Annotated in this window: 59 protein-coding genes, 3 tRNA genes and 1 pseudogene (2 of these 63 cut by a window edge); 40 read left to right on the plus strand and 23 right to left on the minus strand. The window is 56.9% G+C overall.

From position 1 onward, the window contains the following. Positions 1 to 135, plus strand: partial view of a very short patch repair endonuclease gene (locus ACLH1U_RS00535; protein ID WP_372588445.1) — the end only. It extends 420 nt beyond the left edge of the window; the window shows 135 of its 555 coding nt (coding positions 421-555); its start codon lies beyond the left edge, outside the window; the stop codon is at positions 133 to 135. On the opposite strand, the gene yedA is transcribed toward ACLH1U_RS00535, so the two are convergent. Further along, complete coding sequence (yedA, locus tag ACLH1U_RS00540) at positions 50 to 961, minus strand: drug/metabolite exporter YedA (RefSeq protein WP_023290289.1); 912 nt, start codon at positions 959 to 961, stop codon at positions 50 to 52. The two genes, ACLH1U_RS00535 and yedA, sit on opposite strands and share 86 nt — an antisense overlap. 183 nt (positions 962 to 1144) lie before the next feature. Between yedA and ACLH1U_RS00545 the strand changes: the two genes are divergently transcribed. Further along, positions 1145 to 2056, plus strand: a complete 912-nt coding sequence (locus tag ACLH1U_RS00545) for a DUF808 domain-containing protein (protein WP_101861968.1) — start codon at positions 1145 to 1147, stop codon at positions 2054 to 2056. A 116-nt stretch (positions 2057 to 2172) separates the two neighbouring features. Then, entirely contained in the window at positions 2173 to 3852 is a 1680-nt protein-coding gene (dgcQ, locus tag ACLH1U_RS00550; protein WP_080901793.1) for a cellulose biosynthesis regulator diguanylate cyclase DgcQ, read from the plus strand. Between the two features lie 299 nt (positions 3853 to 4151). Here dgcQ and yodD read toward each other — a convergent pair whose 3' ends face one another. Then, positions 4152 to 4373, minus strand: a complete 222-nt coding sequence (yodD, locus tag ACLH1U_RS00555; protein WP_004203478.1) for a YodD family peroxide/acid resistance protein — start codon at positions 4371 to 4373, stop codon at positions 4152 to 4154. 135 nt (positions 4374 to 4508) lie between these two features. On the opposite strand from yodD, the gene dsrB reads away from it, so the two are divergent. Continuing rightward, positions 4509 to 4700, plus strand: coding sequence for a protein DsrB (gene dsrB / locus ACLH1U_RS00560; RefSeq protein ID WP_004203477.1), 192 nt, complete (start codon positions 4509 to 4511; stop codon positions 4698 to 4700). A gap of 32 nt (positions 4701 to 4732) precedes the next feature. Here dsrB and rcsA read toward each other — a convergent pair whose 3' ends face one another. Continuing rightward, positions 4733 to 5356: a transcriptional regulator RcsA gene (gene rcsA / locus ACLH1U_RS00565; RefSeq protein WP_411298988.1), complete on the minus strand. Its 624-nt coding sequence runs from the start codon at positions 5354 to 5356 to the stop codon at positions 4733 to 4735. Between the two features lie 374 nt (positions 5357 to 5730). Here rcsA and yedD point away from each other — a divergent pair, with 374 nt between their 5' ends. Further along, positions 5731 to 6165 (plus strand): lipoprotein YedD, encoded by a 435-nt coding sequence (yedD, locus tag ACLH1U_RS00570; protein WP_072413406.1) that lies wholly within the window; start codon positions 5731 to 5733, stop codon positions 6163 to 6165. Between the two features lie 41 nt (positions 6166 to 6206). Here the strand turns inward: yedD and amyA are convergent, their stop codons facing one another. After that, positions 6207 to 7694, minus strand: a complete 1488-nt coding sequence (gene amyA, locus ACLH1U_RS00575; RefSeq protein WP_065806268.1) for an alpha-amylase — start codon at positions 7692 to 7694, stop codon at positions 6207 to 6209. Positions 7695 to 7894: 200 nt separating this feature from the next. Between amyA and tcyJ the strand changes: the two genes are divergently transcribed. From tcyJ to sdiA, 5 genes are all read left to right on the plus strand, one after another. Then, on the plus strand, positions 7895 to 8695 hold the full coding sequence (tcyJ, locus tag ACLH1U_RS00580) for a cystine ABC transporter substrate-binding protein (RefSeq protein ID WP_004203468.1): 801 nt from the start codon (positions 7895 to 7897) through the stop codon (positions 8693 to 8695). A 95-nt stretch (positions 8696 to 8790) separates the two neighbouring features. Further along, a complete protein-coding gene (gene dcyD, locus ACLH1U_RS00585; protein ID WP_044524005.1) occupies positions 8791 to 9777 on the plus strand; it encodes a D-cysteine desulfhydrase in 987 nt (328 codons plus the stop codon). 15 nt (positions 9778 to 9792) lie between these two features. Continuing rightward, positions 9793 to 10461: a cystine ABC transporter permease gene (gene tcyL, locus ACLH1U_RS00590; protein ID WP_008804215.1), complete on the plus strand. Its 669-nt coding sequence runs from the start codon at positions 9793 to 9795 to the stop codon at positions 10459 to 10461. Then, positions 10458 to 11210 carry an L-cystine ABC transporter ATP-binding protein TcyN gene (gene tcyN / locus ACLH1U_RS00595; protein ID WP_004203465.1) on the plus strand — a complete coding sequence of 251 codons (753 nt, stop codon included), beginning with the start codon at positions 10458 to 10460 and terminating at the stop codon, positions 11208 to 11210. The genes tcyL and tcyN overlap by 4 nt, the downstream gene beginning before the upstream one ends. A gap of 313 nt (positions 11211 to 11523) precedes the next feature. Further along, positions 11524 to 12246, plus strand: a complete 723-nt coding sequence (gene sdiA, locus ACLH1U_RS00600; RefSeq protein ID WP_044524003.1) for a transcriptional regulator SdiA — start codon at positions 11524 to 11526, stop codon at positions 12244 to 12246. A gap of 67 nt (positions 12247 to 12313) precedes the next feature. Here sdiA and ACLH1U_RS00605 read toward each other — a convergent pair whose 3' ends face one another. Continuing rightward, a complete protein-coding gene (locus ACLH1U_RS00605) occupies positions 12314 to 12538 on the minus strand; it encodes a DUF2594 family protein (protein WP_032453405.1) in 225 nt (74 codons plus the stop codon). Positions 12539 to 12999: 461 nt separating this feature from the next. Here ACLH1U_RS00605 and uvrY point away from each other — a divergent pair, with 461 nt between their 5' ends. From uvrY to ACLH1U_RS00635, 6 genes are all read left to right on the plus strand, one after another. Further along, the gene (gene uvrY, locus ACLH1U_RS00610) at positions 13000 to 13656 is read left to right on the plus strand and encodes a UvrY/SirA/GacA family response regulator transcription factor (protein ID WP_002911539.1); all 657 of its coding nucleotides are present in this window, start codon (positions 13000 to 13002) and stop codon (positions 13654 to 13656) included. After that, the gene (uvrC, locus tag ACLH1U_RS00615) at positions 13653 to 15485 is read left to right on the plus strand and encodes an excinuclease ABC subunit UvrC (RefSeq protein ID WP_023290278.1); all 1833 of its coding nucleotides are present in this window, start codon (positions 13653 to 13655) and stop codon (positions 15483 to 15485) included. The genes uvrY and uvrC overlap by 4 nt, the downstream gene beginning before the upstream one ends. Before the next feature lie 57 nt (positions 15486 to 15542). Then, complete coding sequence (pgsA, locus tag ACLH1U_RS00620; protein WP_004141115.1) at positions 15543 to 16091, plus strand: CDP-diacylglycerol--glycerol-3-phosphate 3-phosphatidyltransferase; 549 nt, start codon at positions 15543 to 15545, stop codon at positions 16089 to 16091. 150 nt (positions 16092 to 16241) lie between these two features. Beyond that, a tRNA-Gly gene (locus tag ACLH1U_RS00625) sits at positions 16242 to 16317 on the plus strand. Between the two features lie 40 nt (positions 16318 to 16357). Further along, a tRNA-Cys gene (locus ACLH1U_RS00630) sits at positions 16358 to 16431 on the plus strand. A gap of 13 nt (positions 16432 to 16444) precedes the next feature. Further along, positions 16445 to 16531: transfer RNA gene (locus ACLH1U_RS00635), tRNA-Leu, on the plus strand. A gap of 386 nt (positions 16532 to 16917) precedes the next feature. Here the strand turns inward: ACLH1U_RS00635 and ACLH1U_RS00640 are convergent. Then, positions 16918 to 17424 carry a DUF1796 family putative cysteine peptidase gene (locus ACLH1U_RS00640; RefSeq protein WP_244442399.1) on the minus strand — a complete coding sequence of 169 codons (507 nt, stop codon included), beginning with the start codon at positions 17422 to 17424 and terminating at the stop codon, positions 16918 to 16920. A gap of 22 nt (positions 17425 to 17446) precedes the next feature. Continuing rightward, positions 17447 to 17809, minus strand: coding sequence for a papain-like cysteine peptidase (locus ACLH1U_RS00645; protein WP_255890048.1), 363 nt, complete (start codon positions 17807 to 17809; stop codon positions 17447 to 17449). A gap of 325 nt (positions 17810 to 18134) precedes the next feature. Between ACLH1U_RS00645 and ACLH1U_RS00650 the strand changes: the two genes are divergently transcribed. Both ACLH1U_RS00650 and ACLH1U_RS00655 read left to right on the plus strand, forming a co-directional pair. After that, entirely contained in the window at positions 18135 to 19016 is an 882-nt protein-coding gene (locus ACLH1U_RS00650) for a dihydrodipicolinate synthase family protein (protein ID WP_411298989.1), read from the plus strand. A 98-nt stretch (positions 19017 to 19114) separates the two neighbouring features. After that, positions 19115 to 19783, plus strand: a complete 669-nt coding sequence (locus ACLH1U_RS00655) for a YecA family protein (RefSeq protein WP_004203454.1) — start codon at positions 19115 to 19117, stop codon at positions 19781 to 19783. 25 nt (positions 19784 to 19808) lie between these two features. Here the strand turns inward: ACLH1U_RS00655 and tyrP are convergent, their stop codons facing one another. Next, on the minus strand, positions 19809 to 21020 hold the full coding sequence (gene tyrP, locus ACLH1U_RS00660; RefSeq protein ID WP_072420744.1) for a tyrosine transporter TyrP: 1212 nt from the start codon (positions 21018 to 21020) through the stop codon (positions 19809 to 19811). 191 nt (positions 21021 to 21211) lie between these two features. Between tyrP and ACLH1U_RS00665 the strand changes: the two genes are divergently transcribed. Further along, complete coding sequence (locus ACLH1U_RS00665; RefSeq protein WP_411298990.1) at positions 21212 to 21451, plus strand: YecH family metal-binding protein; 240 nt, start codon at positions 21212 to 21214, stop codon at positions 21449 to 21451. 36 nt (positions 21452 to 21487) lie between these two features. On the opposite strand, the gene ftnA is transcribed toward ACLH1U_RS00665, so the two are convergent. Together ftnA and ACLH1U_RS00675 are read right to left on the minus strand one after the other, a co-directional pair. Next, complete coding sequence (gene ftnA, locus ACLH1U_RS00670; RefSeq protein WP_004203451.1) at positions 21488 to 21985, minus strand: non-heme ferritin; 498 nt, start codon at positions 21983 to 21985, stop codon at positions 21488 to 21490. A 57-nt stretch (positions 21986 to 22042) separates the two neighbouring features. Beyond that, positions 22043 to 22153, minus strand: a pseudogene (locus ACLH1U_RS00675) (hypothetical protein); the annotation flags it as partial. Positions 22154 to 22395: 242 nt separating this feature from the next. Between ACLH1U_RS00675 and ACLH1U_RS00680 the strand changes: the two are divergent. Next, positions 22396 to 23034, plus strand: a complete 639-nt coding sequence (locus ACLH1U_RS00680) for an RpiB/LacA/LacB family sugar-phosphate isomerase (RefSeq protein WP_023290273.1) — start codon at positions 22396 to 22398, stop codon at positions 23032 to 23034. A gap of 37 nt (positions 23035 to 23071) precedes the next feature. Here ACLH1U_RS00680 and ACLH1U_RS00685 read toward each other — a convergent pair whose 3' ends face one another. Then, positions 23072 to 24493 carry an MFS transporter gene (locus ACLH1U_RS00685; RefSeq protein WP_411298991.1) on the minus strand — a complete coding sequence of 474 codons (1422 nt, stop codon included), beginning with the start codon at positions 24491 to 24493 and terminating at the stop codon, positions 23072 to 23074. A gap of 147 nt (positions 24494 to 24640) precedes the next feature. Here ACLH1U_RS00685 and ACLH1U_RS00690 point away from each other — a divergent pair, with 147 nt between their 5' ends. Continuing rightward, entirely contained in the window at positions 24641 to 24892 is a 252-nt protein-coding gene (locus ACLH1U_RS00690) for a DUF2766 family protein (protein WP_004203448.1), read from the plus strand. Positions 24893 to 24929: 37 nt separating this feature from the next. On the opposite strand, the gene ACLH1U_RS00695 is transcribed toward ACLH1U_RS00690, so the two are convergent. Continuing rightward, positions 24930 to 26441: an MFS transporter gene (locus tag ACLH1U_RS00695; RefSeq protein ID WP_032453400.1), complete on the minus strand. Its 1512-nt coding sequence runs from the start codon at positions 26439 to 26441 to the stop codon at positions 24930 to 24932. A 65-nt stretch (positions 26442 to 26506) separates the two neighbouring features. On the opposite strand from ACLH1U_RS00695, the gene ACLH1U_RS00700 reads away from it, so the two are divergent. Continuing rightward, a complete protein-coding gene (locus ACLH1U_RS00700) occupies positions 26507 to 26641 on the plus strand; it encodes a hypothetical protein (RefSeq protein ID WP_049013748.1) in 135 nt (44 codons plus the stop codon). Positions 26642 to 26745: 104 nt separating this feature from the next. Here the strand turns inward: ACLH1U_RS00700 and ACLH1U_RS00705 are convergent, their stop codons facing one another. After that, complete coding sequence (locus ACLH1U_RS00705; protein WP_032453399.1) at positions 26746 to 27255, minus strand: non-heme ferritin-like protein; 510 nt, start codon at positions 27253 to 27255, stop codon at positions 26746 to 26748. A gap of 892 nt (positions 27256 to 28147) precedes the next feature. On the opposite strand from ACLH1U_RS00705, the gene ACLH1U_RS00710 reads away from it, so the two are divergent. From ACLH1U_RS00710 to otsA, 5 genes are all read left to right on the plus strand, one after another. Next, on the plus strand, positions 28148 to 29128 hold the full coding sequence (locus tag ACLH1U_RS00710; protein ID WP_004203441.1) for an arabinose ABC transporter substrate-binding protein: 981 nt from the start codon (positions 28148 to 28150) through the stop codon (positions 29126 to 29128). Between the two features lie 60 nt (positions 29129 to 29188). Beyond that, positions 29189 to 30703, plus strand: coding sequence for an L-arabinose ABC transporter ATP-binding protein AraG (gene araG / locus ACLH1U_RS00715; protein WP_032453398.1), 1515 nt, complete (start codon positions 29189 to 29191; stop codon positions 30701 to 30703). A 14-nt stretch (positions 30704 to 30717) separates the two neighbouring features. Beyond that, positions 30718 to 31698: an L-arabinose ABC transporter permease AraH gene (gene araH, locus ACLH1U_RS00720; protein WP_023290266.1), complete on the plus strand. Its 981-nt coding sequence runs from the start codon at positions 30718 to 30720 to the stop codon at positions 31696 to 31698. Between the two features lie 161 nt (positions 31699 to 31859). Beyond that, positions 31860 to 32648 (plus strand): trehalose-phosphatase, encoded by a 789-nt coding sequence (gene otsB / locus ACLH1U_RS00725; RefSeq protein ID WP_023290265.1) that lies wholly within the window; start codon positions 31860 to 31862, stop codon positions 32646 to 32648. Continuing rightward, a complete protein-coding gene (otsA, locus tag ACLH1U_RS00730; RefSeq protein WP_032453397.1) occupies positions 32623 to 34047 on the plus strand; it encodes an alpha,alpha-trehalose-phosphate synthase in 1425 nt (474 codons plus the stop codon). Before otsB ends, otsA begins: the two co-directional genes overlap by 26 nt. Before the next feature lie 23 nt (positions 34048 to 34070). Here otsA and uspC read toward each other — a convergent pair whose 3' ends face one another. After that, entirely contained in the window at positions 34071 to 34499 is a 429-nt protein-coding gene (gene uspC / locus ACLH1U_RS00735; RefSeq protein WP_004203433.1) for a universal stress protein UspC, read from the minus strand. Between the two features lie 356 nt (positions 34500 to 34855). Between uspC and ACLH1U_RS00740 the strand changes: the two genes are divergently transcribed. Both ACLH1U_RS00740 and ACLH1U_RS00745 read left to right on the plus strand, forming a co-directional pair. Next, a complete protein-coding gene (locus ACLH1U_RS00740) occupies positions 34856 to 36439 on the plus strand; it encodes an MFS transporter (protein WP_048297823.1) in 1584 nt (527 codons plus the stop codon). Positions 36440 to 36443: 4 nt separating this feature from the next. Next, positions 36444 to 37583, plus strand: a complete 1140-nt coding sequence (locus tag ACLH1U_RS00745) for a glycoside hydrolase family 105 protein (RefSeq protein ID WP_048336026.1) — start codon at positions 36444 to 36446, stop codon at positions 37581 to 37583. 60 nt (positions 37584 to 37643) lie between these two features. Here the strand turns inward: ACLH1U_RS00745 and argS are convergent, their stop codons facing one another. After that, the gene (argS, locus tag ACLH1U_RS00750; protein ID WP_004203428.1) at positions 37644 to 39377 is read right to left on the minus strand and encodes an arginine--tRNA ligase; all 1734 of its coding nucleotides are present in this window, start codon (positions 39375 to 39377) and stop codon (positions 37644 to 37646) included. Between the two features lie 236 nt (positions 39378 to 39613). On the opposite strand from argS, the gene ACLH1U_RS00755 reads away from it, so the two are divergent. Next, complete coding sequence (locus ACLH1U_RS00755) at positions 39614 to 40183, plus strand: VOC family protein (RefSeq protein ID WP_023290260.1); 570 nt, start codon at positions 39614 to 39616, stop codon at positions 40181 to 40183. Positions 40184 to 40259: 76 nt separating this feature from the next. Further along, positions 40260 to 41003: a copper homeostasis protein CutC gene (gene cutC, locus ACLH1U_RS00760; RefSeq protein WP_411298992.1), complete on the plus strand. Its 744-nt coding sequence runs from the start codon at positions 40260 to 40262 to the stop codon at positions 41001 to 41003. A gap of 80 nt (positions 41004 to 41083) precedes the next feature. Here the strand turns inward: cutC and cmoB are convergent, their stop codons facing one another. Genes cmoB through ACLH1U_RS00785 form a run of 5 tightly spaced genes read right to left on the minus strand, consistent with a single transcriptional unit; the run spans position 41084 to position 44697 of the window. After that, positions 41084 to 42088, minus strand: a complete 1005-nt coding sequence (cmoB, locus tag ACLH1U_RS00765) for a tRNA 5-methoxyuridine(34)/uridine 5-oxyacetic acid(34) synthase CmoB (RefSeq protein WP_023290258.1) — start codon at positions 42086 to 42088, stop codon at positions 41084 to 41086. Further along, positions 42085 to 42828 (minus strand): carboxy-S-adenosyl-L-methionine synthase CmoA, encoded by a 744-nt coding sequence (gene cmoA / locus ACLH1U_RS00770; protein WP_004203422.1) that lies wholly within the window; start codon positions 42826 to 42828, stop codon positions 42085 to 42087. Before cmoA ends, cmoB begins: the two co-directional genes overlap by 4 nt. A 39-nt stretch (positions 42829 to 42867) precedes the next feature. Then, on the minus strand, positions 42868 to 43263 hold the full coding sequence (locus ACLH1U_RS00775) for an MAPEG family protein (RefSeq protein WP_008804243.1): 396 nt from the start codon (positions 43261 to 43263) through the stop codon (positions 42868 to 42870). 52 nt (positions 43264 to 43315) lie between these two features. Beyond that, positions 43316 to 44134, minus strand: coding sequence for a DUF72 domain-containing protein (locus ACLH1U_RS00780; protein WP_032453394.1), 819 nt, complete (start codon positions 44132 to 44134; stop codon positions 43316 to 43318). Continuing rightward, a complete protein-coding gene (locus tag ACLH1U_RS00785) occupies positions 44131 to 44697 on the minus strand; it encodes a hydrolase (protein WP_032453393.1) in 567 nt (188 codons plus the stop codon). The genes ACLH1U_RS00780 and ACLH1U_RS00785 overlap by 4 nt, the downstream gene beginning before the upstream one ends. A 267-nt stretch (positions 44698 to 44964) precedes the next feature. Between ACLH1U_RS00785 and aspS the strand changes: the two genes are divergently transcribed. The 6 genes from aspS to ruvB all read left to right on the plus strand — a co-directional run bounded on the left by aspS (position 44965) and on the right by ruvB (position 50231). Then, entirely contained in the window at positions 44965 to 46752 is a 1788-nt protein-coding gene (gene aspS, locus ACLH1U_RS00790; protein WP_023290254.1) for an aspartate--tRNA ligase, read from the plus strand. 1 nt (position 46753) lies between these two features. Then, complete coding sequence (nudB, locus tag ACLH1U_RS00795) at positions 46754 to 47197, plus strand: dihydroneopterin triphosphate diphosphatase (protein ID WP_002911477.1); 444 nt, start codon at positions 46754 to 46756, stop codon at positions 47195 to 47197. Between the two features lie 27 nt (positions 47198 to 47224). Further along, positions 47225 to 47965, plus strand: coding sequence for a YebC/PmpR family DNA-binding transcriptional regulator (locus ACLH1U_RS00800; protein ID WP_002911459.1), 741 nt, complete (start codon positions 47225 to 47227; stop codon positions 47963 to 47965). 34 nt (positions 47966 to 47999) lie between these two features. Then, the gene (ruvC, locus tag ACLH1U_RS00805; RefSeq protein ID WP_004203412.1) at positions 48000 to 48521 is read left to right on the plus strand and encodes a crossover junction endodeoxyribonuclease RuvC; all 522 of its coding nucleotides are present in this window, start codon (positions 48000 to 48002) and stop codon (positions 48519 to 48521) included. A gap of 79 nt (positions 48522 to 48600) precedes the next feature. Further along, positions 48601 to 49212 (plus strand): Holliday junction branch migration protein RuvA, encoded by a 612-nt coding sequence (gene ruvA, locus ACLH1U_RS00810; RefSeq protein WP_002911454.1) that lies wholly within the window; start codon positions 48601 to 48603, stop codon positions 49210 to 49212. 8 nt (positions 49213 to 49220) lie between these two features. Then, positions 49221 to 50231, plus strand: a complete 1011-nt coding sequence (gene ruvB / locus ACLH1U_RS00815) for a Holliday junction branch migration DNA helicase RuvB (protein WP_004148860.1) — start codon at positions 49221 to 49223, stop codon at positions 50229 to 50231. A gap of 62 nt (positions 50232 to 50293) precedes the next feature. Here the strand turns inward: ruvB and znuB are convergent, their stop codons facing one another. Both znuB and znuC read right to left on the minus strand, forming a co-directional pair. Continuing rightward, entirely contained in the window at positions 50294 to 51079 is a 786-nt protein-coding gene (gene znuB / locus ACLH1U_RS00820; RefSeq protein ID WP_023290252.1) for a zinc ABC transporter permease subunit ZnuB, read from the minus strand. Beyond that, complete coding sequence (gene znuC / locus ACLH1U_RS00825) at positions 51079 to 51798, minus strand: zinc ABC transporter ATP-binding protein ZnuC (RefSeq protein WP_411299121.1); 720 nt, start codon at positions 51796 to 51798, stop codon at positions 51079 to 51081. The genes znuB and znuC overlap by 1 nt, the downstream gene beginning before the upstream one ends. Positions 51799 to 51909: 111 nt before the next feature. Between znuC and znuA the strand changes: the two genes are divergently transcribed. The 3 genes from znuA (at position 51910) to lpxM (ending at position 55278) form a co-directional block, all read left to right on the plus strand. Beyond that, entirely contained in the window at positions 51910 to 52854 is a 945-nt protein-coding gene (znuA, locus tag ACLH1U_RS00830) for a zinc ABC transporter substrate-binding protein ZnuA (RefSeq protein ID WP_048336020.1), read from the plus strand. 15 nt (positions 52855 to 52869) lie between these two features. Then, a complete protein-coding gene (gene mepM / locus ACLH1U_RS00835) occupies positions 52870 to 54189 on the plus strand; it encodes a murein DD-endopeptidase MepM (RefSeq protein WP_023290249.1) in 1320 nt (439 codons plus the stop codon). 117 nt (positions 54190 to 54306) lie between these two features. Further along, positions 54307 to 55278 (plus strand): lauroyl-Kdo(2)-lipid IV(A) myristoyltransferase, encoded by a 972-nt coding sequence (gene lpxM, locus ACLH1U_RS00840; RefSeq protein ID WP_017900217.1) that lies wholly within the window; start codon positions 54307 to 54309, stop codon positions 55276 to 55278. A gap of 30 nt (positions 55279 to 55308) precedes the next feature. Here the strand turns inward: lpxM and dcuR are convergent, their stop codons facing one another. Continuing rightward, on the minus strand, positions 55309 to 55346 hold the 3' end of the coding sequence (gene dcuR, locus ACLH1U_RS00845; protein ID WP_023290248.1) for a two-component system response regulator DcuR. Its footprint extends 679 nt past the window's final position; 38 of the gene's 717 nt are visible here — the last part of the coding sequence; its start codon lies beyond the right edge, outside the window — the gene reads right to left on this strand; it ends in the stop codon at positions 55309 to 55311.

The following is a 55346-nucleotide window of genomic DNA, read 5'->3' on the forward strand; positions in this document are numbered from 1 at the left end:
GCCGGACACGACGCGCAGATCGACACCCAGGGGATCCGCGAACTGGCGCTTATTTCGACGCCTTACAAGGGGTCGCTTCGCTGCGAACCGGGAAAAGGTATTTCCCCAGCGTCACCAGCACGACGGCAAAAATAATCACCGCCAGCGCCAGCCACTCGATCAGGGACAGGCTTTCGCCACCGAATCCGGTACCAAGCAGAACCGCCACCACCGGGTTGACATAGGCGTAGCTGGTGGCTACCGCCGGGGTGACATTGCGGATCAAAAACATATAGGCGTTGATGGCAATCAGCGAGCCAAAGATAGCCAGGTAGGCCACAGCGGCGATCCCGGACCACGACGGAACACGGGTTAAGGTTTCGCCGCTCAGCCATGACGCGGCCAGCAGGACGATCCCGGCGGCGAGCATCTCGATTGCCCCCGCCATCATGCCGGTCGGCAGCTCGATCCGCGAGCCGTAAACCGAGCCAAAGGCCCAGCTCAGGGAGCCAATCAGGATCAGCAGCGCGCCCCAGGGGTTGCCGTTCAGGTTGCCTCCGCTGTTAAGCATCACAATACCCGCGAGGCCAATGGCAATCCCCAGCCATTCCAGTTTACGAGTGGCGATGCCGAAAAAGCGGCTGAAGCACAGGGTGAACAGCGGAACGGTGGCGACCATGACCGCGGCGATCCCGGAGGGAACGTGCTGATGTTCGGCCAGGGTGACAAAGCCGTTGCCGACGGCCAGCAGCAAAACCCCGATCAGCGCGGCGTTAAGCAACGGTCCGCGGGCCGGCAGTTTATGGCCGGTGGCCAACAGCCATCCCAGCAGCAGCACGCCGGCAGAGAGAAAGCGAATTCCGGCCATCATCAGCGGCGGCCAGCTGGCGACGCCGACGGCGATGGCGAAATAGGTAGAGCCCCAAATGATATACAGCGCAAACAGCGCCCCGATAAGCGGTAACAGCTGACGGGTAGACATACTTCCTCACGACGGTGCAGAGATAGAAAGGGGACATATAGTAAACGTGAAAACTATCCTGCTGGCGAGCGCTTAATTTGCGTCAGGTTGTTAAATTTATATTGACTAATTGTACCTTGGGCAGCGGCCGTTTTTTAACGCATACTCGAGGGAGACATTGATGAAAAGAGAAGGAAAATCATTTTGGCAGGAAGTAGTCTTTTAACATTACTCGATGATATCGCCACGCTGCTGGACGATATTTCCATGATGGGCAAGCTGGCGGCGAAAAAAACGGCCGGGGTGCTGGGCGACGATCTCTCCCTCAACGCCCAACAGGTGACCGGCGTGCGGGCAAATCGTGAGCTGCCTGTGGTCTGGGGCGTGGCGAAAGGGTCGTTCGTCAATAAAATCATCCTCGTGCCGCTGGCCCTGCTAATCAGCGCCTTCATTCCCTGGGCGATTACGCCGCTGCTGATGTTGGGCGGCGCGTTTCTCTGTTTTGAAGGGGTGGAAAAGGTGCTCCACAGCCTGGAAGCGCGTAAGCACAAAGAGGACCCAGCGCAACGGCAGCAGCGTCTTCAGGCGCTGGCGGATCGTGATCCGCTGGCCTTTGAGCGTGACAAAGTCAGAGGGGCGATCCGCACCGACTTTATTTTGTCCGCGGAAATTGTCGCCATCACCCTCGGCATTGTCGCGGAAGCGCCGCTGCTGAATCAGATCCTCATTCTGTCGGGGATCGCGATTCTGGTCACCGTCGGGGTCTATGGCCTGGTGGGGGTGATCGTCAAACTGGATGACATGGGCTACTGGCTGGCAGAGAAACGCAGTAACCTGGCGCAGTGGCTGGGCAAAGGGTTATTGACCGTGGCCCCCTGGCTGATGAAAGTGCTCTCTATCGTCGGGACGCTGGCCATGTTCCTCGTGGGCGGCGGGATTGTGGTTCACGGCATTGCGCCGCTACACCATGCCATTGAGCACTGGAGCGCGGGGCTGGGCGGCATGTTGGCCGCCTTGCTGCCGATGGTGGCTAATCTGGTGCTGGGTTTTATCATCGGCGCGGTGGTGCTGGCGGGCGTCAAGGCGGTCAGTCGCCTGCGTGGCGCGGTGAAGTAGTCAGGTGCGGCGCCGCATGACGGCGCCGCGTGGTCTACGCTAAAAGCGCCTCCGGTATCGACAGAGACCGGGCGTGCTGACGACGTCAGATTTGCGCAACGTACTGCGAGAGAAAGATGGAAAAGCCACTACGGTTGAAGTTGAAAAAACTCTACCACCTGACTCGCCCGGCGCATGTGGTTAACATTTGTTTTATCGTGGTGCTGTTTTTCTCCACGCTGCTGATCTGGCGCGAAATCAATGTCCTGGAAGAGGCCTACGTGGCGAACCAGCGCAATAATCTGGCTAACGTCGCGCATGAAATGGATGGCCTGCTGCAGTTCAACATCGACAGGATGATGTTTTTTCGCCACGGTATGCAGTCCGCGCTTGAACGCCCGCTCGACGTCGATGTGTTGCACGAAGCCAGCCAGCGTTATCTGAGCCAACGCCACCAAGAGACCTGGCGGGTGGCGCTCCCCAACCGCCGGACGCTGCCGGTGTTTGGCGTCTCGGAGGGCGTCGTCAGGGATCACCCGCTGCTCTTGCCGGACGATCCGCTGGTGGTCAATGAACTGATGGCGACGCTGGAGCTGGGTTATCTGTTAAACCTGACGCAGCATGATCGCGATTTTGCCGAGCGGATGCAATATATCTCCCGCAGCGGTTTTTTCACCTCGACCCTGCCGCTGCGCGATGAATCGCAGGTGAAGACCTACTATTCGCGCGCCATCAGCGCCCTCTGGTTTACCCGGCAGACCCAGCGGAACAATCCGCACCGCGGCGTTATCTGGCAAACCTTTCCTGACGATGACCCGCAGCTGGAAGAGCAGGTGATCACCGCCTCGATACCGCTGGATTTTGCCGGTTACTGGCGCGGCGTGCTGGCGATGGATTTCTCAGTCAGCGAAATAAAAGCATTTTTAATCAGCGCGATGCAGGGCGGGCAGGAGGGGGAATACCAGCTTTACGACAGCCATCTTAGCCTGCTGGCCTCTTCTGCGCCGGGGAATGTCCTGACGCTGCTGTCGCCGCGCGAACAGGAACTGCTCAGCCGCGCGTTTGCCCATGATAATCAGGGCGGCCTGCGTCTGCTGACGCGCTATATCAGCTGGGCCAAACTGCGCAATTTTGACGGCGTGCTGCTGCGGATCCATACCCTGCGGGAAGGCGTACGCGGCAACTTTGGCACCATCACCATCGCCCTGACCCTGATGTGGATCCTCTTCACCTTAATGCTGCTGCTCTCCTGGCTGGTGATCCGCCGTATGGTCCGCAATATGAGCGTCCTCCAGACCTCCCTGGAGTGGCAGGCCTGGCACGATGCCTTAACCCGCCTGCTCAATCGCGGGGCGCTGTTTGAGAAGGCGATGGCGGTAGCCAGCGACTGCCAGCGCAGCGGACGACCGCTGGCGGTCATCCAGCTCGATTTGGATCACTTTAAGGGCATTAACGATCGCTATGGCCATCAGGCGGGTGACAGAGTGCTGTCGATGGTGGCCAGTACGCTTGCCGGCACCGTCCGGGACGGTGATTTGCTGGGCCGCGTGGGCGGAGAGGAGTTTTGTGTCGTGCTGCCGAATACCACGCTGCAGGAAGCGGCGGCGGTAGCGGAGCGGCTACGCCTGCGTATTCATGGCCGGGAGGTCTTTTTGCATAACAACGTGACGCTGCGGGTCAGCGCGTCGTTAGGGGTGAGCGGCAGCGAAGAGCGAGGGGAGTATCACTTTGAAGCTCTGCAGTCGGTCGCCGATGGTCGACTGTATCTGGCCAAGCAAAATGGCCGCAACCAGGTCTGGTATCGCAGCGAAGCGTGAGCAAAACGTTTCGCCCTAATCAGGCAAAATGAGATTTTTCTTAAAGTGTTCGACGGGGATCGCGCTATCGAATGAAACCGGTTTGCGGCTAAGCCTTATCGCATCAGCCCTGCAGCCCTTTCTGCTGCGAAGCGCCAACTTTCTCAATATTTTGCGCCATGAATATCGCTTGTCATGCAAAATAATTGAGGATAATGTTTCAACGCATCGGATTTCCCGGTGTAACGAATTTTCAAGTGCTTCTTGCATTAGCAAGTTTGATCCCGACTCCTGCGAGTCGGGATTTTTTTCGCCCATCGCTAGCGGTTGGCTTCGCTGGCGCTGAAATCATGAATATCGAGTTCAAATGCCTCCGCCAGTTCACGCCAGGTATGCGCCCCGCGGCCATCGATACTGGCGCGCTGTGGGTCATCGAGGATGCGATGGACTTCGCTTTCGCTGATCTCATTAATCGCCGCCAGCAGAGCATCAACGTTGACATCAACGTCGTTCCCGGTCTGGTCTGTCAATCGGTTCTTCATCATTACCCCCCTCGCTGAGCGTCGCTCAAGCCTCTTTAAGTATAGTCGGTCTAAAAAAACGCCAGTCACTGCCCGCGACGCTGCGAGCGGCGTGGTTTTGTTCTACACTGGCTGGAAATAGAGAGGAGATGGATTATGCAGGTGAACGATCGTGTCACGGTGAAGACCGACGGTGGCCCACGTCGATCGGGCGTAGTGCTGGCAATTGAGTCGTTTAGTGAAGGGACGATGTATCTGGTTTCGCTGGAAGACTATCCCCTGGGGATCTGGTTTTTCAATGAAATAGGGCACCCGGATGGGATCTTCGTGGAAAAAGAAATCTCGTAAAACCGAACTGGCGGGACCACCGCCAGTTTGTTTCAGCGTAGATTCACCTGAATACCGCTGGTAATGTTTTCGGTCAGCCGAACGATGTGGTAAATCACCTGCTTATTATGCGTCTGTATTTTCTTTTTAATATTGCCTTTATGCGATGATACCGTTTTCGCTTTGATGTTCATTTGCGTTGAAATTTGCGAAGTACCATGCCCGGCCATCCACATTTGCAGCATATTTGATTCTGTTTTGCTCAGCGACAACGTCGGTAAATTTAACTGCCCCAGACTCGTGTTCTTGTATTTAAGATAATTAACCAGAATGACATCAAGGTCTTTTGGAGTGATCGATTTTGAGCTGATTAGCAGGTTCTTACGCACCCGTAGATAGCGGTCAAAATGGATGTTCGACAGCGACATAAAAATCACAAACAACGTCGCCGGGTTTTGCGTGATGATCTGGCGAATAATGCCATTACTTTCATCATCATGCACAAAGCAATCTTCATTCAGAAACACCACCGCCGGGCAACATGACGCACAGTGCCTGTGCAGATCCTCAGCGCAGTTGACCTCAACGATTTCCTGTTTTTTAATTCCCCGACTGGTCAGATATCCCGTTAGCCCCAACCGGGTATAACTGCACAAATCCATAATCATCGTTGACATGACCCATCCTCAATCAACACGTAACGATATACACTTCACACTGGCTATGCGAAGCAGTCCTTGCGGGCGGTGATAATAGTAGGTTTAAGAAAGAACCCATTAGTTCCATTAAACTATTCCGCATCTCTGTATATAATTTGCCAGGAAAACTCTTAAAGTAAAGTCAAGAACCGGTAGTGTGAGCGAATTAAAAACAAAAAGTGCCCACGGATGCTATGGTTAGGCCCCAAACATTCTTTTACTTTCAGAATTTCCTTATTTCAAATGAAGGCTGCGATGCCTGGCCGTGTTTTGCCCGGCTTCTCCGCCTGCGGCGGGGGTGGAAGGCTTAACGCTTTAATGCCACAATACTTTTTTATCAGCTTGTGGGATGAATGATGAAACAGTTAGTTTTTGCTGGCATGGTGCTGGCGCTGGCCGGATGCGTGCAGGTTGATCGTTACGAAGAGGTTGTTAAAGCGCCAGCGCCGGCAGGCCTGGAAGGCTACTGGCAGACGAAAGGGCCGCAGAGCGAGATGATGAGTCCGGACGCCATCGCCAGCCTGATCGTCACCAAAGAAGGGGACACCTTCGACTGCCGCCAGTGGCAGCGTGTGATCGCCCAGCCGGGGAAACTGATGAACCGCGATAGCGATATCTACAACGTGACCGCTTCCCTGGATATCTACCCGATCGAGCGCGAGGGCAATACCCTTTCCTACGATCGTATGACGTTGACCCGCGTTGAACGTCTCACCCCGGAGTGCGAGAAGGCGTGGGCTAAAGCGCGTGCGGCCGCTCCAGTCAGCGCGCCGACCACCGCGCGCTAAGGTTCCGGCGGGCCACTGCTGGCCCGTCCGGCGTCAGATGACTACAGCACCGCCTCCAGCACCCACACGCTGACGCTTCCCCCGTTACAGGTAAAGGTTGCGCAGCCTTCGTCGTCAGTTTCGACAATCTCTTCCCGGTTGCCCAGGAAATCCCGCCAGCGTTTGTTGCCATAGTTCTCGCCCAGCGTCAGGGTCTTTTCTCCCTCATCACCATTGGACATCACCACCACGCAGCCGGGATCCTCGTCGGTGCCGCTGCGGCTGAAGGCAATGCAGTTGGGGTGATCGAACCAGAGAGTCTGCACGCCGTGGGCAAAGCGCTGACGGGCGTCGATAAGTTCGTGTAGCTGCTCGATGACGGGCATTTCTATGGCGTAGGTTTGTCCGTCGCCGCCGGTATCTTCATAGGAAGCGCCGAAGAGATCGGCATAGAAGACCGAGGGCACGCCATTTTCACGCAACAGGATCAGCGCATAGGCCAGCGGTTTAAACCATGGTTCAACCGGCGCTTCGAGCGCCTGCAGCGGCTGGGTATCATGGTTGGTGACCAGGGTGACGGCATGGAAGGGGTCGGCTTCCACCAGCGTCCCGCTGAAAATCTGGCTCATGTCGTAATCGCGCCCCTGGCGGGACGCTTCATGAAATTTCATCTGCAGCGGGGCATCGAACAGCATCGTCTTGCCCTCGACGAGGTCGATATACTGCTGGAGCTTTTCCACTTCATGGGACCAGTATTCCGCGACAATAAACAGCGGCTGCGGGGCCACCTCCTGAACATGTTCGATCCACGCTTTGTAAAACCAGGCGGGGATATGCTTCACGGCGTCAAGACGAAAACCGTCGCAGCCGGTCTGCTCCATCACCCAGCGCGCCCAGAATTTGATCTCTTCGGTGACGGCGTGATTACGAAAATCGATATTGGCGCCCATCAGGTAGTCGAAGTTGCCAAGCTCATCATCGACCTGCTCATTCCAGCCTTCGCCGGTGTAGTCGTTGACGATTTTAAATACACCGTCTTCCGTCGGATTCTCGATGTGGTCAATGCCGCTAAAACACTTGTAGTCCCAGACAAACTGCGAATACTGCCCGGCGCGCACCGGGAAGGTATAGCGAGTCCATGCCTCGCACTCTATGATCGTCTCGTCAATTTGCGTGCGATCCTGCTCATCGACGCGCTGCACGCGCAAGGCCTCTTTTTCATCGGCGCCCATTTTATGGTTCACCACCACGTCCAGCAGCACGGCGATGTCGTGCTCCTTCAGGGCGTTAACCGCCGCCAGCAACTGGGTTTTATCGCCATATTTGGTGGCGACAGAACCTTTTTGATCAAACTCGCCGAGGTCGAAGAGATCGTAGGTGTCATAGCCGACGGAATAACCGCCCGAGGCGCCTTTGTAGGCGGGTGGCAACCAGACCATATTGATGCCGATTTCGTTAAGACTGGGGGCCAGCGCTTCGACTTCACGCCACAGTTCGCCGCCGGCGGGGTAGTACCAGTGAAAACATTGCAACAAGGTGGGGTTTTTCATCTTCCATGCTCCAGACGTCAACAGGCTGACCTTTGCAGTATGGGAGATATCCCGCAAAACGGGTGAGGAAAGCCCTGAATTTCGCTATACCCTAAAGCGGATCATATATAATAAATTTGCATAAGATGTAGCGTAACGATGTTGGTGTCGGGCCGTTAAGCGCCTTACACTACAGGAAAATCCTAATCTTCGGGGTATCTATGAAATTAGCACTTCTGGGTCGTCAGGCGCTGATGGGCGCAATGGCCGTTGTTTTGATGGCTGGCGTTAGCGTGAAAACTTTTGCGGCGGAAAACCTGCTCAATCAGATTAAAGAGCGCGGCACGCTGCGCGTGGGCCTCGAAGGCACCTATCCTCCCTTTAGCTTCCAGGGCGATGACGGCAAGCTGACCGGCTTTGAAGTGGAGTTCGCCAACGAGCTGGCGAAACATCTTGGCGTGAAGGCCGACCTCAAACCGACCAAGTGGGACGGTATGCTGGCCTCGCTGGACTCCAAACGCATTGACGTGGTGATTAATCAGGTCACTATCTCCGATGAGCGTAAGAAAAAATACGATTTCTCTACCCCGTACACGATCTCCGGTGTGCAGGCGCTGGTGAAGAAAGGCAACGAAGGCGCGATTAAAACCGCGGCGGATCTGAAAGGCAAGAAAGTGGGCGTCGGGCTGGGCACTAACTATGAAGAGTGGCTGCGTCAGAACGTCCAGGGCGTGGATGTCCGCACCTATGACGACGACCCGACCAAATACCAGGATCTGCGCGTAGGCCGTATTGACGCCATTCTGGTTGACCGTCTGGCGGCGCTGGATCTGGTGAAGAAAACCAACAATACGCTGGCGGTCACCGGCGAAGCGTTCTCCCGTCAGGAAGCTGGCGTTGCGCTGCGTAAAGGCAACGATGACCTGCTGAAAGCGGTAGATGGCGCGATTGCGGATATGCAAAAAGATGGCAGCCTGAAGGCGCTGTCCGAGAAATGGTTTGGCGCTGACGTGACAAAATAACGGCCAGCGGTGAAAAAAGGCGCTCCTGGAAGCGCCTTTTTTTATTTAGCGCGTAACTGTGTGCATAATGAAGCATAACTGAGTCAGGAGGGGCCATGTCACTGCAAAATTTAACCCGCTTTCCGCGTCTGGAACTGATCGGCGCGCCGACGCCGCTGGAGTATCTGCCGCGTCTGTCCGATCACCTCGGGCGCGAAATTTTTATCAAACGTGATGACACGACGCCGCTGGCGATGGGGGGCAACAAACTGCGTAAGCTGGAGTTTCTCGCCGCCGATGCGCTGCGCGAAGGGGCGGATACGTTAATCACCGCCGGCGCGATCCAGTCTAACCATGTACGCCAGACGGCGGCGGTCGCCGCCAAACTGGGCCTGCACTGTGTAGCGCTGCTGGAAAATCCCATCGGCACCCGGGCGGAGAACTATCTGAGCAATGGCAACCGCCTGCTGCTGGATCTGTTTAATACCCAGATTGAGATGTGCGATGCCCTGACCGATCCCGCAGCCCAGCTCGACGAGCTGGCGACCCGTATCGAAGCGCAGGGGTACCGCCCGTATGTCATTCCGGTCGGCGGCTCTAACGCCCTTGGGGCGCTAGGCTATGTAGAAAGCGCGCTGGAAATCGCCCAGCAGTGCGAAGACGCAGTGGAGATTTCGTCGGTGGTGGTCGCCTCCGGGAGCGCCGGCACCCATGCCGGACTGGCGGTCGGCCTTGAACAGCTGATGCCGCAGGCGGAACTGATCGGGGTGACGGTGTCGCGCGCTGTTGCCGACCAGTTGCCGAAAGTGGTGGCGCTGCAGCAGGCCGTGGCCAACAGCCTTGAGCTGCAGGCGAAAGCCGACATCATCCTGTGGGATGATTACTTTGCACCGGGCTACGGGACGCCAAACGAGGAAGGGATGGCCGCCGTGAAGCTGCTGGCGCAACTGGAAGGTATTTTGCTTGACCCGGTCTATACCGGCAAAGCGATGGCCGGACTTATCGATGGCATTACGCAGAAGCGCTTTAAGGATGAAGGGCCGATTTTGTTCGTCCATACCGGCGGAGCGCCGGCGCTGTTTGCCTATCATCCTCACGTCTAATATAGAAACCACAGCATGCAAGAAAGTATCCAACTGGTCATCGATTCCGCGCCTTTTCTGCTGAAAGGCGCCGTCTTTACGCTGCAGCTGAGCATTGGCGGGATGTTTTTCGGCCTGGTGCTGGGCTTTATCCTGGCGCTGATGCGCATGTCGCCCCTCTGGCCGGTAAAATGGCTGGCGCGCATGTATATCTCCATTTTTCGCGGGACACCGCTTATCGCCCAGCTGTTCATGATCTACTACGGTTTGCCGCAGTTTGGCATTGAACTTGACCCGATCCCGGCGGCGATGATCGGCCTGTCGCTGAACACGGCGGCCTACGCGGCGGAAACCCTGCGCGCGGCCATCGCCTCGATTGACAAAGGGCAATGGGAAGCGGCGGCCAGTATCGGTATGACCCCGTGGCAGACAATGCGTCGGGCTATTTTACCCCAGGCGGCGCGGGTCGCTTTGCCGCCGCTCTCTAACAGTTTTATCAGCCTGGTAAAAGATACCTCGCTGGCGGCGACGATCCAGGTGCCGGAGCTGTTCCGTCAGGCGCAGCTTATCACCTCGCGTACGCTGGAGGTCTTCACCATGTATCTGGCAGCCTCTCTGATCTACTGGGTGATGGCGACGGTACTCTCCTCGCTGCAGAACTATTTTGAAAACCAGCTGAACCGCCAGGAGCGTGATCCGAAATGAGTGCGATTGAAGTAAAAAGCCTGGTGAAAAAATTCCATGGCCAGACGGTGCTCCACGGTATCGACCTGGAGGTGCAGGAAGGCGAAGTGGTGGCGATCATCGGTCCCAGCGGCTCGGGGAAGACTACCCTGCTGCGCAGCATTAATCTGCTGGAGCAACCGGAGAGTGGCACTATCCGCGTCGGCGATGTGACGATCGACGCCGGTCGCAGCCTCGGGCCGCAAAAAGGGCTTATTCGGCGGCTGCGCCAGCACGTGGGTTTTGTCTTCCAGAACTTTAACCTGTTTCCCCACCGGACGGTACTGGAGAACATTATTGAAGGGCCGGTCATCGTAAAAGGCGAAGACAAGCAGGAGTCGATGGCGCGGGCGCGCGATCTGCTGGCGAAGGTAGGCCTCAGCGGCAAAGAGAACAGCTATCCGCGCCGCCTCTCCGGCGGTCAGCAGCAGCGGGTCGCCATTGCTCGCGCGCTGGCCATGCGTCCGGACGTGATCCTGTTTGATGAACCGACCTCGGCCCTTGATCCTGAGCTGGTAGGGGAGGTGCTCAATACCATCCGCCAGCTGGCGCAGGAGAAACGCACCATGGTTATCGTGACCCATGAAATGAGCTTCGCTCGCGACGTTGCCGATCGGGCGATTTTTATGGATCAGGGACGTATCGTTGAACAAGGCGAGGCCAAAGCGCTGTTCGCCTCGCCTCAGCAGCCGCGTACCCGCCAGTTCCTCGAAAAATTCCTGATGCAGTAGAGCAGGCGCTGGCGCGGCGGCGCTCCTTCGCGAGGGCAGCCGCGTTCAGCCCGCTTCCACGCCGGGGGAACGCCCCATCATCACATTTTCGTGCTATTGACTCCCCTGGCCGTATACACCGCTTCCCATCCCCCCGTGTAGGGTGTAGAAAATGAAGGGAGGGCCTTAGTTTCAGCGCAGCGAGCGGAAAAAAGGCAAGCCTTCAGGCTAATAAATGCGACAGCTACGATATTTTATACATATAAATAAGATTTATGTGTTAGTTTTCTGTATTTATAATAATGATTATCAATCAGGAGTTATTTGCACAGCTATGAGGGACAATGATTTTTTCAGCTGGCGGCGGGATATGCTGCATCAATTTCAGTCCATGGCCGCCGGTGAGGAGGTTTATAATCTCCTGCAACGAGAAACAGAAACGCTGGAATATGATTACTACACGCTTTGTGTGCGTCACCCGGTGCCTTTCACTCGCCCCCGCGTCACGTTTCAGTCGACCTATCCCCGCGCATGGATGTCTCATTACCAGGCAGAGAATTATTTCACGATAGATCCCGTGTTACGCCCGGAGAATTTTATGCGTGGCCATCTGCCATGGGAAGATGGGCTGTTTCGCGATGCCCAGGCATTATGGGACGGGGCGCGCGACCATGGTTTGCAAAAAGGGGTGACACAGTGTCTGACGTTGCCGAATCATGCTCAGGGTTTTCTCTCCGTCTCCGCGAACAACCGTTTGCCGAACGCTTATCCTGATGATGAACTGGAGCTGCGCCTGCGAACGCTGACGGAGTTGAGCCTGTTGACGCTCTTGCGTCTGGAAGATGAGATGGTGATGCCGCCAGAGATGAAGTTCAGCCGGCGCGAACTGGAGATCCTCAAATGGACCGCGGAAGGAAAGACCTCGGCGGAGGTGGCGATGATTCTCTCGATTTCGGAAAATACGGTTAATTTCCATCAGAAGAATATGCAACGGAAATTTAACGCGCCGAATAAAACGCAAATTGCCTGTTACGCCGTGGCGACAGGGCTAATCTGAATGCGCCTGCCGTTCTGCGTGCCAGACGTGATACCGGCTGTCAGTCATACTTTCAGCCGGTACAAGATTACTGCCGGTATGCTTGTTTAATTTGCTTAACGGTGCTGGAGAATACGGCGGCCTGAGCCTCATCTTCCATCTGCGCGATCTGCTTTTCCATTTTAATAATCACGCGACCCGCGTCTGCCTGACCCATCGCCTGCAGCATTAGCGTCATCAGCGCTTTCAGGCAGGTGACTTCCTGCGCCAGTTCTTGATTATTTTCTGCAGTGGAAAAATCTGGTGTGCTCATCGATATCCTCGTTTGCTCGCTGCGCTATTGCGCCTGTCTGAATGTGAAGGCCGCGCAGTATACCACAAGCGACAGAAAAAAAAGGAGTGCTTAATTTCTGTTCTCTCATCTGAGTTGTGAATGATTTTATGCATCAGATAAGACGTAATAGCTGTCAGCAGCGCAATAATTTCCCCCAATTATTTAGCACGTTAATAATTGTTACATATTTTGCCTCGTATTTATGCGCTACGTAATCTGTTGTGTTTTTTGTGCCTTCTGTATGAGGATTGTTAAAAAATAAGCCCCGGGCAACTGATTGTTCGCAATGACTTTCCACTCAGTGTGCACAGACATTGCCATAAATGAGAGCCAAATCGAGGGGAGGGCATTTTTTTGCCTTTTAAATTAGCAATAAAACCCGGTAATATGTGGGAGATAAAGTATCAGTAGCGTTATCCCTCATTCTGGAGATTATTCCTTTGATCAACGTTCTTCTTGTTGATGACCACGAACTGGTGCGCGCAGGGATACGACGCATTCTGGAAGATATAAAAGGGATTAAAGTCGCTGGCGAAGCCTGCTGCGGTGAAGACGCCGTCAAGTGGTGCCGGGCTAATTCCGCTGATGTCGTCCTGATGGACATGAACATGCCCGGGATCGGTGGTCTGGAAGCGACGCGCAAAATCGCGCGCTCGGTAGCGGGCACGAAAGTGATCATGTTGACCGTGCATACCGAGAATCCTTTACCTGCCAAGGTCATGCAGGCAGGGGCGGCAGGGTATCTCAGTAAGGGCGCTGCGCCACAGGAAGTGGTGAATGCGATTCGCTGCGTCGCGTCCGGGCAACGTTACATTGCCTCCGATATTGCTCAGCAAATGGCGTTAAGTCAGATTGAACCGGAAAAAACAGAATCGCCGTTTGCCAGTTTGTCTGAACGCGAATTGCAGATTATGCTGATGATCACCAAAGGTCAGAAGGTGAATGAGATCTCAGAGCAGCTGAATCTGAGTCCTAAAACGGTTAACAGCTATCGCTATCGGATGTTCAGCAAATTGAACATTCATGGCGATGTCGAGCTGACCCACCTGGCAATTCGCCATGGCCTGTGTAATGCGGAGTCGTTAGCAAGCCAGTGAGTGATGTTTTTGACGCAAAAGCTTTCCTGAAAACGGTAACCAGCCAGCCCGGTGTGTATCGGATGTATGATGCTGGCGGAACCGTCATCTATGTTGGCAAAGCCAAAGATTTGAAAAAGCGGCTCAGCAGCTACTTCCGCAGCAACCTCGCGTCGCGTAAAACGGAAGCGCTGGTGGCGCTGATCGCGCAAATCGACGTGACCGTCACCCATACCGAGACGGAAGCGCTGCTGCTTGAACACAACTATATCAAGCTGTACCAGCCGCGGTACAACGTGCTGTTGCGCGACGATAAGTCGTATCCTTTTATCTTCCTCAGCGGCGATACCCATCCGCGTCTGGCGATGCATCGTGGCGCCAAACATGCGAAGGGCGAGTATTTTGGTCCTTTTCCCAACGGCTATGCCGTGCGCGAGACCCTGGCGCTGCTGCAGAAAATCTTTCCCATCCGTCAGTGTGAAAACAGCGTCTACCGCAATCGCTCCCGTCCCTGTCTACAGTATCAGATTGGCCGCTGCCTGGGGCCGTGCGTGGCGGGGCTGGTCAGTGAAGACGAGTATGCTCAGCAGGTGGAGTATGTGCGGCTGTTTCTCGCCGGCAAAGATGATCAGGTGCTGACTCAGCTCATCGCGAGGATGGAGAAGGCGAGTCAGAACCTCGAGTTCGAAGAGGCGGCGCGCATTCGCGACCAGATTCAGGCCGTCCGCCGCGTGACGGAGAAACAGTTTGTCTCTAACACCGGCGACGATCTTGACGTGATCGGGGTTGCCTTCGATGCCGGAATGGCCTGCGTCCATGTGCTGTTTATCCGCCAGGGGAAAGTGCTGGGCAGCCGCAGCTACTTCCCGAAAGTGCCGGGCGGCACCGAGCTGGGCGAGGTCGTGGAGACCTTTGTCGGCCAGTTCTACCTGCAGGGCAGCCAGATGCGCACGCTGCCGGGAGAGATTTTGCTCGACTTCAACCTCGGGGATAAGACGCTGCTGGCCGAGTCGTTGTCGGAGCTGGCGGGGCGCCGAATTCATGTGCAGACTAAACCGCGCGGCGACCGGGCGCGTTACCTTAAGCTGGCGCGCACCAATGCCGCCACGGCGTTAACCACGAAATTGTCTCAGCAATCGACCATTCATCAGCGTCTGCAGGCGCTTGCCACCGTGCTGGAGCTGCCGGCCGTGAAGCGGATGGAGTGCTTTGATATCAGCCACACCATGGGCGAACAGACCGTCGCCTCCTGCGTGGTATTTGACAGTAATGGCCCCCTGCGCGCGGAGTACCGGCGCTACAATATCGCCGGCATCACCCCGGGCGATGACTATGCGGCGATGAATCAGGTCCTGCGCCGTCGCTATGGTAAAGCGATTGATGACAACAAGATTCCGGATGTGATCCTGATAGACGGCGGCAAGGGGCAGCTGGCGCAGGCGAAAGCGGTGTTTGCCGAGCTGGACGTCCCCTGGGATAAACATCATCCGCTGCTGCTGGGCGTGGCGAAAGGTAGCGATCGTAAAGCCGGCCTGGAAACGTTATTCTTTGAACCAGAGGGCGAGGGGTTTAGCCTGCCGCCGGATTCGCCGGCCCTGCACGTGATCCAGCATATCCGCGATGAATCGCACGATCATGCGATCTCCGGACATCGCAAAAAACGGGCGAAAGTGAAGAGCACCAGCTCGCTTGAGACTATCGAGGGGGTGGGGCCGAAGCGTCGCCAGATGCTGCTGAAGTACATGGGGGGGCTGCAGGGGCTGCAGCAGGCCAGCGTCGAAGAAATTGCCAAAGTACCGGGCATCTCTCACGCTCTGGCAGAAAAGATCTTCTACTCGTTGAAACATTAGGGGCTCTGTAGCAACATAGGGCTAATTTTTACTTACAACAGATAGTTACCCGTCACTATGCAATTTAATATCCCTACGTTGCTTACTCTGTTCCGCGTCATCCTGATCCCGTTCTTTGTGCTGGCGTTTTATCTGCCCTTTAGCTGGGCGCCGTTTGCCTGCGCGCTGATTTTCTTTGTTGCCGCCGTGACTGACTGGTTTGATGGATTCCTCGCCCGTCGCTGGAACCAGAGTACCCGGTTCGGCGCCTTCCTCGATCCGGTGGCCGATAAAGTCATGGTGGCTATCGCCATGGTGCTGGTCGCTGAGCACTATCACACCTGGTGGGTCACGCTGCCGGCGGCGACGATGATTGCCCGTGAAATTATTATCTCCGCGCTGCGCGAGTGGATGGCGGAGCTGGGAAAACGCAGCAGCGTGGCGGTCTCGTGGATTGGCAAAGTGAAAACCACCGCACAGATGACTGCCCTGGTGTGGATGCTGTGGCGTCCTTATCCGTGGGTGGAATGGGCCGGGATCGCGCTTTTCCTCGTGGCGGCGGTGCTGACGCTGTGGTCGATGCTGCAATATTTGAACGCGGCGCGCGGCGATTTGCTTGATCAGTGATCGTTTCGCCGTTATTTTCAGCAAACGATGCAAAGTTGCGAAAAATACCGTTGACTCACCGCGAGAGATAAGTAGAATGCAACGCATCGAACGGCGGCACAGTCTTCCAGACGATAACAAAATCAAGTGATTAGCAAATAACTTGATGATGCGGGAATAGCTCAGTTGGTAGAGCACGACCTTGCCAAGGTCGGGGTCGCGAGTTCGAGTCTCGTTTCCCGCTCCAGATTAACAGCATCGGCAGTAGCGGGTGCTTCAGAATTAAAGGCGCGTTAGCAAAGCGGTTATGTAGCGGATTGCAAATCCGTCTAGTCCGGTTCGACTCCGGAACGCGCCTCCACTTTATATCCCGAGCCCGGATGGTGGAATCGGTAGACACAAGGGATTTAAAATCCCTCGGCGTTCGCGCTGTGTGGGTTCAAGTCCCACTCCGGGTACCATTGGGAAATATAGAATAATCAAAGCAATAAGCAGTGTCGTGAAACCACCTACGGGTGGTTTTTTTGTTTTTAAACCCCGCCTTATCACGACATGTCATCCTGTTTTTCTTCTCCACCTTGTCCTGCACCCGAAACATTGTTACTGGCTAAGCCTGCGCCTGATGATACGGGATGCCGTTCTGACTCCGGGCAAGGAGAGGCCTGAAGTCATGGTCTGTGATCGGCACAGACCTCTGGCGTAGAGGCTTACCGTAGTGAAGCCGGTCCGGGTCGCGGCGGATAATAGGCTTAGCGGGTGGGGGATTATATGATCGGAACGATCTCGCTCCCCCAGGCCAGCAGGGGGAGGCAAGCGGGTACACAGCGAACCGGCGTTGAAACCGTCTCTACAGTTCGAGGTTGAAAGAAAGTACTTTCGATATAAATACCATCTCATCCGTAAGCGAGGGGAATTTGCCGGTAAATCTTTCTTCAGACTCAGGGGTAAAACGATATAGCGAATAATTCTCCCCGGACGCGATGCGCTCCAGCTGAAGGTGAGAGGGTTTCCGCAGTGAAAAAGCTAACAGATAAAAGTTCGTCGTGTGCTGAGCAAGTTCAGCGACTAATGCCGGGAGCGCCTTGGCAAGGTCGATCTCTTCTCTGCAGCAAATGACAAAAAGCTTGCCATCCGCGCTTTTTAATATGTTCCTGAATCTCTTTACTGCGCGGAGGTAATACGCATAATCGGCTGAGGTGGTGGGATCGCGATGGGTGAAGATATCATTCAGGTTATATTTTTGTTTATATTTTTTGTGGTGGGCGCCGGGTTCTTTGGACTGGCGATTTAATGAGCTATATTCGTTTTTGTCTAAAAAAGTCTGAAAATCGTCCCTCAGGCAATCGATGACCATCGCCGGGCAGGAAAAAATCCAGTCAAAAGGCAGAGAGATTTTTTTTCAGATTAAATTTTTTCAGTGTCCACGACGTTAAACAATGGCTTCCTAATGACACAATGTGCTTCACAGCCCATTGTCCTTGAGTTTCAGTCCCTGATACAGGATGTGGCGGGATACATACATTCTCGAATGCCATTCTGGATGGTGTTAATCCCTTGAACTCGTCACTGTTCATCAGCGATGCGTTAAGAAGTTGTGCTGATTCTGCAAGCGACTTGTCAGAAATTGCATGGTAATAATTTTTAAGACCGTCAGGATCTGCGGGGCGACCCAGTAATGTTTTATACGTAGACTTTATTAACAATATTTTTAGATATTTCTTCTGGATGTCATCTGCCATTTTTTATCCGCTTGAAGCCATAGTGTTGCTTTATTTAATTGCTGCTTAAATATATAGGCATATATATTGTGTGGAATTAGGACAAGTTGATTTAAGATTGGCAATCCAGCAAAAAATAGCGACTGCAGGGCACGGTGTCGTTGAATATCCTCGGCAGAATCTGGTGGCTATCGATGCCTGGGCTGACGGCGGCAATCTCGCGAATGGGATCACCACGTAGTGGGGAACAACCCATTGTCACCGGCAATCGCTCATTTGTCCCAGGACAACACGATCTCTCCCTGCTACTATTTTCCGGACACTTACCCAGTCTGCCGGAGGCATTATGTTCACAGGGCTTTGCGCATTTCCGCTGACGCCGCTGCATCAGCAAACTATCGATGAAAAAGCGTTTATTCGTCTTCTTGCTCGTCTTACCGGTGCCGGAGTCGACTCCCTGGGCATCTTAGGCTCAACCGGCAGCTACGCCTATCTCAGTCGTGAACAGCGCAAGCGGGTGGTGCAGGTGGCGAAGGCGCATGCCGGGTCGACCCCGATAATGGTCGGCGTCGGCGCCATCGCCACCAGCGAGGTGCTCCGGCTGGTGGAGGATGCCCAGCAGGCCGGGGCGGATGCATTGCTCCTGCCGATGATGTCCTATCAGCCGCTCTTTGCGGAGGAGATCTACGCTTTTTACGAGGAGGTCTGCCGGCATGCCTCGGTGCCGGTTTGCCTGTATGACAACCCCCGTACCACCCACGTGACGTTATCGGATGAGCTGCAGGGGCAGATTGCTGCCTTACCGTCCATCGCCTCGATAAAAATTCCCGGTCTGCCCGCGCCGCAGGCGAGCGAACGGGTGGCGGCGCTGCGTCGTCATCTGCCTGGCGGCGTGACGCTTGGCGTTAGCGGTGACGTTCGTGCGACAGCGGGCTTGCAGGCCGGCTGCGAGGTCTGGTACTCGGTCTGCGGCGGCCTCTTTCCACGTATCTCTCTGGCGCTGGTGAAAGCCATCCGTCACGGCGATGCGGCACAGGTGGCGGCGCTGAATAAGCAACTTGCGCCCCTCTGGCGGTGCTTTGACCGCTACGGCGGCAGCCTGCGGGTGGTCGCCGCCGCTGCGGCCATTCTGGGATTGTGTGATCCTGACTCGCTTCCCCGTCCCTTGCTGCCGTTAGGGGAGGAGGCCTGTCGCGACGTGGCGGCGGCGCTGCACGGGCTGGCCTGATTGTGTCGGGTCGACGCAGGCGCAATGGGCACTGCCGGGTGGCTTTCTGCCGGCATTTCGGCTACTGTAGGCCCGATTTTTACCATGCGAGCCTGTGAATGAATACCGGACCCTTAAACGAAAACGAACTGGAATGGCTGGACGAGACGCTGGCGAAATACGCCACCGAAGGCGCTATTCTGGATGTCTCTGAACTTGATGGCCTGCTGACGGCGATCCTCTCGGCGCCCACCGCTATCGAACCCGCCCAGTGGCTGCTGGCTATCTGGGGGGGGGCTGATAATGTGCCACGCTGGGCCAACGACCGCGAGCGCGATCGCTTTGTCAATCTGACGCTGCAGCATATGAGCGATATCGCCGAACGGCTGGAGTCTTATCCCGATCAGTTCGAACCGCTGTTCGGCACCCGTGAAGCGGAAGGTCAGGAGCTGACCATCGTTGAAGAGTGGTGTTTTGGCTATCTGCGCGGTGTGGCGCTGAGCGACTGGTCGACGCTGCCTGCTGAACTTCAGCCTGAGCTGGAGGCGATTGCGCTCCACGGTAGCGAAGAACAGTTTTCCGCGCTGGATAATCTGACGGCGGATGAATTTATCGCCAGCATCGAGCGCATCACCCCGGCGGCGCTGGCGCTTTACCAGTACTGGATGGCGAATCCGCAGCCGGAGGTGGTCCCGCAGCCGGTAAGAAATGAGACGAAAGTCGGACGTAACGATCCCTGTCCGTGCGGCAGCGGTAAAAAGTATAAGCAGTGTTGCTTAGCGAAATGAAAAAGGGGCCAGCTGGCCCCTTTTTTTATCCCACCGCCGGTAACAGCCCGGCGACGATGCAGAACTGGATCGCTACGATGCCGATCCCGCACAGCAGGACCAGCCACAGCGCCGGGGCGCCGCCGGCCACCCGCCAGGCCGCCTGCGGATGCAGTCGGCGGCTCTTCATGACCAGCATGGCCGGTAACATCAGGGCCAGCACGGCCAACGCCACCCCGGCGTAGCCCAGGGCCATGACGAAGCCGCGGGGATAGAACAGGGCGAACGCCAGCGGCGGCAGAAAGGTGATCATCCCGCTCTGCAGACGCCCGCTGACGCTGTTTTTGCGCTGAAACATATCGGCCAGATAATCAAACAGCCCGAGCGAGACGCCGAGGAAGGAGGTCGCCAGCGCAAGGTCGGCAAACAGGTGTACGGCCAGCTCCACGTGCGGTGACGCTACCACTTCGCGGATCGCCTCCAGCAGACCGTTCAGACCGGCATGTTGCGACAGCAGGGCGGTAAAGGCCGGAGCGTCGATACTGCCCAGCGTCGCCAGCTGCCAGAAAATATAGGCCACCAGCGGAATAAAACTGCCGATAATAAACACCCGGCGCAGCTTACGGATATCGCCCCCCAGATAGCTGACGACGCTCGGCACGCTGCCGTGAAAGCCAAAAGAGGTAAAGATCACCGGAATGGCTGACAGCGCCAGGCCTTGCTCAACTGGCAGCGTGAGCAGGTTCACCTGATGAATGTGCGGCATCAGCAGAGCCAGCATAATCACCAGGAAGACGATTTTGGCGCTAAACAGGAAGCGATTGAACAGGTCGACCAGCGCGGTGCCAATGCACACCACCGCCCCGCCGAGCAGGGTGAAGATCAGTACGCCGGCAGCCGGCGGCAGCTGCCAGTCCAGCCACTGGTTGAGGCTGGAAGCGAGTAATTCGCCGGCGCCACTGATGTAGGCCGCCGTGAGGGCGTACAGCAGAAACAGCATGCAGAACCCGGTGATCCATTGTCCATAACGGCCCAGATAGCGCGCCGCCAGGGAACCGAGCCCCATATCGGCAGGGACATGCTGGTAGACTTCCAGCAGCAAAAGGGCGGTATAGCACATCAATGCCCACAGGGTGAAAAGTAAACCCAGCGTGACGGTAAAGCCGACGCCTGCGGCGGCCAATGGCATCGCCAACATACCTGCACCGATTGTGGTGCCGGCTACGATTAAAATACTGCCCAGAGTGCGGTTCTTCACGCTTTTCGCTATCCCTACAGCAAATCACAATAATTTATGCCGCGCAGAGTAGGGGATATTGCGTCTTTCGTCAAATCAGGGTTACAAGATCTGTAATTAAAACTTTACAAGGTCGAAAGGATGAAAGCCTGCGCTGGCGCAAGGCGCGGGCCGTCGGTCTGGCCTAAGCTGGCGTTTTTTCCGGAGGGGTTATGTCTTCTATTCATGGTCATGAAGTGCTGCAGATGATGCTGGCGTCGAAGGAGTGCTGGACGGTGGCTTCGCTGGAGGCGGCCATTCACCGTCGCTTTGGCGCAGAGGCGCGCTTTCACACCTGTTCGGCGGAAAACCTGAGCGCTGCGGAGCTGGTGGCGTTTTTAGAGCAGAAAGGCAAATTTATTGCCAGAGAGGCAGGATTTACCACCGCAGAAAACAAGATTTGTAAGCATTGAAAATGCCGCGACGGAGAAGCGTCGCGGCGCGGGCAATTAATTCTGCGTATCGAGGGTGGCCAGCTCTTTGTCGATAAAGTACAGACCTTCACCGCTTTTCCCGGCGAGGGTCAGTTTATCAATTACCGATTTAAATAATTTCTCTTCTTCATGCTGTTCGGCGACATACCACTGCAGGAAATTAAAGGTCGGGTAATCCTGACTGGTCATAGCCGCGTGCGCCAGTTCATTAATTTTTTGCGTGATCAGCTGCTCGTGCTCATAGGTCTGGCGGAACAGTTCATCCAGTGACGCATACTCGGCAAACGGGGAGGCGATAGCGTTGATGCGCGGCAGGCTGCCGGTGTCGGTCAGGTAGTCGAACAGGCGCTGCATATGGGTCATCTCTTCCTGGGCATGGCGACGCAGGAAGGCCGCAGCCCCTTCAAAACTATGGTAACTGCACCAGGCGCTCATCTGCTGATAAAGAAGAGAAGAATAGAGTTCAAGATTCATCTGTTCATTCAGTTTGTCGATCATTTCCGTTTTCAGCATCGTCGCGCTCCTGGAATTAAAATATAGATGTTATCGGCTGCCACTATAATTTGTTATTTAATTATTTGCAAAAAGTAAATTTAAAAAGATTTTATTTAAAATGCTAATGGGAATAACACGCATTGGCAGTTTAATAATAAATGAGAATGGTTTTAATTTATTATTAGTTTTTTGCGGAGGCGAAATGACTGCCTCTGCGGATTGCGAGGTTGGGAGCGCCAGGCGGAGTCATCCTGATGAGGGGGCGACACCCTAACCTGAGCGGCAGAGGCGGCGAAAGTGTGAAGCGCTGCGTAATTTTTAAAACAACTTTTCATAAAATTTGAAAGTTTGTTTTCCAGGTAGTAGAGTGCAGTCAACGCCAATGACATTCTGCGGGCAGGCCCGCACAGCATTCAGGAGAGTAAACCATGAAGATTGCACTGATGATGGAGAACAGCCAGGCGAACAAAAACGCCATCATCCTCAAGGAACTTAACGCGGTTGCCGACGAAAAAGGATTTCCGGTCTATAACGTCGGTATGAGCGATGAGAACGATCATCATCTGACCTATATTCACCTCGGGATCATGGCCAGCATCCTGCTGAATTCGAAGGCGGTCGACTTCGTGGTCACCGGATGCGGTACCGGTCAGGGAGCGCTGATGTCGCTGAACATCCATCCTGGCGTGGTCTGCGGCTACTGTATCGACCCGGCGGATGCGTTCCTGTTTGCCCAGATCAACAATGGTAACGCGCTGTCGCTGCCGTTTGCCAAAGGTTTCGGCTGGGGCGCCGAGCTGAACGTGCGGTTTATCTTCGAAAAAGCCTTTACCGGTCGTAACGGCGAAGGCTATCCGCCGGAGCGCAAAGAACCGCAGGTGCGTAATGCCGGGATCCTCAACCAGGTCAAAGCGGCAGTAGTCAAAGAAAATTATCTCGATACCCTGCGCGCCATCGATCCGGAACTGGTGAAAACCGCGGTCTCTGGCCCTCGCTTCCAGCAGTGCTTCTTCGAAAACTGCCAGGATAAAGCGATCGAAGCGTTTGTCCGCCAGATCGTCGGGTAATCGTTATCAGGGCCAGCGCCGCTGGCCCTTCCAACCTCTACGATTTCTTCGCCGACACGCTGCTGCCTGCCGTTTTGGCCAGATGCAGGCTGTCGATCATCCCCACCAGACAAATCACCGCGATAAACACAAACGCCAGGCGAAAGCTGATCCCCGGTACGGCGGAAAGGTGCAGCCAGTCGCCGACCTGTTCACCCAGGCGGATGCCGATTGCCCCAAGCGTGATCCCCAGCCCCACCGCCAGCTGCGACGCGGTACTGAACAGAGTATTGGCATCGCTCATCTGCGCGGCGGGGACATCGGCAAAGGCCAGCGTGCTCACGCCCGTGAACTGGACTGAGCGAAACACCCCGCCGAGATAAAGGATCAGCATGATCGCCCAGACCGGAGTTTGCGGCGTGAGCAGCGCGCAGGCCAGCAGCGAACAGACGTTCAGCGCGCCGTTGATCAACAGCAGGCGACGAAAGCCCAGCCAGCGGATCAGCGGCGTGGTGGCGGGTTTAATCGTTAAATTGCCGACAAATACCGCCAGCACCAGCAGACCGGAGTGAAAGGGATCCATGCCGAACCCCACCTGAAACAGCAGTGGCAGGAGAAAGGGGACCGCGCTGATGGAGGCCCGGAACAGCGAGCCGCCGTACATCGTCACGCGGAACGTCGGCACCTGCAACGCCGTCAGACGAACCATAGGCGCTGTCGCCCGGCGGAAGTGGCGGATAGCATACGCCAGACAGCCGAAGCCAAGCGCGGCGAGGGCCAGCGTCGGCCAGATCTGCGGCTGACGATCGCCGAGCCGTTCCATCGCCGTGACCAGGCTGACCATCGCCACCGCGGTCGTGATAAACCCTGTCATATCAAAGGCGCGCCGCTCTGCTTCGCGGATAACAGGAATGATGCGCAGCGACAGGATAATCGCCGCGACGCCCAGCGGGACATTGATAAAGAAGATCCAGTGCCAGCTGGCGTAGCGGGTAATAAAACCTCCCAAAGGCGGGCCGATAATAGGGGCCACCAGTGCCGGCCAGGTGAGGGTGGCGATGGCCTTTATCAGCAGGTGTTTCGGCGTGGTGCGCAGTACCGCCAGACGACCGACGGGGACCATCAGCGCGCCGCCGATCCCCTGCAGGATACGCATGGCGACAAAGGTATGCACCTCGCTGGAGAGGCCGCAAAAGATCGAAGCAAGGGTAAAAATGGCCAGGGCGAGGGTGAAGATAGTCCGGGCGCCGAAGCGATCGGCGATCCAGCCGCTGGCGGGGATCAGCACCGCGAGGGTAATCAGATAGGCGCTGATGCCGATATTCAGCTCGACGGCGGTAACGCCAAAATCTCTCGCCATGTCGGGCAGGGCGGAAGCGATCACCGTCCCGTCGAGAAACTCCATAAAAAAGGCGCCAGCCACCAGCAGCGCCGGGGCTGAAAAAGCACGTTCGTTCCCGGAAGAGATCGCGGTATTCATGTTGTCGCTGCCATCAAGGGGATCCTCGGCAAAGCGGCAGCAAAGGTGCCGCCAGCCACTCGGGTGGCGAAAAAAACCTGCCACGGCAGGTTTTATTATCGTTAACGATTTAGGGTACTATTACGCTCCTGAAAAAAGGAGTAATTAATGTCTCAACATCTTACCGAACACGACGAGCTGGTTTCCGATGTGGTTGCCTGCCAGCTGGTTATCAAGCAGATCCTCGACGTGATTGACGTCATCGCGCCGGTGGAAGTGCGTGAAAAAATGACCAGCCAGCTGAAAGCCATTGACTTCGCCAGCCACCCGGCCTCTGCCGATCCGGTGACGCTTCGCGCGGTGCAAAAAGCGATTGCCCTGATTGAGCTGAAGTTTACCCCGCAGGAAGAAACGCATTAATAACCGGCCCCGCGGGTGACCGACGGGGCCTTTTCCTTTAATGGGAAACCACGGTCTGCGTTGGCGCAGCCTCAGCGGTTTTAAACAATTTGCTGTTGCCCCAGCACTCTTCGTAGCGATGGCCAACCAGATCCTCAACGATTGCCCGCACCTCCGGCGCAATATCACTGATTTTACCGCCCGCTTTAATCCGCGCGACTTCCTGCAGGACCACCAGATGGGCTTTACGGTCCAGTTTCATCTGCTTACTGAAGACGATGGCGGCCAGGGCTAAGGCGACGACACCGACGCAGAATACCACCGCGATGGCGGTCACGGCGCTTTCCGGTTGGCTGTGCGCTTTTGACTGGAAACCGTAAAAGCTCAGGATGGCCCCCATTGAAAACACCACAATCGAGCGCAGAATTTTCCCTGAGAAGGTCATGGCGCCGGCATAGATCCCTTCCCGGCGGCGTCCGGTGTAGATCTCGTCGACATCGGCGAGGAAGGTGTAAACGGTCCAGGGAATATAGTAAACCCCGCCGGTCCCCAGGCCGAACAGCACGGTAATACCGAACATCAGCACGGTCGCCAGGCCTGACGGCAGATGGAAGAACCACAGCGAGGTATACAGCAGGACTGCGAAAATCACGATCCCCAGCGCGAGGATATAGGGTTTGCTGAAGCCCTTTTTCACACACAGGCCGATAAACAGCGCGGTGGAGATCAGCTGCAGAATCGAGTTCAGGCTGTTCAGCCCGGCCACCATTGCCGGATCGTGCTGCAGAACGAATATCACGAAATAGGTGAAGATGGAGGCAAACAGCCATTCCGCGCCAAACCCGCACAGGTACATACCGAGATGTTTGCGGAACACGCGCAGATAAAAGGTGGAACGCATGTCTTTCGCCAGCGACAGCAGGGTGCTCAGCAGCCCCTTTTTCGCGCTGGTATCCACGGCTTCCGCACGCTCGCGCTCCCAGCTGCATAGCCACAGGCAGGTAATCGCGACGATCAGGATCGCGCCGTAGGTCAGTCCGGTGAGGAAGAAAGGGGTGGCGGAATCTTTGCCGTACAGCAGAATGAACTGTCCGGGAATAAACGCGGCGAGGAAGTTGGCCAGCTTGCCGAAGATGGCTTTATAGCCGGTGAGCTTTGAGCGTAGCGAGAAATCATCGGTCATCTCTGTCGCCAGCGTTTCATAGGGCACCATGATGGAGGTGTAGATGATCTCAAACACCACGTAGGTGCACAGGTAGTACCAGAAACTCAGGCCCTCTACCCACAGCAGCGGGTAGAACAGCATCAGCGGAATGCCGATCAGCAAAAAGAAGCGCCGACGGCCAAAGCGCTTGCCTAACCGCGTTTTGCCAAAGTTATCCGTCAGATAGCCCATCAGCGGGTTGCTGATGGCGTCGATGATGCTGGCGACGGAGAAGATAAATGAGGCCTCGATCAGCGTCAGGCCGCAAAAGGTCGTATAAAAATAGAGTAGCCATGCCCCGCTTATCGCCAGTGCGCCACTCCCTAACAGATTACCGCCGCCGTAGGCTAACTGATGGCGTAACAAGATCGGTCTTCCCTGCAGCCCTTCAGAGGCTGAAGCCGTGTATCGAGCCATAAAAAATAAACCTCGTGTTTTATATTTTTGAAACACTGTTTTTATATTTCTTTGTGGCTCAACAAAAAGTGACCGCGCTCACTAATCCCCCCAAAGGGGTAACGGTGAGGAGGGAATGGGATCAAGTTAAAACTTTTTTATTCTTTTGAGGAATAAATGGCAGGGGAGTATAGCGATAACGGATTAATAAACAGGGCGGGGCAGCGCGAACGCGCTCCCCCCTGATCGGCCGAGAAAGGCCCTACGCCTCTGATTAATGGGGTTTCTGTGACGCTCCGACGAGGGCCATCAGACGGCGATCGGTCTGTTCCATACCGATCCCGGCTTTGTCGGCATTGCGAATTTCCTCGAGCACGCTTTGCAGCAGCAGCCCATCCTGCTGCTGCTCTTCCGCCAGCCGGGTCAGAAAACGCCAGGTGTTGTCATCGCTCTGCGCTTTGGCTTCCTCGGCGAGACCGCTCAGCATACTGCTACGCTGGCGGTAATCGACCAGGGTTTGGGTAAAGAGATCTTCCAGCGAGGTACATTCGGGATTACAGGCGCGGTCGGGATTCACTATCGGCCAGCTGCCGGCTTTTTTCAGATAGTCAAATACGCGCATGGTGAGGGTGATGCTGCATTGCGCGCGGTTGCGCAAAAATGTCGCGGCGCCGTCGAAGCGATGCCGGGCGCACCACTCGCTTAAGTTCAGGTAAACGTTAGAGGCGTGGAACTCAAGGTTCATCTGGGTGTTTAGCTTTTGTGCCATTCCTGGAACTGCCATAAAAATATCCTTATTAACCGGGAAGGGGTTACTGGTGCGCGTCAGCGGTTCCTGCGGTAAACAACAGGATAAAAGAGTGGCGCGCTGCACTGTTGCAGAATAATAAAACTCTACACATTCCGTATGAGTCGGGTAATTTTTCCTCTTGCCGACAATTTTAGAATACTCGCTGAATAGAATTAAGAAAACTCTCAAGATGGATAATTTACGTTTTGTTACACGATTATTCCTGAATGACGACTGGCTGGAGATTGGCGGCGTAGACCGGGGCGCTAGCACGGTGTGCCAGGTATAAGTTATAGGTATTTGACTACGAGATTCGTCGTATAGCGCAAAGCTATAAGTTATTTCAGAGAGCAATGTTTCATGGTGATGATAATTATTTTTATTTTTTGTTGCAGGCTTTTTTATGTATCCGGAATATCTTTTTTCAATTCGGAATAAATTACGCAAAAGATCCGTTTTATCGCGATATAAAACGGTCGATGCCGGACTGGCGACGCGCGTCTGCTGATCTTCAGCGCCGGCAGGCAGTTGACCGCCGCTGCGACCCCGTTAGCCGCTGGATATAACAGTGCCGTAACCCTCTGTTAAACACCCTCTGACATCACAGGGATAACCCTGCTGGTGGTATAGATGATCCTGCTATTCGCCGGTTAAATTGTATGACAATTATGTCTTTTTTTATGTCTTTTTTTGCTAAATCTATGTACGCAATTACTGTAATTCCGCGATGTGATAATGCTCTCGTATGGAGAAATAATTTCCGGGTATTACTACTCTAACAACGGCAGTAGGGAATGTGATTTTTCTAATGCCTTGTTTTGATGCCGATAAAAAAGTTAATTCCGATTTTTCCCTACATGAAAGCGAATTAAAGCTGGAGTTTACCATGCACAAATTTACTAAAGCGCTGGCGGCCATTGGTCTTGCTGCGGTTATGTCACAATCAGCTATGGCAGAAAACCTGAAATTGGGTTTTCTGGTGAAACAGCCGGAAGAGCCATGGTTCCAGACCGAGTGGAAATTTGCTGATAAAGCAGGAAAAGATTTAGGCTTTGACGTCATTAAAATTGCGGTGCCGGATGGTGAGAAAACCCTGAACGCCATCGATAGCCTGGCGGCCAGCGGCGCGAAGGGCTTTGTCATCTGTACCCCCGATCCTAAGCTCGGCTCGGCGATTGTCGCTAAGGCGCGCGGCTATGACATGAAGGTGATTACCGTCGATGACCAGTTCGTCAACGCCAAAGGTAAACCGATGGAGAGCGTGCCGCTGGTGATGATGGCGGCCAGCGAAATCGGCGCCCGCCAGGGGCAGGAGCTGTATAAAGAGATGCAGAAACGCGGCTGGGATGTTAAAGACACCGCGGTGATGGCCATCACCGCCGATGAACTGGACACCGCCCGCCGTCGTACCACTGGCTCCATCGATGCCCTGAAGGCGGCCGGTTTCCCGGAAGCGCAAATCTACCGTGTTCCGACAAAATCTAACGATATCCCGGGGGCGTTTGACGCCGGTAACTCAATGCTGGTCCAGCACCCGCAGGTTAAACACTGGCTGATCGTTGGGATGAACGACAACACCGTGCTCGGCGGCGTGCGTGCCACTGAAGGCCAGGGCTTTAAAGCGCCGGATGTGATTGGCATTGGCATCAACGGCGTGGATGCCGTCAACGAACTGTCGAAGGCGCAGCCGACCGGTTTCTATGGCTCCCTGCTGCCAAGCCCGGATATTCATGGCTATAAAACCAGCGAAATGCTCTACAACTGGGTCACCAAGGGCGTTGAGCCGCCGAAGTTCACTGCGGTGACCGATGTGGTGCTGATTACCCGCGATAACTTCAAAGAAGAGCTGGCGAAAAAAGGGCTGTAACAGCCCGGTTGAACTGGCCCCCGCCGCGGCGGGGGCTGAGTGCAGAAGAGCGGAGTCGTTATGCAACAGTCTACCCCTTATCTCTCATTTCGCGGCATCACCATGACGTTCCCTGGCGTAAAGGCCTTGTCCGATATCAGTTTTGACTGCTACCCAGGACAGATCCACGCGCTGATGGGCGAAAATGGCGCAGGCAAATCGACGCTGCTGAAAATCCTCAGCGGTAACTACATCCCCACCGCGGGCCACCTGCAGATCGGCGGTCAGCAGATGGCGTTCACCAATACGATGGCGGCGCTCAACGCCGGCGTGGCGATTATCTATCAGGAGCTGCATCTGATCCCGGAGATGACCGTCGCCGAAAATATCTATCTTGGCCAGCTGCCGCACAGAGGCGGCATCGTCAACCGCTCGCTGCTCAACTACGAGGCCCGCCTGCAGCTTGAGCATCTGGGGCTGGATATCGACCCGGAGACGCCGCTGAAGTATCTCTCCATTGGCCAGTGGCAGATGGTGGAGATTGCCAAAGCGCTGGCGCGTAACGCCAAAATTATCGCCTTCGATGAACCGACCAGTTCGCTCTCTGCCCGGGAGATCGACAACCTGTTTCGCGTTATCCGCGAGCTACGGGAGGAGGGGCGCGTCATCATCTATGTTTCACACCGGATGGAAGAAATTTTTGCCCTCAGCGATGCCATCACCGTCTTTAAAGATGGCCGCTACGTCTGCACCTTTGATGATATGCCGAGCGTCAGCCACGACGCGCTGGTTCAGGCCATGGTGGGACGCAATCTGGGGGATATTTACGGCTGGAAACCTCGCCCCTACGGCGAAGAGCGGCTGCGTCTGGAGGAGGTGAAGGCCCCGGGCGTGCGCACGCCGGTCAGCCTCTCGGTGCGCAGTGGCGAAATCGTCGGCCTGTTTGGGCTGGTGGGCGCCGGGCGCAGCGAACTGATGAAAGGTCTGTTCGGCGGGACGCGGATCACCGGCGGTCAGGTGTATATCGATGGCCAGCCCGTCGACATTCGCAAACCGGCCCAGGCCATCCAGGCCGGGATGATGCTGTGCCCGGAAGATCGGAAAGCGGAGGGGATTATTCCGGTTCACTCCGTGCGCGACAACATCAATATCAGCGCCCGGCGCAAGCATATCCACGCCGGGTGCCTGATCAACAACGCCTGGGAGGCGGACAACGCCGATCAGCATATCCAGTCGCTGAACATTAAAACGCCGGGCCCGGAACAGCTGATCATGAACCTGTCTGGCGGCAACCAGCAGAAAGCGATCCTGGGCCGCTGGCTGTCGGAAGAGATGAAGGTGATCCTGCTCGATGAGCCCACCCGCGGTATCGATGTCGGCGCCAAACATGAAATTTACAACGTGATATATGGCCTCGCCGCCTCCGGTGTCGCCGTGGTATTTGCCTCCAGCGACCTGCCGGAAGTGCTGGGCGTCGCTGACCGCATCGTGGTGATGCGTGAAGGGCAAGTCGCCGGCGAACTGCTGCATGAAGAAGCCAATGAACAGCAGGCGTTAAGCCTTGCGATGCCAAAAGTGAGTCAGGCTGTCGCCTGAGTAAGGAGTAAATGATGTCATCAGTGACTACGTCCGGCGCTACCCGCTCTGCCTTTAGCTTTGCCCGTATCTGGGATCAGTTTGGCATGCTGGTGGTGTTTGCGGTGCTGTTTATCGGCTGCGTAATTTTTGTGCCTAACTTTGCCTCATTCGTCAATATGAAGGGGCTGGGGCTGGCGATCTCGATGTCCGGGATGGTGGCCTGCGGTATGCTCTTCTGCCTGGCCTCCGGCGATTTCGACCTGTCGGTGGCGTCGGTTATCGCCTGTGCCGGGGTCACTACCGCGGTGGTGATTAACCTGAGCGAAAGCCTGTGGCTGGGGATTGCCGCCGGTCTGCTGCTGGGGGCGATCAGTGGCCTGGTCAACGGCTTTGTCATTGCCCGCCTGAAGATCAACGCCCTGATCACCACGCTGGCCACTATGCAGATTGTCCGCGGTCTGGCCTACATTATCTCCGACGGTAAAGCGGTAGGGATCGAAGATGAACGCTTCTTCACCCTCGGTTACGCCAACTGGTTTGGTCTGCCGGCGCCGATCTGGCTGACGGTCGCCTGCCTGGTGGTTTTCGGATTATTACTAAACAAAACCACCTTTGGCCGTAATACGCTGGCTATAGGCGGCAATGAAGAGGCGGCGCGTCTGGCCGGTGTTCCGGTGGTGCGCACCAAGATTATTATCTTTGTGCTCTCCGGTCTGGTATCGGCCGCGGCGGGAATTATCCTGGCGTCGCGGATGACCAGCGGCCAGCCGATGACCTCGATTGGCTATGAGCTGATTGTTATTTCGGCCTGTGTGCTGGGCGGGGTATCGCTGAAGGGCGGGATCGGCAAGATCTCCTACGTGGTGGCCGGGATCCTGATCCTCGGGACCGTGGAGAATGCGATGAACCTGCTGAACATCTCGCCGTTCTCACAATACGTCGTGCGCGGGGTCATCCTGCTGGCGGCGGTAATTTTTGACCGCTACAAACAAAAAGCCAAACGTGCGGCCTGATTTCAGGCATAACTTTTAAGTCTACAGAGTAATTACCGCCAGCGCCCGTTTCGCTGGCGGTATCTATCAAAAATGGCGAGGTTGGTCACACTGTCTATACTTACATGGCTAACATATAATTAACAACCAGCTTCGGCTGGCCATGATAAGGAGGAAACAGGGTGGATAACCAGATATCTGTACCGCCTGCGCTAACCGGAAACTACGCTTTTTTCTTTGACCTCGACGGTACTCTTGCCGATATCCAGCCGCACCCCGATCAGGTGGTGATACCCGACAACACGCTGCAGGCGCTCAACGCGCTGGCCCGGCAGCAGGGCGGGGCGGTGGCATTGATTTCAGGGCGCTCAATGTCTGAACTTGACGCGCTCACCCATCCCTGGCGGCTACCGCTGGCCGGTGTTCACGGGGCTGAACGCCGTGATATCAATGGTAAAACCTATATTGTCTCTCTGCCGTCGGCTCTGCGCGATGAAATCGCGGCTGAGCTGACCTCGGCGTTGCAGGCGCTCCCCGGGTGCGAGCTGGAGAGTAAAGAGATGGCCTTCGCGCTCCACTACCGCCAGGCGCCGCAGCAGCAGAGCGCGGTGCTGGAGCTGGCGCAGCGCATCGTTCAGCGCTACCCGCTGCTGGCGCTACAGCTTGGCAAGTGCGTAGTGGAGATTAAACCCCGCGGTGTCAACAAAGGGGAGGCGATCACCGCCTTCATGCAGGAAGCGCCGTTTGCCGGTCGCGAACCGGTTTTTGTCGGCGATGATTTGACCGACGAAGCGGGATTCAGCGTGGTTAATCAACTGCAGGGAATGTCGATAAAAGTGGGCGCCGGGGAAACCCAGGCGCACTGGCGGTTGGCGGATGCCGCCGCCGTAAGGACGTGGTTGCAACATCTGGCGTATGACGCGCAAACCGAAAGGAGGGATGACCATGAGTCGTTTAGTCGTAGTCTCTAACCGTATCGCCTTACCGGACGATAAAAAATCGAGCGCTGGCGGTCTGGCCGTCGGCATCCTGGGGGCACTGAAAGCGGCAGGGGGTCTGTGGTTTGGCTGGAGCGGCGAAATTGGCGATGACCAGCAACCGCTGAAGCAGGTCTCCCGCGGAAATATTTCATGGGCGTCGTTCAACCTTAATGAACGTGACCATGACGAATACTACAACCAGTTCTCTAATGCCGTGCTGTGGCCGGCCTTCCATTATCGTCTTGATCTGGTCAGCTTCCAGCGCGAAGCCTGGGAGGGATATCAGCGAGTCAATGCCATGCTGGCGGACAAGCTTCTGCCGCTGATCGAGCCAGACGATACGCTGTGGATCCATGATTACCATCTGCTGCCCTTCGCCAGCGAACTGCGCAAGCGTGGGGTCAACAACCGGATCGGCTTCTTTTTGCATATTCCGTTCCCGACGCCGGAGATTTTTAACGCGCTACCGCCGCACGCTGAGCTGCTGGAACAACTGTGCGATTACGACCTGCTGGGCTTCCAGACTGAAAGCGACAGAACCGCGTTTCTTGACAGCATTGCCATGCAGACCCGACTCTCCGACCTCGGAGACAAACGCTATCAGGCGTGGGGTAAGGCGTTCAGCACTGAGGTTTATCCGATAGGGATCGATCCGGACGAGATTACGCGCAACGCCAAAGGTCCGCTGCCGCCGAAGCTGGTCCAGCTGAAAAACGAGCTCAAAAACGTGAAGAATATCTTCTCGGTGGAGCGGCTTGACTACTCGAAAGGGTTGCCGGAGCGGTTCCTCGCCTATGAGACGCTGCTCGAAAAGTATCCTCAGCATCACGGTAAGATCCGTTATACCCAGATCGCACCGACCTCCCGCGGCGATGTGCAGGCCTATCAGGATATCCGCCACCAGCTGGAAACTGCATCCGGGCGCATCAATGGCCAGTTTGGCCAGCTTGGCTGGACCCCGCTCTACTACCTGAACCAGCATTTTGATCGTAAGCTGCTGATGAAGGTCTTCCGCTACTCTGACGTCGGCCTGGTGACGCCCCTGCGCGATGGTATGAACCTGGTGGCGAAGGAATACGTGGCGGCGCAGGATCCGGATAACCCTGGCGTACTGGTCCTGTCGCAGTTTGCTGGTGCGGCGCAGGAGCTGACCAGCGCCCTGATCGTCAACCCCTACGATCGCGACGAGGTTGCCGCCGCGCTGGATCGCGCCCTTAGCATGCCGCTGGCGGAACGTATTGCCCGTCATTCTGCGATGCTGGACGTGATCAGAGAAAATGATATTCATAACTGGCAGGCGCGCTTTGTCGACGATCTGCAGCATATTTCACCGCGCAGTGAGGAGAGCCGCCTGCGGGGGAAGATAGCCACGTTCCCTAAACTGGCCTAGTTCAGGAAAAGGGCTAACCGGCGTTAGCCCTTTTCAAGGGAAACCAGCAGGACATCGACGCCGCAGCTGCCGACGATATTTTTCGCCGAGCAGGTGGCGCGCGAAAAAAGGGAATGGTTATGATTGCCGCAGATCACCAGATCGACCTGGTGCGACCGGCAGAAGTCCTTAATATGATGGCCCAGTTCGCCGCAGGCGATGGTCATTTTCTCTATCGGGTAGTCCGCGTGACGCGCCAGCTCGTTGAGAAAATCACGCGTCTCTTCCTGCATCACCTCGCGCAGATTTTCCATCATCGGCGCAGCGAACTGGTTATACAGCTCCGGATCCGTGGCGAGGGTGATAAAGCTCACTTTCGCGTTCACGGGCCGGGCAATCGACACCGCTTTTTTAATTAATACCTGACTCTCCGGCGTTGGCGCGACGGCAACCAGCAGATGTGAATAAGGCATCTGGCCTCCTTGAGATACGCGGAATAACCCTTTCTTTCCTTCTTTCTTTACTCCTGTTTACCCGGCTGCGCAAGGGCCGATCCCGGGATTTGCGAGCCTCTTCGCCAGTCGGTGTTTTTCCGGCTAGATCACAATGGTGAACCTGTCTTTTGATTTAAAAGAAATAGCGTTTTATAAATGAGTGAAGTGAAGACGTCATCTCTTTGTCATTTTGCCACCGGCGGCGGTTACGTGGCAAAAGCACAAAGGTAACCTCGTTTCGCTGCTTTTAGTGTAGCCAGGTACCCACTCCCTTCCGGTGGCAAATCCGGAAAGATTGTCGGCGTTCTCTTAAAAAAAGACACAGGATCACGGCGATGAAAACACGAAAGATTGGACTGGCTAACTACCTGGCCTACGGCGCGGGCGATTTTCTCGGCGCCGGCACCACGGCGCTAACCGCCGCATGGCTGCTCTACTTTTACACCACCTTCTGCGGACTCTCTCCGATAGAAGCCACGCTGATATTCGCTTCCGCCCGCGTACTGGATGCGGTGGTGAGCCCGCTGATGGGCTTTCTCACCGATAACTTCGGCACCACCTGGCTCGGCAAGCGCTTCGGCCGCAGAAAATTCTTTATTCTGCTCGGCATCCCGTGCGTATTCAGCTACTCGGCGATGTGGGTTGGCGAGATGGGTTTCTGGTACTACCTGCTCACCTATCTGCTGTTTGATATGGTCTACACCATGATTCTGGTGCCCTACGAGACGCTGGTGCCGGAGATGACCGATGACTTTAAACAGAAAACCAAATTCTCCGGCGCGCGCATCTCAATGGCGCAAATGTCGGCGATTTTAGCCTCCTTTCTGCCGGGGATCCTTCTTACCTGGCTCGGCAAAGACAATGCCAGCTCGTTCTTTTATGCCAGTCTGGTGTTCTCGGTCCTGTGCGCGGTGATGCTGACCTTCGTCTGGTGTTTCACCTGGGAGCGGCCGCGTGAGGCCTGGTCAGAGGCGGCGCTGCGGGCGGAAGCGGAAAAACAGAACTTAACCCTCGCCCAGAGCCTCAATCGCCTGGTGATTGAGCTGAGCTCCACGCTGCGGATAAAAATTTTCCGCCAGCACCTCGGCATGTATCTGGGGGGCTATATCGCCCAGGACGTCTTCAATGCCGTGTTCACCTATTACGTGGTCTTTGTTCTGATGCAGGAGGCCTCTGTCGCCTCGAATCTGCTGGGGACGATGGCGATTTTCCAGTTTATCGCCGTGATCGCCATGATCCCGCTGTGCATTCGCTTTGGCCCCGCGCCGTCGTACCGCATGGTGGTGGTCCTCTTTGGCCTGAGCTCGCTCTCCTATGCGCTGCTCTATTACGCCGGACTGAGCGACGTCTATTCCTTACTGCTGCTCATCTCTGCTGTCGCCGGACTGGGACGCGGCGGGATTAACTACGTACCGTGGAATACCTATACCTATATTGCCGACGTCGACGAGGCGATCACCGGCCAGCGCCGCGAAGGAATTTTTGCCGGCATCATGACGCTGACCCGCAAAGCCTCGCAGGCGGGGGCGGTGATGCTGGTGGGCATCATCATGCAGCTGTCGGGGTTTGTCTCCGGGCAAAAAATACAGCCTGAAGGGGTCAGCCATACCATTTTGCTGATCCTCAGCGTCGGCACGCTGGTGGTCTTAGCCTGCGGCTTCCTCGTTTCGCTGCGCTTCAAACTCAATCTGCATACCCACAGCGTCCTGCGCAGCGAAACCCTAAGAATGCGCGAAAGCGGTCACGCCCAGCCGGAACTGACCAGTGCGGAACACCGCGCGGTCGTCGAGATGCTGGCGGGGATGCCCTACGACTGCCTGTGGGGAAATAACAATATTGGCTACCTGAATCGTCATAAACCTGCTGCCCCGGCGCTCACCCAGGGCGGCGCTTTGAATTCGACATATACCCGAGGTTAACAACATGAAAGTTTGGCCGGTAAAACATAGCCCATTACTCTGTCAGCCTGAGCGTTTTATCGCCCGTAGCGAACTGCAGGCGCTCATCCGCAACGTGACGCAAAACCTGGTGAATATTAAGGATGAGAGCGGGCAATTTTTACTGCGCCTGGATGACGGGCGCGTTATTGATACCAAAGGCTGGGCCGGCTGGGAGTGGACCCACGGCGTCGGGCTGTATGGCATCTATCAGTATTATCAGCAAACCGGCGATCTCGAGATGCGCGATATTATTGACCGCTGGTTTGCCGACCGTTTCGCCGAGGGGGCAACGACCAAAAACGTCAACACTATGGCGCCGTTCCTGACCCTGGCCTATCGCTTTGAAGAGACCGGATGTAAGGCGTATCTGCCGTGGCTGGAGAGCTGGGCGGAGTGGGCAATGTATGAGATGCCTCGTACCGAGCAGGGCGGCATGCAGCACATCACCCTGGCGGAAGAAAACCACCAGCAAATGTGGGATGACACCCTGATGATGACCGTGTTGCCGTTAGCCAAAATTGGCAAGCTGCTTCACCGTCCGCAGTATGTGGAGGAGGCGACCTATCAGTTCCTGCTCCACGTGCAGAACCTGATGGACCGGGAAACCGGGCTGTGGTTTCACGGCTGGAGCTATGACGGTCGGCATAATTTTGCCCGGGCGCGCTGGGCGCGGGGCAACAGCTGGCTCACTATGGTGATCCCGGATTTTCTTGAGTTAGTGGATCTCCCGGAAGGGAATGCGGTACGGCGCTATCTGACCGAGGTGCTGAACGCGCAAATTGCCGCCTTAGCGAAATGTCAGGACGACAGCGGCCTGTGGCATACCCTGCTGGACGACCCGCACTCTTATCCAGAGGCCTCGGCGACCGCCGGCTTTGCCTACGGCATACTCAAAGCGGTGCGCAAGCGATATGTCGGGCAGCACTATGCCGGGGTGGCTGAAAAAGCGATTCGCGGAATTGTGCAGAATATTTCGCCGCAGGGGGAGCTGCTGCAGACTTCCTTTGGCACCGGAATGGGGTCAGACCTTGATTTCTATCGCCAGATCCCGCTCACCTCGATGCCCTACGGCCAGGCGATGGCGATCCTCTGTCTGACCGAGTATCTGCGCAAGTATTTCTGAGCAGGAGACCCCGCAGGCGCGGCGCCTGAAAAAACTAACCCGGCTTTCGCCGGGTTGGTTTTACATACGCTCGACGGTTTCGATACCGAGGGTATCGAGACCCAGCTTGAGGGTTTTCGCCGTCAGCAGCGCCAGCTTCAGGCGGCTGTTGCGGGTCGCTTCGCTTTCCGCGCTGAGGATCGGGCAGTGCTCGTAGAAACCGGAGAACAGGCCCGCCAGATCGTAGAGGTAGGCGCACATCACGTGCGGCGTCCCTTCGCGAGCGACCACGGAGAGGGTCTCTTCAAACTGCAGCAGGCGCGCGGCCAGCTGGGCTTCGCGATCTTCCGCAATCACCACCGGCGCGTCGGTGAGGGCGTTTTCGTCAATGCCGGCTTTGCGGAACACGGAGAGCACGCGGGTATAGGCATACTGCATATACGGCGCGGTGTTGCCTTCGAACGCCAGCATATTATCCCAGTCGAAAACGTAGTCGGTGGTGCGGTTTTTCGACAGGTCGGCGTATTTCACCGCGCCGATACCCACCACTTTCGCCAGATTTTCCAGCTCATCAGCGGACATCTCCGGGTTCTTCTCGGCCACCAGGCGACGCGCGCGCTCCAGCGCTTCGTCCAGCAGATCCGCCAGCTTCACGGTGCCGCCGGCGCGGGTTTTAAACGGCTTGCCGTCTTTACCCAGCATCATGCCGAACATATGGTGTTCCAGCGGCACGGAGTCCGGCACATAGCCTGCTTTACGCACGATGGTCCACGCCTGCATCAGGTGCTGGTGCTGACGGGAGTCGATGTAGTAGAGCACGCGGTCGGCGTGCAGTGTTTCATAGCGATACTTCGCACAGGCGATATCGGTAGTGGTATAGAGGTAGCCGCCATCCTTTTTCTGGATGATGACGCCCATCGGTTCGCCTTCCTTGTTTTTATACTCATCAAGGAACACCACGGTGGCGCCTTCGCTCTCCACGGCCAGCCCTTTGGCTTTCAGATCGGCGACGATCCCCGGCAGCATCGGGTTGTACAGGCTTTCGCCCATCACGTCATCGCGGGTCAGCGTCACATTCAGGCGATCGTAGGTGATCTGGTTCTGCGACATGGTGATGTCCACCAGCTTACGCCACATCTGCAGGAAGTACTCATCGCCGCCCTGCAGCTTAACCACGTAGCTGCGCGCGCGCTCGGCGAAGGCTTCGTCTTCGTCGTAGTGTTTTTTCGCTTCGCGATAAAAACCTTCGAGGTCGGCCAGGGCCATCTCGCCGGCGTTTTCCTGCTGCTGTTTTTCCAGATACGCGATCAGCATGCCGAACTGGGTGCCCCAGTCGCCGACGTGGTTGGCGCGGATCACCTTATGGCCCAGGAACTCCAGGGTACGGACCGAGGCATCGCCAATGATGGTCGAACGCAGATGGCCGACGTGCATCTCTTTCGCCACGTTTGGCGCCGAGTAGTCGACGACGATGGTCTGTACCTGCGGCGTGGCGACGCCCAGGCGTTCTGACTGCAGCGCGCGGTTGACGTTGTCCGCCAGGAACGCGGGGTCGAGGAAAATATTGATAAAGCCCGGCCCGGCGATTTCAACCTTGCTGGCAATGCCGTTGAGGTCAAGATGAGACAGTACCTGCTCTGCAAGTTGTCGCGGCGCCATGCCCAGTTTTTTGGCGACAGCCATCACGCCGTTGGCCTGATAGTCACCGAACTGAACTTTTGCTGACTGGCGGACCTGAGGTTCGCAATCGGCAGGCGCGCCTGCCGCGATCAGGGCCTGGCTGACTTTTTCTGAGAGAAGAGCCTGAATATTCACCGGAATACCTTACGTGTAATGCGCCAGCCCCCGAGGGAGGCGGCGCCGGAATGTGGACAAATTAGGGCGGGAGTATACTGCATTTGTCCCCGTCCGTCAGCATCGCGCGCGGCGCGGCGGCATGGGCAATCCATCGTCGGTCGGTCACGCAGCGGCAGGGTGGCGGTTGGTCCGCGGCCTAAAACACGGTAGATTAGCCTTTTTATTATTGATGAACATAAGTGACGAGCAAACCCATGGCGAACTGGCAGCAGATTGAACAACTGGCCGATATTACGGCGGATCTCCCGCGATTTTCCGATGCGCTACAGCGCTTCGCTGCGCGACTGGGACTGGAGATCGGCGGACTCGACGCCGACCATATCTCCCTGCGCTGTCATCAGAACGCCACCGCGGAGCGCTGGCGCAGTGGGCTGGCGCAGTGCGGAACCCTGCTGTCGGAGAATATGATCAACGGTCGGCCTATCTGCTTGTTTAAACTGGCGGAGCCGGTCTGCGTGGCGCACTGGCGCTTTCATATCGTTGAGCTGCCGTGGCCGGGTGAAAAGCGTTATCCCCATGAAGGCTGGGAGCATATTGAAATTGTCCTGCCCGGCGATCCGGCTACCTTAAATGCCCGCGCTCTGGCGCTGCTGGCCGATGACGGACTCAGCCAGCCGGGGATCGTCGTCAAAACCAGCTCGCCGAAAGGGGAACATGAGCGTCTGCCGAATCCCACCCTGGCGGTCACCGACGGCAGCGTGACGGTCAAATTTCACCCATGGTCTATTGAACAAATCGTCGCCAGCGAGCAAGCCGATACATAACAGTGTGAAGCCGCGCGGCGTCTGCCGCGTGAAATCATGACATGCTGAGAAGGTTGTCTGGATCAGGGAGTGAGCAATGGCGGTACTGGAAGTTTGTTGTTACAGCATGGCGTGCGCCCGGGAGGCTGAGCGCTGCGGCGCCGATCGTATTGAACTCTGCGCCGCGCCGCAGGAAGGGGGACTAACACCCTCTTACGGGGTGCTGGTCTCGGTCCGCGAGGCGATTACCCTCCCGGTGCATCCGATTATCCGCCCGCGCGGCGGCGATTTCTGCTACACCGAAGAGGAGTTCGCCGCGATGCTTGGCGATATCCGCAAGGTGCGGGAGCTCGGCTTTCCCGGGCTGGTGACCGGCGTGCTGAATGCCGATGGTCAGGTCGATATCCCGCGGATGAAAAAAATAATGGCCGCGGCCGGGCCGCTGGCGGTGACCTTTCATCGCGCGTTCGATCTGTGCGCCGACCCGCGTCAGGCCTGGGAGACGCTGGGTGAGCTGGGGGTTAAACGTATCCTGACTTCCGGTCAGCAATCCTCGGCGGAGAAAGGTATTTCATTAATTACGGAACTTATTGCCGCAGGGGATACTCCAATCATTATGGCCGGTGCGGGAGTGCGCGCCGCGAACCTGCCGCTGTTTCTGCAGGCGGGGGTGAAAGAGGTTCATAGCTCTGCAGGCCAGTGGTTGCCATCGGAAATGCGCTTTCGTCATCCAGGCGTTTCGATGTCAGCCGATCCCGATGCGGACGAATACAGACGCTACGCCGTCAATGGCGCAGCGGTGGCGGAGATGAAAAAGATAATTTCCGCTGACAGAAGTTAAACGGTTTTTGCTGCACATCATGTCGCCCAATATGATGATTGCCCGTACCAGGCCCCTGCCCATTAAACAGGGGCCTTTTTTTATCTCGCTTTCTTCGCCAGCGACTGCTGCGTTTCCGGTTTGGTGGCGATAATCACCGCGCGCAGCGGCGCCGGATAGCCTTCCACGGTTTTGCGCTGATCCTGTGGGTCGAGGAAATCGGCCAGCGATTCGCTGGTCATCCATTCGGTGCGCCGCTGCTCTTCCGTCGAGGTGACGCAGGCGTCGACGATGCGCACATCGATAAACCCGCACTTCTCCAGCCACATTTTCAGGGCCGCCGCGGAGGGAATAAAATAGACGTTGCGCATCTGCGCATAGCGGTCGCCCGGAACCAGCACCGTATTTTCATCGCCTTCGACCACCAGCGTCTCCAGTACCAGCTCGCCACCCGGCGCCAGCTGATCTTTCAGCTGCCACAGGTGGTCCAGCGGCGAGCGGCGATGGTAGAGCACGCCCATCGAGAACACGGTGTCAAAGGCCTCCAGCGCCGGGAGCTGCTCGATGCCCAGCGGCAGGAGATGCGCCCGCTGGTCGTTGCCAAGCAGCTTACGCACTGCTTCAAACTGGCACAGGAACAGCTGGGTGGGATCGATGCCGACCGCCAGATGCGCGCCCGCGCCGATCATCCGCCACATGTGATAGCCGCTGCCGCAGCCCACGTCGAGGATGGTCCGTCCGCTAAGATCGGACAGATGCGGCAGGACGCGCTCCCATTTCCAGTCGGAGCGCCATTCGGTATCGATGTTGATGCCGTACAGCGAATAAGGGCCTTTGCGCCATGGCATCAGGTTTTTAAGCAGGTTTTCTACCCGCAGCCGATGGCCTTCGCTGAGCGGCGTTTCGCTTTCGGCGGTGACGCTGTGCAGGAGGTCCAGACGCCAGGGCGTTAATTCCGGAAGAAACTCAACGGCGCGCTCCCATTCGCGAAACTTGCCGTGCAGGGCCTCGCGCTGCCAGGCGGCTACCTGGGCAGGCAGCGTCTCCAGCCAGTGAGACAGCGGGCTTTTGGCGATCAGCTGATAAAAGTTACTGAAGTCGATCATGCCTGCTCCCCGGATTTTACTGCCACCAGCGAGCCAAAGTTAAAGCACTGGAACCACAGTTCAGCATGTTCGAACCCCGCCTGACGCAGGCGTTTTTTATGGGTTTCCACAGAGTCGGTCAGCATCACGTTTTCCAGCATGCTGCGTTTCTGGCTAATCTCCAGCTCGCTGTAGCCGTTCGCGCGCTTAAAGTCATGATGCATATTGAACAGCAGCTCACCGACGTGGGCGTCTTCGAAGCTGAATTTCTCCGATAGCACCAGCGCGCCGCCGGGATTCAGCCCCTGATAGACTTTATTCAGGATCGCCTGACGATCGCCCGGCTCAAGGAACTGAATGGTAAAGTTCAGGATCACCAGCGAGGCGTTTTCAATGGCCACATCGCGGATATCCCCTTCAATCACCTCGACCGGCGTCGGCGCTTTATAGGCGTCAATATGGCGACGGCAGCGCTCCACCATCGCCGGGGAGTTGTCGATGGCGATAATGCGACATCCCGGATGGCTAATATTGCGGCGCACGGAGAGGGTGGCGGCGCCCAGCGAACAGCCAAGATCGTAAACCTGGGTGTGGGGCTGAACGAAGCGCTCGGCCAGCATGCCGATCATCGAGATGATATTGGAGTAGCCAGGCACAGAACGCTGGATCATATCGGGGAAGACTTCAGCAACCCGTTCATCAAAGGTCCAGTCGCCGAGGCTGGCAATCGGCGCGGAAAAAAGCGTATCGCGGTGAGACATAACGTTAAACCCGAAAAAACGAAAACGGCGTATTGTGCGCTAACGGAGGGAGAAAACCAACTCCCAGGGCATATACCAGAGATTGGCCAGCACCATCAGCAACAACGCGCACCAGGTGGCGCTCATGCCGGAGCGGCGCCAGTGGTAGACGCGGTGATGAAAACCCCAGGAGTGCATCAGTCGTCCGACGATCAATAAAATGCCGCAAACGTGCACCATCCAGGTCTGGGCGCCGTTCATCTCCATAAATAACAGTAAAATGAGGCCAATCGGCACATATTCGACGGCATTGCCGTGAACGCGGATGGCGACCTGCAGCTCGCTGAAGCCGCCGTCGCCGTAGCCTACATGGTATTGGGTGCGCAAACGCACCACGTCAAATGAGAACTTCACTAACAATAACGCACCTAAAACGGCATACAGCGCGCTGACCATACGAAAACTCCCTTTAACTCTGGCAGATGGCTCCGGATATGATAGCAGGATATCAGAAAAGAGAAGATTGCTGCGGAATCGACGGCGCATTTCCTGCCGCCGGCAGGGCGGCGCGCAGATCGCCCCACAGGGTATCGACCAGCGCCGGCGCGTAGGCAATATCGGGGGTATGCAGAAACAGCCACGGCGTCCCTGACTGATGCCATTTTGGCAGCGTCTGCAGCCAGACGCGAAACAGTTCCCGGTTATGGGCCATATCGTCGCCGCCGATAAAGCGCACCATTGGCTGCCGGGCGGTCATCACCGCATGCACCGGCACCTTCGGTTTCTTTTGTTGCGCGTCGATCATCGCCGGACTGGTGGCCGCGGCGCTATGGACCGGGCGGCTGTCGAGGATCACGCGGTTGACGTTGCGCTGGTGCAGCCCGCGGTTGAGCTGCTGTTCCGCTTCCCCTTTGGCGAAGAACTCGGGGTGACGAACTTCGACGCCGTAGGTGAAATCCTTCGGCAGTGCGTCGAGAAAATGCCATAGCGCCGGGAGATCGCGAGGGCCGAAGGTCGCCGGCAGCTGCAGCCAGTACTGGCCGATGCGCGAGGCCAGCGGCGCCAGGCGGGTGAAGAATTCACGGCTTAAATCGTCGCAGTGGCGCAGGGTGGCCTGGTGCGAGATAGTCGCCGGAAATTTAAAGCAGAAGCGGAAGTTATCGTGGGTCTGCTCGTACCAGCGGGCGACAATCTCCGGCTTCGGTAGCGCATACAGGGTGGTGTTGCCCTCGACGCAATTGAAGTGGCGGGCGTACTCTTCAAGGCTGGTGATGCCAAGGCGCACCCATTTCGGGTGCGACCACTGGGGAAGCCCAATATAAATCATAACGCGGCGAGGATCTCCTCGGTGCTGCGCACGCGGCCGATGCGCGGGAAAATATGCGTCATGCTGCCCTGATGCTGCTCGGCGGAGGCGGCGCTGCAGGCATCTTCGGCAATGACCAGGTTAAAACCCAGCTCCCAGGCGTTGCGGGCGGTGGATTCGACGCCGATGTTGGTGGCGATGCCGCAGAGAATAATGGTGTCGATACCGCGGCGACGCAGCTGAAGCTCAAGGTCGGTGCCATAGAACGCGCCCCACTGGCGTTTGGTCACTTCGATATCGCTCTCCTGCTTACCCAGCGTGGCCGGATAGGTCCACCAGTTCTCAGGCAGCGTATGCGCCCCGGCCTGCGCGTCGACAGGCTGTTTCAGCGCTTCGGCGAAATCGGCCGACCAGCCGACGCGGACCATGATGACCGGCGAACCCTGTTGTCGGCACTTGTCTGCCAGGCGGGCGGCGCGCGCCACCACCTCGTCAGCCCGATGTGGGCCGCCGGCAAAAGGCAAAATGCCTTCCTGCAGATCGATCACCACCAGCGCCGTGTTTTTCGCATTGAGTTCTAACATGGTATCCCCGTATCTTCATCTGTTGTCAGGCGGCTACAATACCTTTGCGGCTTCAGCAAAAGGGTAACAAATTTTGTTAATTTATGTGAGTGTGGACGTTAAGCGCGCAGCAAAGCAGCGTACATCGTGCGTCGGACTTATCGAACGACAGAATTTCCAGTATAATAGCCGCCTTTTTTCATTCAGTTGTGACATCAGCTAAAGCTGCGACCTCGTCGCCTGCAGGGCAGACGACAATCCGCCGACGGCTAAGTTAAGGGATATCTCATGCGTACAGAATATTGCGGACAGCTTCGACAGTCCCACGTTGGGCAGCAGGTGACTCTGTGTGGTTGGGTCAACCGCCGTCGCGATCTCGGTAGCCTCATTTTTATCGATATGCGCGACCGCGAAGGCATCGTTCAGGTGTTTTTCGATCCGGATCGTGCGGATGCGTTGAAGTTAGCCTCTGAACTGCGTAATGAGTTCTGCATTCAGGTCACTGGCACCGTTCGCGCGCGTGAAGAGAAAAACATCAACGCGGACATGGCCACCGGCGCTATCGAAGTGCTGGCTTCCGATCTGACGATCATTAACCGCTCAGAATCGCTGCCGCTGGACTCCAATCACGTCAACACCGAAGAAGCGCGTCTGAAATACCGCTACCTCGACCTGCGTCGTCCGGAAATGGCGCAGCGTCTGAAAACCCGCGCGAAAATCACCAGCTTTGTGCGCCGCTTTATGGATGACCATGGCTTCCTCGACATCGAAACCCCGATGCTGACCAAAGCCACCCCGGAAGGCGCCCGCGATTACCTCGTGCCTTCCCGCGTGCATAAAGGCAAATTCTACGCGCTGCCGCAGTCGCCGCAACTGTTCAAACAGCTGCTGATGATGTCCGGCTTCGACCGCTACTATCAGATCGTCAAATGCTTCCGCGATGAAGACCTGCGTGCCGACCGTCAGCCTGAATTTACCCAGATCGACGTGGAAACCTCCTTTATGACCGCGCCGCAGGTGCGTGAGATCATGGAAGCGATGGTGCGTCAGCTGTGGCTGGAGATTAAAGGCGTCGATCTGGGCGACTTCCCGATCATGACCTTCGCCGAAGCCGAACGTCGCTACGGCTCCGATAAACCGGACCTGCGTAACCCGATGGAGCTGGTGGACGTCGCTGACCTGCTGAAATCAGTGGAGTTCGCGGTCTTTGCCGGCCCGGCCAACGATCCGAAAGGGCGCGTGGCGGCGCTGCGCGTGCCGGGCGGGGCTTCTCTGACCCGCAAGCTGATTGACGAATACGGCAACTTTGTCAAGATCTACGGCGCGAAAGGGCTGGCCTATATTAAAGTGACCGAACGTGCCAAAGGCATGGATGGGATCAACAGCCCGGTGGCCAAATTCCTGACCGCTGAAATCGTGGAAGCGATCCTCGACCGCACCGGCGCGCAGGACGGAGACATGATCTTCTTCGGCGCCGACAACAAGAAAGTGGTGGCCGACGCGCTGGGCGCGCTGCGTCTGAAGCTGGGTAAAGATCTGAGCCTGACTGACGAGAGCAAATGGGCGCCGCTGTGGGTGATCGACTTCCCGATGTTCGAAGACGACGGCGAAGGCGGCCTGACGGCGATGCACCATCCGTTCACCTCGCCGAAAGATATGACGGCGGACGAGCTGAAAGCTGCGCCGGAAGAGGCCGTGGCCAACGCCTACGATATGGTCATTAACGGTTATGAAGTCGGCGGCGGTTCGGTGCGTATCCACCGCGGCGACATGCAGCAGACGGTATTTGGTATTCTGGGCATTAACGAACAGGAACAGCGTGAGAAATTCGGCTTCCTGCTCGATGCGCTGAAATACGGTACCCCGCCGCATGCGGGCCTGGCGTTCGGTCTTGACCGTCTGACCATGCTGCTGACCGGCACCGATAACATCCGCGACGTTATCGCTTTCCCGAAAACCACCGCGGCCGCCTGCCTGATGACCGAAGCGCCAAGCTTCGCCAATCCGGCGGCGCTCAGTGAACTGGGTATTCAGGTTGTGGAGAAAGAGGCAAAAGCGTCTCTGGAGAACAAGTAATATGTCATTTAAGCTGCCCGTTTCGGTGCTGGTGGTGATTTACGCCGAAGATACCAAACGGGTGCTGATGTTGCAGCGGCGCGACGATCCCGCGTTCTGGCAGTCGGTTACCGGCAGCCTGGAAGCAGGAGAGACCGCGCTGCAGGCCGCCGCGCGTGAAGTAAAGGAAGAGGTCGCCATTGACGTTGCCTGCGAGCAACTGACCTTAATCGACTGTCAGCGCACGGTGGAGTTCGAGATATTTTCTCATTTGCGTCATCGCTATGCGCCGGGAGTGGAGCGTAATACGGAATTTTGGTTCTGTCTTGCGCTGCCTCATGAGCGGGAAATTACCTTTACCGAACATCTGGCCTACCGCTGGGTCAGCGCGACGGAAGCCGCTGCGCTGACCAAGTCGTGGAGCAACCGGCAGGCGATTGAAGAATTTGTAATTAACGCCGCCTGAAAGGGCGCGCTTTTTGGAGAGTTTTTTATGGCAGGTCATAGTAAATGGGCCAACACCAAACACCGCAAAGCGGCACAGGATGCCAAGCGCGGTAAAATCTTTACGAAAATCATTCGCGAACTGGTTACCGCAGCGCGTCTGGGCGGCGGCGATCCGGCGTCCAACCCGCGTCTGCGTGCGGCGGTGGATAAAGCGCTGTCTAACAACATGACCCGCGACACCCTGAACCGCGCCATCGCGCGCGGCGTCGGCGGCGATGAAGACGCGAACATGGAAACCATCATTTATGAAGGCTATGGCCCTGGCGGCACCGCGGTGATGGTGGAATGTCTGTCCGACAACCGTAACCGTACCGTTGCGGAAGTGCGTCACGCCTTCACTAAAACCGGTGGTAACCTCGGCACCGACGGTTCCGTCTCCTACCTGTTCAGCAAAAAAGGCGTCATCTCCTTTGAGAAAGGCGATGAAGACACCATCATGGAAGCGGCGCTGGAAGCTGGCGCTGAAGACGTGGTGACCTATGACGACGGCGCGATCGACGTCTACACCGCCTGGGAAGAGATGGGCGCCGTGCGCGACGCGCTGGAAGCCGCTGGCCTGAAAGCCGACGCTGCCGAAGTCTCGATGATCCCGTCCACCAAAGCGGATATGGATGCCGAGACGGCGCCGAAGCTGCTGCGTCTGATCGATATGCTCGAAGACTGCGACGACGTGCAGGAAGTGTACCATAACGGCGAGATCTCCGACGAGGTCGCAGCCACCCTGTGATGCAGTCGCATCCACGGTTAACCGGAGGCGCGTGATGGCTATTATTCTCGGCATTGACCCGGGGTCGCGCGTTACCGGTTATGGCGTGATCCGTCAGGTTGGCCGGCAGCTGAGCTACCTTGGCAGCGGCTGTATCCGCACCAAAGTGGACGATTTGCCGTCGCGGCTGAAGCTGATCTACGCCGGAGTGACGGAGATCATCACCCAGTTCCAGCCTGACTTTTTCGCCATTGAGCAGGTCTTTATGGCCAAGAATGCCGACTCGGCGTTAAAGCTCGGGCAGGCGCGCGGGGTGGCGATCGTGGCGGCGACCAATCAGTCGTTACCGGTGTTTGAATATGCCGCCCGCCAGGTTAAGCAGACGGTTGTCGGCATCGGCAGCGCTGAAAAGAGTCAGGTCCAGCACATGGTGCGCACCCTGCTCAAGCTGCCTGCCAATCCGCAAGCGGATGCGGCGGATGCGCTGGCGATCGCCATCACCCATTGCCATGTCAGCCAGAATGCCGCGCAGATCAGCGAGACCCGGCTCAATCTGGCGCGAGGGCGCTTACGATAATCGCAAATCAGGCTGGATATCTATCCAGCCTTTTTTTATGATACCGCCAGATACTTAGACCATAACGCAGGAGCCCCACGTGATAGGCAGACTCAGAGGCATCATTCTCGAAAAACAACCCCCGCTGGTGTTGCTGGAAACGGCGGGCGTCGGCTATGAAGTGCACATGCCAATGACCTGCTTCTATGAGCTGCCAGAGGCCGGGCAGGAGGCGATTGTCTTCACCCACTTTGTGGTGCGTGAAGATGCCCAGCTGCTGTATGGGTTTAACAACAAACAGGAGCGTACCCTGTTTAAAGAACTGATCAAAACCAACGGCGTAGGGCCAAAGCTGGCGCTGGCGATCCTCTCCGGCATGTCGGCGCAGCAGTTCGTCAACGCCGTTGAGCGGGAAGAGGTCGCCTCGCTGGTTAAGCTGCCGGGGATTGGCAAAAAAACCGCTGAACGCCTGATCGTTGAGATGAAAGACCGCTTCAAAGGGCTGCACGGCGATCTGTTCACCCCGGCCGCCGATCTGGTACTGACCTCACCGGCAGGCCCGACGGCGGACGATGCCGAGCAGGAAGCGGTTGCCGCGCTGGTCGCGCTGGGCTATAAACCGCAGGAGGCCAGCCGGATGGTCAGCAAGATCGCGCGTCCGGACGCCAACAGTGAAACGCTAATCCGCGAAGCGCTGCGCGCCGCGTTGTGAGGTAAGGGATGATTGAAGCAGACCGGCTGGTATCGGCCGACAGCAGCGGCTTCGAAGAGGCCGCTGACCGCGCCATCCGCCCAAAATTGCTGGCAGAGTATGTCGGCCAGCCGCAGGTGCGTTCGCAGATGGAGATTTTTATCCAGGCGGCGAAGCTGCGCGGTGACGCCCTCGATCACCTGCTGATTTTTGGCCCGCCAGGGTTGGGGAAAACCACCCTGGCCAATATCGTCGCCAATGAAATGGGGGTGAATCTGCGTACCACCTCCGGCCCGGTGCTGGAGAAAGCGGGCGATCTCGCCGCGATGCTCACCAACCTTGAACCGCATGATGTGCTGTTTATCGATGAGATCCATCGCCTCTCGCCGGTGGTGGAAGAGGTGCTCTATCCGGCAATGGAAGATTACCAGCTGGATATCATGATTGGCGAAGGTCCGGCGGCGCGCTCGATTAAAATCGACCTGCCGCCGTTTACCCTGATCGGCGCCACCACCCGGGCCGGTTCATTGACTTCGCCGCTGCGCGACCGCTTTGGCATCGTGCAGCGTCTGGAGTTCTATCAGATCCCCGATCTGCAGCATATTGTCAGCCGCAGCGCCCGCCATATGGGGCTGGAGATGAGCGACGAGGGCGCGCTGGAAGTGGCCCGCCGTTCACGCGGCACGCCGCGTATTGCCAACCGTCTGCTGCGTAGGGTGCGTGACTTCGCGGAAGTGCGCCACGACGGCACTATCTCCGCCGACATTGCCGCCCAGGCGCTGGATATGCTCAACGTCGATGCGGAAGGGTTCGACTATATGGACCGCAAGCTGCTGCTGGCGGTGATAGATAAGTTCTTCGGCGGACCGGTGGGGCTGGATAACCTCGCCGCCGCGATTGGCGAAGAGCGGGAAACCATTGAAGATGTGCTGGAGCCCTACTTAATTCAGCAGGGTTTTCTGCAGCGTACGCCGCGGGGAAGAATGGCGACGGTGCGCGCCTGGAATCATTTCGGGATTACGCCGCCGGAGATGCCGTAGTTCGCTACGGATGTGTCGTTCATCGGGAGACCCGGTCAGCAGCGCGACCGGGTTTTTCATTTTTAGCTGGCGGCTTTTTTCGTCATGCTGAGAATAAACAGCGCCGCGGCGCACAGCACCACCGATGGACCGGCCGGCGTGTCGTAGAAAGCCGAGAAGGTTAACCCGCCGGTGACGGCCAGCATGCCCACGCCCACCGCCACGGCGGCCATCTGCTCCGGCGTGCGGGCAAAACGGCGGGCGGTGGCGGCCGGGATTATGAGCAGGGAAGTGATGATCAGCGCCCCGACGAACTTCATCGCCACGCCGATAGTCAGGGCGGTGACCAGCATCAACAGCAGCTTGACCCGCTGCAGCTTCACGCCATCGACAAACGCCAGGTCCGGACTGATGGTCATCGCCAGCAGATTCCGCCACTGCCAGAGCAGAATGCCAATCACAATCACCACGCCCATGGCAATGGCGATCAGGTCCTGCGGGGTGACCGCCAGCAGATCGCCGAACAGGTACGCCATCAGATCGACGCGGACGTTAGACATCAGACTGACCACCACCAGCCCCAGGGAGAGCGCGCTGTGCGCCATGATGCCCAGCAGGGTATCGATCGCCAGATGCGGCCGTTTTTCCAGCCATACCAGCCCGCCGGCCAGCAGCAGGGTGACGGCGATCACCGCATAAAACGGATTGACGTTCAGCAGTAAACCGAAAGCGACGCCGAGCAGCGAGGCATGCGCCAGCGTGTCGCCGAAATAGGACATACGGCGCCAGACCACAAAGGAGCCCAGCGGGCCGGCGGCGCAGGCCAGCATCATCCCGGCCAGCCAGCCAGGTAACAAAAGTTCAATCATTAGCGGCTGTTTCCCCGACGCAGTACAATTCGCCCCTGAAGATCGTGGCGGTGATTATGGTGATGGCGGTAGATCCCCAGCTGTTCCGCGCCGCGCGGGCCGAACATGGAGATAAACTCCGGATGCATTGAGACGACCTCTGGTGCGCCGGAGCAGCAGATATGCTGGTTCAGGCACAATACCTCGTCGGTTTTGGCCATGACCAGATGCAGGTCGTGGGAGACCATCAGCACCGCGCAGTCCAGCTCATGGCGCAGCTGGTCGATAAGATCGTAGAGCGCAACCTGGCCATTGACGTCGACGCCCTGGGTCGGTTCATCCAGCACCAGCAGCTGCGGGCGATTGAGCAGGGCGCGGGCCAACAGCACGCGCTGGGTTTCTCCGCCGGAAAGTTTTTGCATCGGGGCGTCGATCAGATGCCCGGCCTGCACGCGCTTCAGCGCGGGCAGGATGTCGTCTTTGCGGGTGCCCGGACGCAAACGCAGGAAGCGGCTGACGGTCAGCGGCAGCGTGGCGTCGAGATGCAGTTTCTGCGGCACATAGCCGATCCGCAGGCGTTCTTCGCGCTTGATAACACCCTCTGTCGGTGCTACCAGCCCCAGAACCACCCGCACAAGCGTCGATTTGCCGGCGCCGTTGGGGCCCAGCAGGGTCAATATTTTGCCTGGCGTGAGAGCCAGCGAGATGTCAGCCAGCACGCGGCGTTGGCCAAAGGCCACCGAGACATTTTCCAGCGTTACAAGGTTTGTCATAATCATTTAGGGGTTGCACAAGCTAGTGAATGTTATAATATCACATCACACTCACTCGTTTCGATGACTAGACGCATTATGTTACATAAAAATACGCTTCTTTGCGCTGGACTTGGCGCTGTTTTTTTGTTCGCACAGGTACCGCAGGCCAGTGCCGCCGTGGTGACTTCCATGAAACCGCTGGGCTTTATCGCGGCGGCTATCGCCGATGGGGTTACCGACACCCAGGTGCTGCTGCCCGATGGCGCCTCCGAGCATGATTATTCTCTCCGTCCTTCCGATGTAAAACGCTTACAGAACGCAGACTTAGTGGTGTGGATCGGTCCGGAAATGGAAGCCTTTATGGATAGGTCGACGCAAAGCATTGCGGCGAATAAAAAGGTGACTATCGCAGAGCTGGATGGGGTCAAACCGCTGCTGATGACCGGCGCTGACGACGATGACGATCATCATGGTCATGACCATGGCGCAGCGGAAAAAAGTGACGGCGATCACCATCACGGTATCTACAATATGCATCTGTGGTTATCCCCAGAGATAGCGCGGCTTTCGGCGGTTGCAATCCACGATAAATTATTGGAACTTATGCCGCAGAGTCGAGCCAAACTCGACAGCAACCTGCAGCAGTTCGAGGCCGCGCTGGCGGCGACCGACAAGCAGGTTAGCAATGAGCTGGCACCGCTGAAAGGAAAGGGCTATTTCGTTTTTCATGACGCCTACGGTTACTTTGAAAAACACTACGGTTTGACCTCGCTGGGGCATTTTACCGTCAACCCTGAAATACAGCCCGGTGCGCAGCGTTTACACGAAATCAGAACACAACTGGTTGAGCAGAAAGCCACTTGCGTTTTTGCTGAGCCACAGTTCAGGCCAGCGGTTATCGAAGCTGTTGCCCGGGGCACGTCTGTGCGCATGGGGACCCTGGATCCACTGGGTAGCGGAATTAAGCTGGGTAAAGCGAGTTACCCGCAATTCCTCACCCAGCTGGCGAATCAGTATTCGAGCTGCCTGAAAGGAGATTAACGAGGAAGTGAATACGTGCAACAGATAGCCCGCGCTGTCACTCAGGCATTTAACAATCTGCCACGACCTCATCGCGTCATGCTGGGGTCGCTTAGCGTTCTTACCTTAGCGGTCGCCGTCTGGCGACCCTACATTTACCACCCGGAATCCGCCCCCATCGTCAGAACCATTGAACTGGAAAAAAGCGAGATCCGCTCCCTGCTGCCGGAAGCCTCCGAGCCGATCGACCAGGCCCCGCAGGAAGAAGAAGCCATTCCTCAGGATGAACTCGACGAAAAAGCCGATAGCGATGCCGGCGGGCACGAATACGTGGTGTCGACCGGCGATACCCTCAGCAGCATCCTGAACCAGTACGGTATCGATATGGGTGATATCGCCCAGCTCTCCTCCGCCGATAAAGAGTTGCGTAATCTGAAGATTGGCCAGCAGCTCTCCTGGACCCTGACCGCCGACGGCGATCTGCAGAGTCTGACCTGGGAGATGTCCCGCCGCGAAACCCGCACCTACACCCGCGTGGCTAACGGCTTTAAAATGAGCAGCGAGCTGCAGAAAGGCGACTGGGTCAACAGCGTGCTGAAAGGCACCGTCGGCGCCAGCTTTGTCTCCAGCGCGCGCGATGCCGGGCTGACCAGCACGGAAATCAGCGCGGTGATCAAGGCCATGCAGTGGCAGATGGATTTCCGTAAGCTGAAGAAAGGCGATGAGTTCTCGGTATTGATGTCGCGCGAAATGCTTGACGGCAAACGCGAGCAAAGCCAGCTGCTTGGCGTGCGTCTGCGTTCTGACGGGAAGGACTACTTTGCCATCCGTGCCGAAGACGGAAAATTCTACGACCGCAACGGGACGGGGCTGGCGAAAGGCTTTATGCGCTTCCCGACGGCGCGTCAGTTCCGCGTCTCCTCTAACTTTAACCCGCGTCGTCTGAACCCGGTCACCGGGCGCGTCGCGCCGCACCGTGGCGTCGATTTCGCGATGCCGCAGGGAACGCCGGTGCTGGCGGTGGGTGATGGCGAAGTGGTGGTGGCCAAGCGTAGCGGCGCCGCCGGGTATTACGTGGCCATCCGCCACGGCCGTACCTATACCACTCGCTACATGCACCTGCGTAAGCTGCTGGTGAAGCCGGGGCAGAAAGTGAAGCGCGGGGATCGTATTGCGCTGTCGGGGAATACCGGACGCTCAACCGGGCCGCACCTGCACTACGAAGTGTGGATCAACCAGCAGGCGGTCAACCCGCTGACGGCGAAACTGCCGCGTACCGAAGGGCTGAGCGGTTCCGACCGTACCGATTATCTGGCGCAGGTCAAAGAGGTCGTTCCGCAGCTGCGGTTTGACTAACCACCGGTCAGTGGAAAGCCGGTGCCCCAGGGCGCCGGCTTTTTATTTTGTAGGATACCCAACGTCTCGCTACACTATCCCATTATCTTGATTAAGCAGTCGATCTGCGGATTGGGCATGGAAACGAAAAAAAATAATATTGAGTTTATCCCTAAGTTTGAAAAATCTTTTTTACTGCCGCGCTACTGGGGCGCCTGGCTGGGGGTCTTTGCCTTCGCCGGTATTGCGCTGACGCCGCCTTCCTTTCGCGATCCGCTTCTCGGCAAACTCGGTCGTCTGGTCGGGCGTCTGGCGAAAAGCTCGCGCCGCCGGGCGCAGATTAATTTGCTGTATTGCTTCCCGGAAAAAAGCGAGCATGAGCGGGAAGCGATCATCGACGCCATGTACGCCTCGGCGCCGCAGGCGATGGTGATGATGGCCGAGCTGGGCCTGCGCGATCCGCAGAAAATTCTCGCCCGCGTCGACTGGCAGGGTAAAGCGATCATCGACGAGTTGCAGCGCAATAATGAAAAGGTGATTTTCCTCGTCCCGCACGCATGGGGCGTGGATATCCCGGCGATGCTGATGGCTTCCGGCGGGCAGAAGATGGCGGCGATGTTCCACAACCAGGGTAACCCGGTCTTCGATTACGTGTGGAATACCGTACGTCGTCGTTTTGGCGGAAGGATGCACGCGCGCAACGACGGGATCAAACCGTTTATTCAGTCGGTGCGCCAGGGTTACTGGGGCTACTATCTCCCCGATCAGGATCACGGCGCCGAGCACAGCGAGTTTGTGGATTTCTTCGCGACCTATAAGGCCACGCTGCCGGCGATTGGCCGTTTAATGAAGGTATGCCGCGCCCGCGTCGTTCCGCTGTTCCCGGTCTACGATGGCAAAACGCATCGCCTGACGGTGCTGGTGCGCCCGCCGATGGACGATCTGCTGGACGCTGACGATACAACGATCGCCCGGCGGATGAACGAAGAGGTGGAGGTGTTTGTTACGCCGCACACCGAGCAGTACACCTGGATCCTGAAGTTGCTGAAGACGCGCAAGCCGGGTGAAATCGAGCCCTACAAACGCAAAGAGCTGTACCCTAAGAAGTAGTCTGCAGGCGCGCCAGTGGGCATTCCCGGCTCACTGGCTATATTGCGTCAGCAACATCATGTTCTCAG

The organism is Klebsiella sp. 1SOBk5mer, from assembly GCF_046603115.1.
GTDB lineage: Bacteria > Pseudomonadota > Gammaproteobacteria > Enterobacterales > Enterobacteriaceae > Klebsiella > Klebsiella quasipneumoniae.

What these genes read in the sequence shown, in the direction of transcription:
- yedA (WP_023290289.1), bottom strand. Translation starts at nt 961, where the DNA reads ATGTCTACCCGTCAGCTGTTACCGCTTATCGGGGCGCTGTTTGCGCTG.
- dgcQ (WP_080901793.1), top strand. Translation starts at nt 2,173, where the DNA reads ATGGAAAAGCCACTACGGTTGAAGTTGAAAAAACTCTACCACCTGACT.
- yodD (WP_004203478.1), bottom strand. Translation starts at nt 4,373, where the DNA reads ATGAAGAACCGATTGACAGACCAGACCGGGAACGACGTTGATGTCAAC.
- dsrB (WP_004203477.1), top strand. Translation starts at nt 4,509, where the DNA reads ATGCAGGTGAACGATCGTGTCACGGTGAAGACCGACGGTGGCCCACGT.
- rcsA (WP_411298988.1), bottom strand. Translation starts at nt 5,356, where the DNA reads ATGTCAACGATGATTATGGATTTGTGCAGTTATACCCGGTTGGGGCTA.
- yedD (WP_072413406.1), top strand. Translation starts at nt 5,731, where the DNA reads ATGATGAAACAGTTAGTTTTTGCTGGCATGGTGCTGGCGCTGGCCGGA.
- amyA (WP_065806268.1), bottom strand. Translation starts at nt 7,694, where the DNA reads ATGAAAAACCCCACCTTGTTGCAATGTTTTCACTGGTACTACCCCGCC.
- tcyJ (WP_004203468.1), top strand. Translation starts at nt 7,895, where the DNA reads ATGAAATTAGCACTTCTGGGTCGTCAGGCGCTGATGGGCGCAATGGCC.
- dcyD (WP_044524005.1), top strand. Translation starts at nt 8,791, where the DNA reads ATGTCACTGCAAAATTTAACCCGCTTTCCGCGTCTGGAACTGATCGGC.
- tcyL (WP_008804215.1), top strand. Translation starts at nt 9,793, where the DNA reads ATGCAAGAAAGTATCCAACTGGTCATCGATTCCGCGCCTTTTCTGCTG.
- tcyN (WP_004203465.1), top strand. Translation starts at nt 10,458, where the DNA reads ATGAGTGCGATTGAAGTAAAAAGCCTGGTGAAAAAATTCCATGGCCAG.
- sdiA (WP_044524003.1), top strand. Translation starts at nt 11,524, where the DNA reads ATGAGGGACAATGATTTTTTCAGCTGGCGGCGGGATATGCTGCATCAA.
- ACLH1U_RS00605 (WP_032453405.1), bottom strand. Translation starts at nt 12,538, where the DNA reads ATGAGCACACCAGATTTTTCCACTGCAGAAAATAATCAAGAACTGGCG.
- pgsA (WP_004141115.1), top strand. Translation starts at nt 15,543, where the DNA reads ATGCAATTTAATATCCCTACGTTGCTTACTCTGTTCCGCGTCATCCTG.
- ACLH1U_RS00640 (WP_244442399.1), bottom strand. Translation starts at nt 17,424, where the DNA reads ATGGTCATCGATTGCCTGAGGGACGATTTTCAGACTTTTTTAGACAAA.
- ACLH1U_RS00645 (WP_255890048.1), bottom strand. Translation starts at nt 17,809, where the DNA reads ATGGCAGATGACATCCAGAAGAAATATCTAAAAATATTGTTAATAAAG.
- ACLH1U_RS00650 (WP_411298989.1), top strand. Translation starts at nt 18,135, where the DNA reads ATGTTCACAGGGCTTTGCGCATTTCCGCTGACGCCGCTGCATCAGCAA.
- ACLH1U_RS00655 (WP_004203454.1), top strand. Translation starts at nt 19,115, where the DNA reads ATGAATACCGGACCCTTAAACGAAAACGAACTGGAATGGCTGGACGAG.
- ACLH1U_RS00665 (WP_411298990.1), top strand. Translation starts at nt 21,212, where the DNA reads ATGTCTTCTATTCATGGTCATGAAGTGCTGCAGATGATGCTGGCGTCG.
- ftnA (WP_004203451.1), bottom strand. Translation starts at nt 21,985, where the DNA reads ATGCTGAAAACGGAAATGATCGACAAACTGAATGAACAGATGAATCTT.
- ACLH1U_RS00680 (WP_023290273.1), top strand. Translation starts at nt 22,396, where the DNA reads ATGAAGATTGCACTGATGATGGAGAACAGCCAGGCGAACAAAAACGCC.
- ACLH1U_RS00685 (WP_411298991.1), bottom strand. Translation starts at nt 24,493, where the DNA reads ATGAATACCGCGATCTCTTCCGGGAACGAACGTGCTTTTTCAGCCCCG.
- ACLH1U_RS00690 (WP_004203448.1), top strand. Translation starts at nt 24,641, where the DNA reads ATGTCTCAACATCTTACCGAACACGACGAGCTGGTTTCCGATGTGGTT.
- ACLH1U_RS00705 (WP_032453399.1), bottom strand. Translation starts at nt 27,255, where the DNA reads ATGGCAGTTCCAGGAATGGCACAAAAGCTAAACACCCAGATGAACCTT.
- ACLH1U_RS00710 (WP_004203441.1), top strand. Translation starts at nt 28,148, where the DNA reads ATGCACAAATTTACTAAAGCGCTGGCGGCCATTGGTCTTGCTGCGGTT.
- araG (WP_032453398.1), top strand. Translation starts at nt 29,189, where the DNA reads ATGCAACAGTCTACCCCTTATCTCTCATTTCGCGGCATCACCATGACG.
- araH (WP_023290266.1), top strand. Translation starts at nt 30,718, where the DNA reads ATGTCATCAGTGACTACGTCCGGCGCTACCCGCTCTGCCTTTAGCTTT.
- otsA (WP_032453397.1), top strand. Translation starts at nt 32,623, where the DNA reads ATGAGTCGTTTAGTCGTAGTCTCTAACCGTATCGCCTTACCGGACGAT.
- uspC (WP_004203433.1), bottom strand. Translation starts at nt 34,499, where the DNA reads ATGCCTTATTCACATCTGCTGGTTGCCGTCGCGCCAACGCCGGAGAGT.
- ACLH1U_RS00740 (WP_048297823.1), top strand. Translation starts at nt 34,856, where the DNA reads ATGAAAACACGAAAGATTGGACTGGCTAACTACCTGGCCTACGGCGCG.
- ACLH1U_RS00745 (WP_048336026.1), top strand. Translation starts at nt 36,444, where the DNA reads ATGAAAGTTTGGCCGGTAAAACATAGCCCATTACTCTGTCAGCCTGAG.
- ACLH1U_RS00755 (WP_023290260.1), top strand. Translation starts at nt 39,614, where the DNA reads ATGGCGAACTGGCAGCAGATTGAACAACTGGCCGATATTACGGCGGAT.
- cutC (WP_411298992.1), top strand. Translation starts at nt 40,260, where the DNA reads ATGGCGGTACTGGAAGTTTGTTGTTACAGCATGGCGTGCGCCCGGGAG.
- cmoB (WP_023290258.1), bottom strand. Translation starts at nt 42,088, where the DNA reads ATGATCGACTTCAGTAACTTTTATCAGCTGATCGCCAAAAGCCCGCTG.
- cmoA (WP_004203422.1), bottom strand. Translation starts at nt 42,828, where the DNA reads ATGTCTCACCGCGATACGCTTTTTTCCGCGCCGATTGCCAGCCTCGGC.
- ACLH1U_RS00775 (WP_008804243.1), bottom strand. Translation starts at nt 43,263, where the DNA reads ATGGTCAGCGCGCTGTATGCCGTTTTAGGTGCGTTATTGTTAGTGAAG.
- ACLH1U_RS00780 (WP_032453394.1), bottom strand. Translation starts at nt 44,134, where the DNA reads ATGATTTATATTGGGCTTCCCCAGTGGTCGCACCCGAAATGGGTGCGC.
- ACLH1U_RS00785 (WP_032453393.1), bottom strand. Translation starts at nt 44,697, where the DNA reads ATGTTAGAACTCAATGCGAAAAACACGGCGCTGGTGGTGATCGATCTG.
- aspS (WP_023290254.1), top strand. Translation starts at nt 44,965, where the DNA reads ATGCGTACAGAATATTGCGGACAGCTTCGACAGTCCCACGTTGGGCAG.
- nudB (WP_002911477.1), top strand. Translation starts at nt 46,754, where the DNA reads ATGTCATTTAAGCTGCCCGTTTCGGTGCTGGTGGTGATTTACGCCGAA.
- ACLH1U_RS00800 (WP_002911459.1), top strand. Translation starts at nt 47,225, where the DNA reads ATGGCAGGTCATAGTAAATGGGCCAACACCAAACACCGCAAAGCGGCA.
- ruvC (WP_004203412.1), top strand. Translation starts at nt 48,000, where the DNA reads ATGGCTATTATTCTCGGCATTGACCCGGGGTCGCGCGTTACCGGTTAT.
- ruvB (WP_004148860.1), top strand. Translation starts at nt 49,221, where the DNA reads ATGATTGAAGCAGACCGGCTGGTATCGGCCGACAGCAGCGGCTTCGAA.
- znuB (WP_023290252.1), bottom strand. Translation starts at nt 51,079, where the DNA reads ATGATTGAACTTTTGTTACCTGGCTGGCTGGCCGGGATGATGCTGGCC.
- znuA (WP_048336020.1), top strand. Translation starts at nt 51,910, where the DNA reads ATGTTACATAAAAATACGCTTCTTTGCGCTGGACTTGGCGCTGTTTTT.
- lpxM (WP_017900217.1), top strand. Translation starts at nt 54,307, where the DNA reads ATGGAAACGAAAAAAAATAATATTGAGTTTATCCCTAAGTTTGAAAAA.